This is a genomic window from Kluyvera chengduensis, assembly GCF_044197065.1.
In the GTDB taxonomy this organism is placed as follows: Bacteria; Pseudomonadota; Gammaproteobacteria; order Enterobacterales; family Enterobacteriaceae; genus Kluyvera; species Kluyvera ascorbata_C.
Genome location: NZ_JBIQOI010000002.1, coordinates 906039 through 963709, shown reverse-complemented (window position 1 = coordinate 963709; position 57671 = coordinate 906039). Strand labels below are relative to the sequence as shown.

Annotated in this window: 49 protein-coding genes, 7 tRNA genes and 1 pseudogene (2 of these 57 cut by a window edge); 39 read left to right on the top strand and 18 right to left on the bottom strand. The window is 55.0% G+C overall.

The annotated features are described in order from the left end of the window. The 25 genes from sdhB to pnuC form a co-directional block, all read left to right on the top strand. Positions 1–234, top strand: the 3' portion of a protein-coding gene (gene sdhB, locus ACH1XZ_RS10170; protein ID WP_035892722.1) for a succinate dehydrogenase iron-sulfur subunit SdhB. The gene continues 483 nt to the left of window position 1, outside the view; the window shows 234 of its 717 coding nt (coding positions 484–717); its start codon lies beyond the left edge, outside the window; it ends in the stop codon at positions 232–234. A 294-nt stretch (positions 235–528) separates the two neighbouring features. Next, positions 529–3330, top strand: coding sequence for a 2-oxoglutarate dehydrogenase E1 component (sucA, locus tag ACH1XZ_RS10165; RefSeq protein ID WP_395595434.1), 2802 nt, complete (start codon positions 529–531; stop codon positions 3328–3330). Positions 3331–3343: 13 nt separating this feature from the next. Then, the gene (gene odhB / locus ACH1XZ_RS10160) at positions 3344–4564 is read left to right on the top strand and encodes a 2-oxoglutarate dehydrogenase complex dihydrolipoyllysine-residue succinyltransferase (protein WP_035892725.1); all 1221 of its coding nucleotides are present in this window, start codon (positions 3344–3346) and stop codon (positions 4562–4564) included. A gap of 133 nt (positions 4565–4697) precedes the next feature. Further along, positions 4698–5864: an ADP-forming succinate--CoA ligase subunit beta gene (gene sucC, locus ACH1XZ_RS10155; RefSeq protein ID WP_003022927.1), complete on the top strand. Its 1167-nt coding sequence runs from the start codon at positions 4698–4700 to the stop codon at positions 5862–5864. Continuing rightward, positions 5864–6733, top strand: a complete 870-nt coding sequence (gene sucD, locus ACH1XZ_RS10150) for a succinate--CoA ligase subunit alpha (RefSeq protein ID WP_035892726.1) — start codon at positions 5864–5866, stop codon at positions 6731–6733. The genes sucC and sucD overlap by 1 nt, the downstream gene beginning before the upstream one ends. A gap of 850 nt (positions 6734–7583) precedes the next feature. Then, a complete protein-coding gene (cydA, locus tag ACH1XZ_RS10145; protein WP_395595587.1) occupies positions 7584–9146 on the top strand; it encodes a cytochrome ubiquinol oxidase subunit I in 1563 nt (520 codons plus the stop codon). A gap of 15 nt (positions 9147–9161) precedes the next feature. After that, a complete protein-coding gene (cydB, locus tag ACH1XZ_RS10140; RefSeq protein WP_395595433.1) occupies positions 9162–10301 on the top strand; it encodes a cytochrome d ubiquinol oxidase subunit II in 1140 nt (379 codons plus the stop codon). 14 nt (positions 10302–10315) lie between these two features. Next, a complete protein-coding gene (gene cydX, locus ACH1XZ_RS10135; RefSeq protein ID WP_003858598.1) occupies positions 10316–10429 on the top strand; it encodes a cytochrome bd-I oxidase subunit CydX in 114 nt (37 codons plus the stop codon). Then, positions 10429–10725 (top strand): cyd operon protein YbgE, encoded by a 297-nt coding sequence (gene ybgE, locus ACH1XZ_RS10130; RefSeq protein ID WP_035892729.1) that lies wholly within the window; start codon positions 10429–10431, stop codon positions 10723–10725. The genes cydX and ybgE overlap by 1 nt, the downstream gene beginning before the upstream one ends. A gap of 145 nt (positions 10726–10870) precedes the next feature. Beyond that, positions 10871–11275 carry a tol-pal system-associated acyl-CoA thioesterase gene (ybgC, locus tag ACH1XZ_RS10125; RefSeq protein WP_035892730.1) on the top strand — a complete coding sequence of 135 codons (405 nt, stop codon included), beginning with the start codon at positions 10871–10873 and terminating at the stop codon, positions 11273–11275. Beyond that, positions 11272–11964: a Tol-Pal system protein TolQ gene (tolQ, locus tag ACH1XZ_RS10120; RefSeq protein WP_115074598.1), complete on the top strand. Its 693-nt coding sequence runs from the start codon at positions 11272–11274 to the stop codon at positions 11962–11964. Before ybgC ends, tolQ begins: the two co-directional genes overlap by 4 nt. A 3-nt stretch (positions 11965–11967) precedes the next feature. Further along, positions 11968–12396 (top strand): colicin uptake protein TolR, encoded by a 429-nt coding sequence (gene tolR / locus ACH1XZ_RS10115; RefSeq protein WP_035892731.1) that lies wholly within the window; start codon positions 11968–11970, stop codon positions 12394–12396. Positions 12397–12492: 96 nt separating this feature from the next. Continuing rightward, positions 12493–13749 (top strand): cell envelope integrity protein TolA, encoded by a 1257-nt coding sequence (gene tolA / locus ACH1XZ_RS10110; protein ID WP_395595432.1) that lies wholly within the window; start codon positions 12493–12495, stop codon positions 13747–13749. Positions 13750–13881: 132 nt separating this feature from the next. Further along, on the top strand, positions 13882–15174 hold the full coding sequence (tolB, locus tag ACH1XZ_RS10105; protein ID WP_035892734.1) for a Tol-Pal system beta propeller repeat protein TolB: 1293 nt from the start codon (positions 13882–13884) through the stop codon (positions 15172–15174). A 38-nt stretch (positions 15175–15212) separates the two neighbouring features. After that, positions 15213–15734, top strand: a complete 522-nt coding sequence (gene pal, locus ACH1XZ_RS10100) for a peptidoglycan-associated lipoprotein Pal (RefSeq protein ID WP_185669327.1) — start codon at positions 15213–15215, stop codon at positions 15732–15734. A gap of 9 nt (positions 15735–15743) precedes the next feature. After that, complete coding sequence (gene cpoB / locus ACH1XZ_RS10095) at positions 15744–16541, top strand: cell division protein CpoB (RefSeq protein WP_395595431.1); 798 nt, start codon at positions 15744–15746, stop codon at positions 16539–16541. Between the two features lie 165 nt (positions 16542–16706). Then, a tRNA-Lys gene (locus ACH1XZ_RS10090) sits at positions 16707–16782 on the top strand. Between the two features lie 36 nt (positions 16783–16818). Then, positions 16819–16894, top strand: a tRNA-Val gene (locus ACH1XZ_RS10085). A gap of 2 nt (positions 16895–16896) precedes the next feature. Next, positions 16897–16972, top strand: a tRNA-Lys gene (locus ACH1XZ_RS10080). Positions 16973–17025: 53 nt separating this feature from the next. Then, positions 17026–17101, top strand: a tRNA-Val gene (locus tag ACH1XZ_RS10075). Positions 17102–17104: 3 nt separating this feature from the next. After that, positions 17105–17180, top strand: a tRNA-Lys gene (locus tag ACH1XZ_RS10070). Between the two features lie 46 nt (positions 17181–17226). Continuing rightward, positions 17227–17302, top strand: a tRNA-Lys gene (locus tag ACH1XZ_RS10065). A 34-nt stretch (positions 17303–17336) separates the two neighbouring features. Beyond that, positions 17337–17412: transfer RNA gene (locus ACH1XZ_RS10060), tRNA-Lys, on the top strand. 277 nt (positions 17413–17689) lie between these two features. After that, the gene (gene nadA, locus ACH1XZ_RS10055; protein WP_395595586.1) at positions 17690–18733 is read left to right on the top strand and encodes a quinolinate synthase NadA; all 1044 of its coding nucleotides are present in this window, start codon (positions 17690–17692) and stop codon (positions 18731–18733) included. Between the two features lie 23 nt (positions 18734–18756). Beyond that, on the top strand, positions 18757–19476 hold the full coding sequence (gene pnuC / locus ACH1XZ_RS10050) for a nicotinamide riboside transporter PnuC (protein ID WP_395595430.1): 720 nt from the start codon (positions 18757–18759) through the stop codon (positions 19474–19476). Here the strand turns inward: pnuC and zitB are convergent. After that, positions 19473–20417 carry a CDF family zinc transporter ZitB gene (zitB, locus tag ACH1XZ_RS10045; protein WP_395595429.1) on the bottom strand — a complete coding sequence of 315 codons (945 nt, stop codon included), beginning with the start codon at positions 20415–20417 and terminating at the stop codon, positions 19473–19475. The genes pnuC and zitB overlap by 4 nt on opposite strands. A 333-nt stretch (positions 20418–20750) precedes the next feature. On the opposite strand from zitB, the gene aroG reads away from it, so the two are divergent. Then, positions 20751–21803, top strand: a complete 1053-nt coding sequence (gene aroG / locus ACH1XZ_RS10040) for a 3-deoxy-7-phosphoheptulonate synthase AroG (RefSeq protein ID WP_395595428.1) — start codon at positions 20751–20753, stop codon at positions 21801–21803. A 98-nt stretch (positions 21804–21901) separates the two neighbouring features. Here the strand turns inward: aroG and gpmA are convergent, their stop codons facing one another. From gpmA to modE, 7 genes are all read right to left on the bottom strand, one after another. Then, entirely contained in the window at positions 21902–22654 is a 753-nt protein-coding gene (gene gpmA, locus ACH1XZ_RS10035) for a 2,3-diphosphoglycerate-dependent phosphoglycerate mutase (RefSeq protein WP_035892201.1), read from the bottom strand. Positions 22655–22944: 290 nt separating this feature from the next. Then, positions 22945–23985: a galactose-1-epimerase gene (gene galM / locus ACH1XZ_RS10030; RefSeq protein WP_395595427.1), complete on the bottom strand. Its 1041-nt coding sequence runs from the start codon at positions 23983–23985 to the stop codon at positions 22945–22947. Next, positions 23979–25127: a galactokinase gene (gene galK, locus ACH1XZ_RS10025; protein ID WP_395595426.1), complete on the bottom strand. Its 1149-nt coding sequence runs from the start codon at positions 25125–25127 to the stop codon at positions 23979–23981. The genes galM and galK overlap by 7 nt, the downstream gene beginning before the upstream one ends. Positions 25128–25129: 2 nt before the next feature. Further along, the gene (gene galT, locus ACH1XZ_RS10020) at positions 25130–26176 is read right to left on the bottom strand and encodes a galactose-1-phosphate uridylyltransferase (protein WP_395595425.1); all 1047 of its coding nucleotides are present in this window, start codon (positions 26174–26176) and stop codon (positions 25130–25132) included. 10 nt (positions 26177–26186) lie between these two features. Then, positions 26187–27203: a UDP-glucose 4-epimerase GalE gene (gene galE / locus ACH1XZ_RS10015; RefSeq protein ID WP_395595424.1), complete on the bottom strand. Its 1017-nt coding sequence runs from the start codon at positions 27201–27203 to the stop codon at positions 26187–26189. 269 nt (positions 27204–27472) lie between these two features. Further along, positions 27473–28951, bottom strand: a complete 1479-nt coding sequence (gene modF, locus ACH1XZ_RS10010; RefSeq protein WP_395595423.1) for a molybdate ABC transporter ATP-binding protein ModF — start codon at positions 28949–28951, stop codon at positions 27473–27475. A gap of 67 nt (positions 28952–29018) precedes the next feature. Then, positions 29019–29807: a molybdenum-dependent transcriptional regulator gene (gene modE, locus ACH1XZ_RS10005; RefSeq protein ID WP_395595422.1), complete on the bottom strand. Its 789-nt coding sequence runs from the start codon at positions 29805–29807 to the stop codon at positions 29019–29021. Positions 29808–29937: 130 nt separating this feature from the next. Here modE and ACH1XZ_RS10000 point away from each other — a divergent pair, with 130 nt between their 5' ends. The 4 genes from ACH1XZ_RS10000 (at position 29938) to modC (ending at position 32787) form a co-directional block, all read left to right on the top strand. Further along, the gene (locus ACH1XZ_RS10000) at positions 29938–30087 is read left to right on the top strand and encodes an AcrZ family multidrug efflux pump-associated protein (RefSeq protein WP_035892210.1); all 150 of its coding nucleotides are present in this window, start codon (positions 29938–29940) and stop codon (positions 30085–30087) included. Positions 30088–30263: 176 nt separating this feature from the next. Continuing rightward, positions 30264–31037 carry a molybdate ABC transporter substrate-binding protein gene (gene modA, locus ACH1XZ_RS09995; protein WP_395595421.1) on the top strand — a complete coding sequence of 258 codons (774 nt, stop codon included), beginning with the start codon at positions 30264–30266 and terminating at the stop codon, positions 31035–31037. Beyond that, entirely contained in the window at positions 31037–31726 is a 690-nt protein-coding gene (gene modB / locus ACH1XZ_RS09990; protein WP_035892212.1) for a molybdate ABC transporter permease subunit, read from the top strand. Before modA ends, modB begins: the two co-directional genes overlap by 1 nt. Before the next feature lie 2 nt (positions 31727–31728). Next, positions 31729–32787 (top strand): molybdenum ABC transporter ATP-binding protein ModC, encoded by a 1059-nt coding sequence (gene modC, locus ACH1XZ_RS09985; RefSeq protein ID WP_395595420.1) that lies wholly within the window; start codon positions 31729–31731, stop codon positions 32785–32787. On the opposite strand, the gene ACH1XZ_RS09980 is transcribed toward modC, so the two are convergent. Next, complete coding sequence (locus tag ACH1XZ_RS09980; RefSeq protein WP_395595419.1) at positions 32788–33606, bottom strand: pyridoxal phosphatase; 819 nt, start codon at positions 33604–33606, stop codon at positions 32788–32790. 129 nt (positions 33607–33735) lie between these two features. Between ACH1XZ_RS09980 and pgl the strand changes: the two genes are divergently transcribed. The 4 genes and pseudogenes from pgl to ACH1XZ_RS09960 all read left to right on the top strand — a co-directional run. Next, a complete protein-coding gene (pgl, locus tag ACH1XZ_RS09975) occupies positions 33736–34731 on the top strand; it encodes a 6-phosphogluconolactonase (RefSeq protein ID WP_395595418.1) in 996 nt (331 codons plus the stop codon). 244 nt (positions 34732–34975) lie between these two features. Then, positions 34976–39073: an RHS element core protein gene (locus tag ACH1XZ_RS09970; RefSeq protein ID WP_395595417.1), complete on the top strand. Its 4098-nt coding sequence runs from the start codon at positions 34976–34978 to the stop codon at positions 39071–39073. After that, a complete protein-coding gene (locus tag ACH1XZ_RS09965; protein WP_395595416.1) occupies positions 39070–39555 on the top strand; it encodes a hypothetical protein in 486 nt (161 codons plus the stop codon). The genes ACH1XZ_RS09970 and ACH1XZ_RS09965 overlap by 4 nt, the downstream gene beginning before the upstream one ends. Positions 39556–39685: 130 nt before the next feature. Continuing rightward, a pseudogene (locus tag ACH1XZ_RS09960) lies at positions 39686–40306 on the top strand (beta-propeller fold lactonase family protein); the annotation flags it as partial. Positions 40307–40419: 113 nt separating this feature from the next. On the opposite strand, the gene ACH1XZ_RS09955 reads toward ACH1XZ_RS09960, so the two are convergent. The 6 genes from ACH1XZ_RS09955 to bioA all read right to left on the bottom strand — a co-directional run bounded on the left by ACH1XZ_RS09955 (position 40420) and on the right by bioA (position 48124). Beyond that, a complete protein-coding gene (locus ACH1XZ_RS09955; protein WP_395595415.1) occupies positions 40420–41703 on the bottom strand; it encodes a putative acyl-CoA thioester hydrolase in 1284 nt (427 codons plus the stop codon). A gap of 206 nt (positions 41704–41909) precedes the next feature. After that, positions 41910–42467 (bottom strand): MltR family transcriptional regulator, encoded by a 558-nt coding sequence (locus tag ACH1XZ_RS09950; RefSeq protein ID WP_227675190.1) that lies wholly within the window; start codon positions 42465–42467, stop codon positions 41910–41912. A 167-nt stretch (positions 42468–42634) separates the two neighbouring features. Next, on the bottom strand, positions 42635–43789 hold the full coding sequence (locus ACH1XZ_RS09945; RefSeq protein ID WP_395595414.1) for a mannitol-1-phosphate 5-dehydrogenase: 1155 nt from the start codon (positions 43787–43789) through the stop codon (positions 42635–42637). A gap of 53 nt (positions 43790–43842) precedes the next feature. Further along, positions 43843–45828, bottom strand: coding sequence for a PTS mannitol transporter subunit IICBA (locus ACH1XZ_RS09940; protein ID WP_395595413.1), 1986 nt, complete (start codon positions 45826–45828; stop codon positions 43843–43845). A 459-nt stretch (positions 45829–46287) separates the two neighbouring features. Next, positions 46288–46764 carry a kinase inhibitor gene (locus ACH1XZ_RS09935; protein WP_395595412.1) on the bottom strand — a complete coding sequence of 159 codons (477 nt, stop codon included), beginning with the start codon at positions 46762–46764 and terminating at the stop codon, positions 46288–46290. A gap of 70 nt (positions 46765–46834) precedes the next feature. After that, positions 46835–48124, bottom strand: a complete 1290-nt coding sequence (bioA, locus tag ACH1XZ_RS09930; RefSeq protein ID WP_395595411.1) for an adenosylmethionine--8-amino-7-oxononanoate transaminase — start codon at positions 48122–48124, stop codon at positions 46835–46837. 83 nt (positions 48125–48207) lie between these two features. Here bioA and bioB point away from each other — a divergent pair, with 83 nt between their 5' ends. The 5 genes from bioB (at position 48208) to uvrB (ending at position 54472) form a co-directional block, all read left to right on the top strand. Then, the gene (gene bioB / locus ACH1XZ_RS09925) at positions 48208–49248 is read left to right on the top strand and encodes a biotin synthase BioB (RefSeq protein ID WP_395595410.1); all 1041 of its coding nucleotides are present in this window, start codon (positions 48208–48210) and stop codon (positions 49246–49248) included. Continuing rightward, the gene (bioF, locus tag ACH1XZ_RS09920) at positions 49245–50402 is read left to right on the top strand and encodes an 8-amino-7-oxononanoate synthase (protein WP_395595409.1); all 1158 of its coding nucleotides are present in this window, start codon (positions 49245–49247) and stop codon (positions 50400–50402) included. The genes bioB and bioF overlap by 4 nt, the downstream gene beginning before the upstream one ends. Next, on the top strand, positions 50386–51141 hold the full coding sequence (gene bioC / locus ACH1XZ_RS09915; RefSeq protein WP_395595408.1) for a malonyl-ACP O-methyltransferase BioC: 756 nt from the start codon (positions 50386–50388) through the stop codon (positions 51139–51141). The genes bioF and bioC overlap by 17 nt, the downstream gene beginning before the upstream one ends. Next, positions 51134–51811: a dethiobiotin synthase gene (gene bioD, locus ACH1XZ_RS09910; RefSeq protein ID WP_395595407.1), complete on the top strand. Its 678-nt coding sequence runs from the start codon at positions 51134–51136 to the stop codon at positions 51809–51811. Before bioC ends, bioD begins: the two co-directional genes overlap by 8 nt. A 636-nt stretch (positions 51812–52447) precedes the next feature. Beyond that, positions 52448–54472, top strand: coding sequence for an excinuclease ABC subunit UvrB (uvrB, locus tag ACH1XZ_RS09905; RefSeq protein WP_395595406.1), 2025 nt, complete (start codon positions 52448–52450; stop codon positions 54470–54472). Positions 54473–54796: 324 nt separating this feature from the next. On the opposite strand, the gene pmrB is transcribed toward uvrB, so the two are convergent. The 3 genes in view from pmrB to eptA are tightly spaced (at most 10 nt apart) and all read right to left on the bottom strand, a layout consistent with a single transcriptional unit that may run on beyond the window. After that, the gene (gene pmrB, locus ACH1XZ_RS09900) at positions 54797–55885 is read right to left on the bottom strand and encodes a two-component system sensor histidine kinase PmrB (protein WP_395595405.1); all 1089 of its coding nucleotides are present in this window, start codon (positions 55883–55885) and stop codon (positions 54797–54799) included. A 3-nt stretch (positions 55886–55888) separates the two neighbouring features. Then, positions 55889–56563, bottom strand: coding sequence for a two-component system response regulator PmrA (gene pmrA, locus ACH1XZ_RS09895; protein ID WP_395595404.1), 675 nt, complete (start codon positions 56561–56563; stop codon positions 55889–55891). Between the two features lie 10 nt (positions 56564–56573). After that, positions 56574–57671, bottom strand: the 3' portion of a protein-coding gene (gene eptA, locus ACH1XZ_RS09890) for a phosphoethanolamine transferase EptA (protein ID WP_395595403.1). 534 nt of this gene lie beyond the right edge of the window; the window shows 1098 of its 1632 coding nt (coding positions 535–1632); its start codon lies off the right edge, out of view — the gene reads right to left on this strand; it ends in the stop codon at positions 56574–56576.

Sequence of the window (57671 nt, the reverse complement as noted above, 5' to 3'; positions counted from 1 at the left end):
TTCTGGTGGAACCCGGACAAGTTTATCGGCCCGGCTGGTCTGCTGGCAGCGTATCGCTTCTTAATTGATAGCCGCGATACCGAAACCGACAGCCGCCTGGAAGGGTTAAGTGACGCTTTCAGCGTATTCCGCTGCCATAGCATCATGAACTGCGTCAGTGTATGTCCGAAGGGGCTGAACCCGACGCGCGCCATCGGCCATATTAAGTCGATGCTGCTGCAACGTAGTGCGTAAGTAGTCATTGTTGCCGGATGGCGACGTACCGTCTTATCCGGCCTACATCCCCCGTAGGCCGGATAAACGAAGCGCCATCAGGCAACAAAAATGCAGGAAACCTTTAAAAACTGCCAAATCTGCTTTCTCTCATGAGAAAGGGTGAGCGCAAAGCGCTTAAGACAGTTTCTAAAGGTTCCTTCGCGGGCCAGTGCAAATACAAGAGCTCGCAAGTGAACCCTGGGACGTGTGCTTTACCGGCGTACGTCGTAGTTATCCACGGCGAAATAAGCATAAGATGCTTAAGGGATCACGATGCAGAACGGCGCAATGAAAGCCTGGCTGGACTCTTCTTACCTCTCTGGTGCAAACCAGAGCTGGATAGAACAGCTCTATGAAGACTTCTTAACCGATCCTGACTCTGTCGACGCTCACTGGCGTTCAATGTTCCAGCAGTTACCTGGTACCGGAGTCAAACCGGATCAATTTCATTCCAAAACACGTGATTATTTCCGTCGTCTGGCGAAGGATGCCTCACGTTACTCTTCTTCGATTTCCGACCCTGACACGAATGCGAAGCAGGTTAAAGTCCTGCAGCTTATCAACGCTTATCGCTTCCGTGGTCACCAGAACGCGATCCTCGATCCGCTGGGACTGTGGCAGCAGGATAAAGTGGCTGATTTAGATCCCGCTTTCCACGATCTGACTGAGGCCGACTTCCAGGAGAGCTTTAACGTAGGTTCTTTCGCCATCGGCAAAGACACGATGAAGCTCGGCGACCTGATTGATGCTCTCAAACAGACCTACTGCGGCCACATCGGCGCGGAATACATGCACATCACGAACACCGAAGAGAAACGTTGGATCCAACAGCGTTTTGAAGCGGGGCATGCCACCTTTAGCGCAGAAGAGAAAAAACGCTTCCTGAGCGAACTGACTGCGGCAGAAGGTCTGGAACGCTACCTGGGCGCGAAATTCCCAGGCGCAAAACGCTTCTCGCTGGAAGGCGGCGATGCGCTGGTACCAATGCTCAAAGAGATGATCCGCCATGCGGGCAAGAGCGGTACGCGTGAAGTGGTGCTCGGTATGGCGCACCGCGGTCGTCTGAACGTGCTGATCAACGTACTGGGCAAACAGTCCCAGGAGTTGTTCGACGAGTTCTCCGGCAAGCATAAAGAACACCTCGGCACCGGTGACGTGAAGTACCACATGGGCTTCTCCTCCGACATCGAAACCGAAGGCGGCCTGGTACACCTGGCGCTGGCGTTTAACCCGTCACACCTCGAAATCGTGAGCCCGGTGGTTATCGGTTCCGTGCGTGCGCGTCTGGATCGTCTTGACGAGCCAAGCAGCAACAAAGTTCTGCCGATTACCATCCACGGCGACGCCGCGGTAACCGGTCAGGGTGTGGTTCAGGAAACCCTGAACATGTCCAAAGCGCGTGGTTACGAAGTGGGCGGTACCGTTCGCATCGTGATTAACAACCAGGTGGGCTTCACCACCTCTAACCCGCTGGATGCACGTTCAACACCATACTGTACCGATATCGGTAAGATGGTGATGGCGCCAATCTTCCACGTGAATGCGGATGACCCGGAAGCCGTGGCTTTCGTTACCCGTCTGGCGCTGGACTTCCGTAACACCTTTAAACGCGATGTGTTTATCGACCTGGTGTGCTACCGCCGTCACGGCCACAACGAAGCCGACGAGCCAAGCGCAACCCAGCCGCTGATGTATCAGAAAATCAAAAAGCATCCGACCCCGCGTAAAATCTATGCTGACAAGCTGGAAGCGGACAAAGTCGCGACGCTGGAAGATGCCACCGAAATTGTTAACCTGTATCGCGACGCGCTGGACGCGGGCGAATGCGTGGTGAAAGAGTGGCGTCCAATGAACCTGCACTCCTTTACCTGGTCGCCATACCTCAATCATGAATGGGACGAAAGCTACCCGAACAAGGTTGAGATGAAGCGCCTGCAGGAGCTGGCTAACCGTATCAGTACCGTACCTGATGCCATTGAAATGCAATCTCGCGTAGCGAAAATCTACGGCGACCGTCAGGCGATGGCGGCGGGCGAGAAGCTGTTCGATTGGGGCGGCGCGGAAAACCTGGCGTACGCTACGCTGGTCGATGAAGGTATTCCAGTCCGTCTGTCCGGTGAAGACGCCGGTCGTGGTACCTTCTTCCACCGCCATGCGGTTATCCATAACCAGTCTAACGGTTCCACCTACACCCCGCTGCAGCACGTGCATAACGGGCAGGGCGTGTTTAAGGTGTGGGACTCCGTACTGTCTGAAGAAGCGGTTCTGGCCTTCGAATACGGTTACGCGACGGCTGAGCCGCGCACGCTGACCATCTGGGAAGCGCAGTTTGGCGACTTCGCCAACGGTGCTCAGGTCGTTATCGACCAGTTCATCTCCTCCGGTGAGCAGAAATGGGGCCGTATGTGCGGTCTGGTTATGCTGCTGCCGCACGGTTATGAAGGTCAGGGTCCGGAGCACTCTTCTGCGCGTCTGGAACGCTATCTGCAGCTTTGCGCACAGCAGAACATGCAGGTTTGCGTACCGTCCACTCCGGCACAGGTTTATCACATGCTGCGTCGTCAGGCGCTGCGCGGGATGCGCCGTCCGCTGGTGGTCATGTCGCCGAAGTCTCTGCTGCGTCACCCGCTGGCGGTCTCTACGCTGGACGAACTGGCAAACGGCACCTTTATGCCGGCCATCGGTGAGATTGACGAACTGGATCCGCAAAGCGTGAAACGCGTGGTGCTGTGCTCTGGTAAGGTTTACTACGACCTGCTGGAACAGCGTCGCAAGAACGATCAGAAAGATGTCGCTATCGTGCGTATCGAACAGCTGTATCCGTTCCCGCACCAGGCGGTACAAGAAGTGTTGAAATCTTATGCTCACGTGCATGATTTTGTCTGGTGCCAGGAAGAGCCGCTTAACCAGGGTGCTTGGTACTGCAGCCAACATCATTTCCGTGATGTGATTCCATTTGGTGCTGGTCTGCGTTACGCAGGTCGCCCAGCCTCCGCCTCACCGGCGGTAGGGTATATGTCCGTTCACCAGAAGCAGCAACAAGATCTGGTCAATGACGCGCTGAACGTCGATTAATTAAGGATACAAAATGAGTAGCGTAGATATTCTGGTCCCCGACCTGCCTGAATCCGTAGCAGATGCGACCGTGGCCACCTGGCATAAAAAACCGGGCGATGCGGTAGTTCGTGATGAGGTGCTGGTAGAAATCGAAACTGACAAAGTGGTACTGGAAGTACCGGCGTCGGCGGATGGCATTCTGGATGCCGTTCTGGAAGATGAAGGTACTACCGTCACCTCCCGTCAAATCTTGGGTCGCCTGCGTGAAGGCAACAGCGGTGGTAAAGAAACCAGCGCCAAAACTGAAAGCAAAGAGTCTACCCCGGCTCAGCGCCAACAGGCCTCACTCGAAGAGCAGAATAACGATGCGCTGAGCCCGGCGATTCGTCGCCTGCTGGCTGAGCACAATCTGGATGCCAGCGCGATTAAAGGCACCGGTGTTGGCGGTCGTCTGACCCGTGAAGACGTTGAGAAACACCTGGCGAAAGCACCGGCGAAAGCCGCTGCTGCACCGGCTGCGGCAGCCGCAGCGCCGGTTGCTCCGCTGGCAGGTCGCTCCGAGAAACGTGTTCCGATGACCCGTCTGCGTAAGCGCGTAGCCGAGCGTCTGCTGGAAGCGAAAAACTCTACCGCGATGCTGACGACCTTCAACGAAGTTAACATGAAACCAATCATGGACCTGCGTAAGCAGTACGGTGACGCGTTTGAAAAACGTCACGGTATCCGTCTGGGCTTCATGTCCTTCTACGTGAAGGCGGTCGTTGAAGCGCTGAAACGCTACCCAGAAGTGAACGCGTCTATCGATGGTGAAGACGTGGTTTACCACAACTACTTCGATGTGAGCATGGCGGTTTCTACGCCACGTGGCCTGGTAACCCCAGTACTGCGTGACGTTGATGCGCTTGGCATGGCTGACATTGAGAAGAACATTAAAGAGCTGGCGCTGAAAGGTCGCGACGGCAAACTGACTGTTGAAGACCTGACCGGCGGTAACTTCACCATTACCAACGGCGGCGTCTTCGGTTCCCTGATGTCTACCCCGATTATCAACCCGCCTCAGAGCGCGATTCTGGGTATGCACGCCATTAAAGACCGTCCTATGGCGGTTGATGGCAAAGTGGAAATTCTGCCGATGATGTACCTGGCTCTGTCCTATGACCACCGCCTGATCGATGGGCGCGAGTCTGTAGGCTTCCTGGTGGCAATTAAAGAGCTGTTAGAAGATCCAACCCGTCTTCTGCTGGACGTGTAGGTTTGGGATAACCCCGGCGTCGCTTTCGCTTGGCCGGGCTACGAGGTTGTAGCCCGGCCGAACGGAGTGACGCCGGGAAGCTCCCGAGTTCCAGACAACAACTCAACAACATTTTATAGGATGGATAGAACACATGAACTTACATGAATATCAGGCAAAACAACTCTTTGCCCGCTATGGCTTACCGGCTCCGGTGGGTTATGCCTGTACTACTCCGCGTGAAGCAGAAGAAGCCGCTTCAAAAATCGGCGCTGGCCCGTGGGTAGTGAAATGTCAGGTTCACGCTGGTGGCCGCGGTAAAGCGGGCGGTGTGAAGGTCGTAAACTCTAAAGAAGACATTCGCGCTTTTGCAGAGCATTGGCTGGGCAAACGCCTGGTAACCTACCAGACAGACGCACACGGCCAGCCGGTTAACCAGATTCTGGTTGAAGCCGCGACCGACATCGGTAAAGAACTGTACCTGGGCGCGGTTGTTGACCGTAGCTCCCGTCGCGTGGTCTTCATGGCCTCTACCGAAGGCGGCGTAGAAATTGAAAAAGTGGCGGAAGAAACCCCACACCTGATCCACAAAGTTGCGCTGGATCCGCTGGCAGGCCCAATGCCTTACCAGGGTCGTGAACTGGCGTTCAAACTGGGTCTGGAAGGTAAACAGGTTCAGCAGTTCACCAAGATCTTCATGGGTCTGGCAACCATTTTCCTGGAGCGCGACCTGGCGCTTATCGAAATCAACCCGCTGGTTGTGACCAAGCAGGGCGATCTGATCTGCCTCGACGGCAAACTGGGCGCTGACGGCAACGCACTGTTCCGCCAGGCTGACCTGCGCGAAATGCGCGACCAGTCCCAGGAAGACCCACGTGAAGCGCAGGCTGCACAGTGGGAACTGAACTACGTTGCGCTTGATGGCAACATCGGTTGCATGGTTAACGGTGCGGGCCTGGCAATGGGCACCATGGACATCGTTAAACTGCACGGCGGTGAACCAGCGAACTTCCTGGACGTTGGCGGCGGCGCAACCAAAGAACGTGTGACCGAAGCGTTCAAAATCATCCTCTCTGATGACAATGTTAAAGCCGTTCTGGTTAACATCTTCGGCGGTATCGTACGTTGCGACCTGATCGCTGACGGTATCATCGGCGCGGTAGCAGAAGTGGGCGTTAACGTCCCGGTTGTTGTTCGTCTGGAAGGCAACAACGCCGAACTCGGCGCGAAGAAACTGGCTGACAGCGGCCTGAATATTATTGCAGCGAAAAGTCTGACGGACGCAGCACAGCAGGTTGTTGCCGCAGTGGAGGGGAAATAATGTCCATTTTAATCGATAAAAACACCAAGGTTATCTGCCAGGGCTTCACCGGTAGCCAGGGTTCTTTCCACTCCGAACAAGCGATTGCTTACGGTACGCAGATGGTTGGCGGCGTAACCCCAGGCAAAGGCGGCACCACGCATCTGGGTCTGCCAGTGTTCAACACCGTGCGTGAAGCGGTAGAAGCGACGGGCGCAACCGCGACCGTTATCTACGTTCCAGCACCGTTCTGCAAAGACTCCATCCTGGAAGCTATCGATGCAGGCATTAAGCTTATCATCACCATCACCGAAGGTATCCCTACGCTGGATATGCTGACCGTGAAGGTGAAACTGGATGAAGCCGGCGTGCGCATGATTGGCCCGAACTGCCCAGGCGTTATCACCCCAGGCGAATGCAAAATCGGCATCATGCCGGGTCACATTCACAAACCAGGTAAAGTGGGTATCGTTTCCCGTTCTGGTACCCTGACTTACGAAGCGGTTAAGCAGACCACTGACTACGGTTTCGGCCAGTCCACCTGTGTGGGCATCGGCGGTGACCCGATCCCAGGCTCTAACTTCATCGACATCCTGAAGCTGTTCCAGGAAGACCCGCAGACCGAAGCGATCGTGATGATCGGTGAAATCGGCGGTAGCGCGGAAGAAGAAGCGGCGGCTTACATCAAAGATCACGTGACCAAGCCGGTTGTTGGCTACATCGCAGGCGTTACTGCGCCGAAAGGCAAACGTATGGGCCACGCAGGCGCCATCATTGCCGGTGGTAAAGGTACCGCTGATGAGAAATTTGCTGCACTGGAAGCCGCTGGCGTGAAGACCGTTCGCAGCCTGGCTGACATCGGTGAAGCGCTGAAGTCCGTCATTAAGTAATCCTCTCTGCTCCCTCATTGAATTCCCGCTGCATACAGGGAAAGAGGGGGCCTTATATGTCTAGTTTCGACATGGTTGGCCGCCCCTGGGCGGCCTTTTTTTATCGCGTTCTTCCGCTCTGTGTGTTGTACCGTTGATTGTACCGACGGCAGCCGTTTCTGCGTGTTTTTTGCGCAAACAATAGCAAAACAAAATCATTCGTCAGTAGGATGAAAACTGCGCTGATATCTGAAATTGTTAATTTATTAATATTTAAAGTAAATGAAATGTTATTTTCATCGTAATGCAACGTTCGATGTGGAAAAAAATGACGGACGGTCTACTTTAAACTATACGGGGTATTTTAGGTTATTCAGGCTTCTCAAGGTTAAATCCAATTACCTCTCTGTCCAATTTAACTTCATTTGATAACCATCAAAGTCAAATTAAAAACACATTGTTAACATTTCGTTCATCATAATATTCAATTAAAAACATAATTAACAATCTCGCGTTAAGTTGATTTAAATCAATATGTAATCGCTGGCTATAAGCGACTAAAACGGCTAAATTGTCGTGGATCAAACTGGCTGGATATTGCTTGATTCGCTATAAATTGATCACCGTCGAAAAACGTAAAACTTCTCCAATAAAAACCTGTTTATTGTAAGGGTTTTACAGCGTAATATATTTTAGGGATCAATTGAGTTTTTTATTAACACGTTTGTAACTTTCACTTATTGCTGTTTCCGCTGTTCTCCAAGGGGCGGCAGTAGGGAAGGGGACAAATCAATTTGTATTGGGGCATGTGTTTGAATCCCGGTCTACGGGTTCATTCTCGGAGTCTTCATGCGATGAGCAAGGAGTCATGATGTTAGATATAGTCGAACTGTCGCGCTTACAGTTTGCCTTGACCGCGATGTACCACTTCCTGTTTGTTCCGCTAACGCTCGGTATGGCGTTCCTGCTGGCAATCATGGAAACGGTCTACGTCCTTTCCGGCAAACAGATTTATAAAGATATGACCAAGTTCTGGGGCAAGTTGTTTGGTATCAACTTTGCGCTGGGTGTGGCTACCGGTCTGACCATGGAGTTCCAGTTCGGGACTAACTGGTCGTACTATTCCCACTACGTGGGTGATATTTTCGGTGCGCCGCTGGCCATCGAAGGTCTGATGGCCTTCTTCCTCGAATCTACCTTTGTAGGTCTGTTCTTCTTCGGTTGGGATCGTCTGGGTAAAGTCCAGCACATGGCGGTGACCTGGCTGGTAGCGTTAGGCTCCAACCTGTCTGCACTGTGGATCCTCGTCGCGAACGGCTGGATGCAAAACCCGATTGCGTCGGATTTCAACTTCGAAACCATGCGTATGGAAATGGTCAGCTTCTCCGAGCTGGTCCTGAACCCGGTCGCTCAGGTGAAATTCGTCCACACCGTGGCATCTGGCTACGTCTGCGGCGCGATGTTCGTTCTCGGCATCAGCTCCTACTATATGCTGCGCGGTCGTGACTTCGCCTTCGCTAAGCGTTCCTTCGCCATTGCAGCGAGCTTCGGCATGGCAGCTATCCTCTCCGTTATCGTTCTGGGTGATGAATCCGGTTACGAAATGGGTGACGTTCAGAAAACCAAACTGGCTGCGATTGAAGCCGAATGGGAAACGCAGCCAGCACCGGCCGCCTTTACTCTGTTTGGTATTCCTGACCAGGATGCGCAGGAAAACCGCTTTGCGATTCAAATTCCTTACGCGCTGGGCATCATCGCGACCCGTTCTGTTGATAAACAGGTGACCGGTCTGAAAGATCTGTTGGTGCAGCACGAAGAGCGTATCCGTAACGGTATGAAGGCTTATGCGCTGCTCGAGCAGCTGCGTGGCGGTTCTACCGACCAGGCCGTCCGCGATCAGTTTAATAACGTGAAGAAAGACCTGGGCTATGGCCTGCTGCTGAAGCGCTATACGCCGAACGTGTCCGATGCGACTGAAGCGCAAATCCAGATGGCGACCAAAGACTCTATCCCACGCGTGGCGCCGCTGTACTTCGCGTTCCGTATCATGGTGGGCTGCGGCATCCTGATGCTGCTGATTATCGCTACCTCCTTCTGGACGGTTATTCGTAACAAAATCGGTGAGAAAAAATGGCTGCTGCGCACCGCGCTGTATGCGATTCCGTTGCCGTGGATTGCAATCGAATCCGGTTGGTTTGTGGCTGAATACGGCCGTCAACCGTGGGCGATTGGTGAAGTGCTGCCGACGGCAGTGGCTAACTCCAGCCTGACCGCGGGCGACCTGATCTTCTCTATGCTGCTGATTTGTGGTCTGTACACGCTGTTCCTCGTAGCGGAGCTGTACCTGATGTTCAAATTTGCCCGTAAGGGACCAAGCAGCCTGAAAACCGGTCGTTACCACTATGAGCAGCCTACCGCTCAGCCGGCACGCTAAGACAGGAGTCGTCAAATGATCGATTATGAAGTATTACGCTTTATCTGGTGGCTACTGATCGGCATTCTGCTGATTGGCTTTGCTGTCGCCGATGGCTTCGACATGGGGGTGGGCATGCTCACCCGTTTCCTCGGTCGTAACGACACCGAGCGTCGAATCATGATTAACTCCATCGCACCACACTGGGACGGTAACCAGGTGTGGCTCATCACCGCCGGTGGCGCACTGTTCGCCGCATGGCCGATGGTGTATGCCGCTGCCTTCTCCGGCTTCTACGTGGCGATGATTCTGGTGCTGGCATCCTTGTTCTTCCGTCCGGTCGGTTTTGACTACCGTTCTAAGATTGAAGACTCCCGCTGGCGCAACATGTGGGACTGGGGCATCTTCATCGGTAGCTTTGTGCCACCGCTGGTGATTGGCGTCGCGTTCGGTAACCTGCTGCAGGGCGTACCGTTCCACGTTGATGAATATATGCGTCTGTACTACACCGGTAACTTCTTCCAGCTGCTGAATCCGTTTGGCCTGCTGGCCGGTATCGTTAGCGTCGCGATGATCCTGACTCAAGGCGCGACCTACCTGCAGATGCGTACCGTGGGCGAACTGCACCTGCGTACTCGCAATGTCTCTATGGTGGCCGCGCTGGTGACCCTGGTGTGCTTCGCACTGGCAGGCGTCTGGGTTTACTACGGCATCGATGGCTATGTGGTGAAATCGGTTCTGGATCACTCCGGTCCGTCTAACCCACTGACCAAAGAAGTGGCACGTGAAGCCGGTGCATGGATGGTGAACTTTAACAACATGCCAGCGCTGTGGGCGATTCCTGCTCTGGGCGTGGTGCTGCCGTTGCTGACTATCCTGACCACCAAGGCGGATAAAGGCGCGTTGGCGTTCCTGTTCTCCTCACTGACGCTGGCGTGCATCATCCTGACCGCTGGTATCGCCATGTTCCCGTTCATTATGCCTTCCAGCACAATGATGAGCGCGAGCCTGACGATGTGGGATGCGACATCCAGCCAGATGACGCTGAACCTGATGACCTACGTAGCCGCTGTCTTCGTGCCGATTATTCTGGCCTACACCACCTGGTGTTACTGGAAAATGTTCGGTCGTATTACGAAAGAAGACATCGAACGTAACACCCACTCTCTGTACTAAGTAAGGAGCTGAATATGTGGTATTTCGCATGGATTTTGGGAACGCTTCTTGCCTGTGCATTCGGCGTTATCACCGCGCTGGCGTTAGAGCACGTCGAAGCGACCAAAGCGGGTGAAGAAAAGCACTGATGAAAAATGTTATCGCAATGTTATACGCGATAATGGATAAGCGCCCCTTGCGGGCGCTTTCCCTTGTGATGGCCCTGCTGCTGGCAGGCTGCATTTTCTGGGACCCGACGCGCTTTGCGGCGAAGACCAGTGAACTGGAAATCTGGCATGGTTTCCTGTTGATGTGGTCAGTGTGCGCGGGGGTGATCCATGGGGTAGGGTTCCGCCTACGCACGGTTCACTGGCAGGGGATTTTTTGTCCGCTTATCGCCGATCTGGTACTGCTGGCTGGTTTGATTTTCTTCTTCTATCGTTGAAAATTATCGCCTGATGATAATGGGCTTGCATAAGCCCATAAAAATTTACTCTCCGTTTACTTCCCCCCATTCCAAACCATCTTTCCCGCGCGTATAGTAGCGAAGTTCAAAAACCCAAAAATTTTTTGCATTACTGGGATGTAAAGTGAATACAACGCTGTTTCGATGGCCGGTTCGGGTCTATTACGAAGATACCGATGCTGGTGGTGTGGTTTACCATGCCAGCTATGTCGCTTTCTATGAAAGAGCACGCACAGAGATGCTGCGTCACCATCACTTCAGTCAGCAGGTGCTGTTGGCTGAGCGGGTGGCCTTTGTCGTGCGTAAAATGACGCTGGAGTATTTTGCGGCTGCCCGACTCGACGATATGCTCGAAGTCCAGACAGAAATTACATCAATGCGTGGTACCTCCATGGTATTCACGCAGCGAATAGTCAACGCTGAGAATAAGGTGCTGAACGAAGCAGAAGTCCTGATTGTCTGTGTTGATCCACTCATCATGAAGCCTCGTGCGCTTCCCAAGTCTATTGTCGCGGAGTTTAAGCAGTGACTGACATGAACATCCTTGATTTGTTCCTGAAGGCTAGCCTTCTGGTTAAACTTATCATGTTGATTTTGATTGGTTTTTCAATCGCCTCCTGGGCCATCATCATCCAGAGAACGCGCATCCTCAACGCGGCAACCCGCGAGGCTGAAGCGTTTGAAGATAAGTTCTGGTCCGGCATCGAGCTGTCTCGCCTGTATCAGGAGAGCCAGGGACGTCGTGAAAACCTCGCGGGATCGGAACAGATCTTCTACAGCGGCTTTAAAGAGTTTGCGCGTTTACACCGTGCGAACAGCCATGCGCCAGAAGCGATTGTGGAAGGGGCCTCGCGTGCGATGCGCATTTCCATGAACCGTGAACTGGAAACGCTGGAAACGCATATTCCGTTCCTCGGCACCGTCGGTTCCATCAGCCCGTATATCGGTCTGTTTGGTACTGTCTGGGGGATCATGCACGCCTTTATCGCGCTGGGTGCGGTAAAACAGGCTACGCTGCAGATGGTTGCGCCAGGGATCGCGGAAGCGCTGATCGCCACCGCTATCGGTCTGTTTGCGGCAATTCCAGCGGTTATGGCGTACAACCGTCTGAACCAACGCGTGAACAAACTGGAACTGAACTACGACAACTTTATGGAAGAGTTCACCGCCATTCTGCACCGTCAGGCCTTTACCGTCAGCGAGAGCAACAAGGGGTAAGCCATGGCCAGAGCACGTGGACGCGGGCGTCGCGAACTGAAGTCCGAAATTAACATCGTTCCGCTGCTGGATGTGTTGTTGGTGCTGCTGCTGATCTTTATGGCGACAGCGCCGATCATTACGCAGAGCGTGGAAGTGGATCTCCCTGATGCAACCGAATCTCAGGCGGTAAGCAGTAATGATGAACCGCCGGTCATCGTTGAAGTGTCCGGTGTCGGGCAATACAGCGTGAACGTTGGTCAGGAGAAGATGCCGCAGCTGCCACCTGAACAGGTTGTTGCAGAAGCGCAGCGCCGGTTACAGGCGAATCCGAAAACGGTCTTCTTAATTGGGGGCGCGAAAGACGTGCCTTACGATGAAATAATTAAAGCGCTTAACCTGTTACACAGCGCCGGGGTGAAATCGGTCGGGTTGATGACCCAGCCAATTTAACCAGCAAGATGCCGCACACACGCGGAAGGTACGGGCCGGGAACGGCCTGTTCTCTGCGTTGTAGAGTAACGGGTGAACAGTTTTTGGGAACCGAGAGTGTCAAAGGCAACCGAACAAAACGACAAGCTTAAACGAGCGATAATTATTTCAGCAGTGCTGCACGTCATTTTGTTTGCGGCGCTGATCTGGAGCTCGTTTGATGAACATATAGAGGCTTCTGCGGGCGGCGGTGGCGGTTCGTCCATCGACGCCGTCATGGTCGATCCCGGCGCGGTCGTTGAGAACTATAATCGTCAACAGCAGCAGCAATCCAGCTCGAAACGTGCGCAAGAGCAACGTGAAAAGCAGGCTCAGCAGCAGGCTGAAGAATTACGTGAAAAACAGGCTGCGGAACAGGAACGCTTAAAGGCGCTTGAAAAAGAGCGTTTGCAGGCTCAGGAAGCGGCGAAAGAAGCTCAGGAGCAGCAAAAGCAGGCTGAAGAAGCGGCAGTGAAAGCTGCGGCCGATGCAAAAGCGAAGGCGGATGCCCAGGCGAAAGCCGCGGCTGATGCGGCAGTGAAAGCAGCCGCTGATGCGAAAGCAAAAGCCGATGCTCAGGCTAAAGTTGCGGCGGAAGCCGCGAAGAAAGCCGCTGCCGATGCACAGAAAAAAGCGGAAGCGGAAGCAGCGAAAGCTGCAGCCGATGCTAAAAAGGTCGCTGAAGCTGCCGCCGCGAAAGCGGCTGCGGATGCCGAGAAGAAAGCGGCAGCCGAAGCTGCGAAGAAAGCTGCTGCTGAAAAAGCCGCGGAAGAGAAAGCCGCCGCTGCCGCTGAAAAAGCCGCTGCCGATAAGGCCGCCGCTGCTAAAGCGGCTGCAGATAAGAAAGCCGCTGCTGCTGAAAAAGCCGCAGCAGACAAGAAAGCTGCAGCTGACAAAGCTGCCGCCGCGAAGAAAGCCGCTGCTGAGAAAGCCGCTGCTTCTTCCGGCGTAGATGATCTGCTGGGTGACCTTAGCTCTGGTAAGAATGCACCGAAAACCGGCGGCGGAGCGAAAGGTAACAATGCTTCCGCAGCGGGGAGTGGTAATACTAAGAATAATGGCGCGTCAGGCGCGGATATCAGCAACTACGCTGGGCAGATTAAATCTGCCATTGAGAGCAAGTTCTACGACGCATCATCCTATGCAGGCAAAACCTGTACGTTGCGTATAAAACTCGCCTCAGACGGCCTGTTGCTGGACATTCAGTCTGAGGGTGGCGATCCCGCACTTTGTCAGGCCGCACTTGCTGCAGCCCGTCAGGCGAAGATTCCAAAACCACCGAGCCAGGCAGTATATGAAGTGTTTAAAAATGCACCACTGGACTTCAAGCCGTAAGCATAATTTTCCCCGCTCCGGCGGGGGAAAACTATCTTCGGGCGCCGGTGGGTTTTGGTAGTTTTGTGTATTTTAGTTTGTTAACATTCTGCTAAATTATCGTGGGCTTTCCGCCTGGATAAGGGAGAAATGATGAAGCAGGCATTACGAGTAGCATTTGGTTTTCTGATGCTGTGGGCAGCGGTGCTGCACGCAGAAGTACGTATCGAGATCACCCAGGGGGTGGACTCGGCACGCCCAATTGGCGTCGTACCTTTCCAGTGGGCGGGGCCAGGTGCTGCGCCTGAAGATATCGGCGGTATCGTGGGCGCTGACCTGCGTAACAGCGGGAAATTTAACCCATTAGATCGTTCTCGTCTGCCGCAGCAGCCGGGCAGCGCTCAGGAAGTTCAGCCGGCCGCATGGTCTGCGCTGGGTATTGATGCTGTTGTGGTAGGGCAGGTGAGCCCTAACGCTGACGGCAGCTATAATGTCTCTTATCAGTTGGTTGATACCGGCGGTGCTCCTGGTACCGTGCTGGCACAGAACACCTACAAAGTTAACAAGCAGTGGCTGCGTTATGCCGGTCACACTGCCAGTGACGAAGTGTTCGAGAAGCTGACGGGCATCAAGGGCGCGTTCCGTACCCGTATTGCTTACGTTGTTCAGACCAACGGCGGCCAGTTCCCATATGAACTGCGCGTTTCTGACTACGACGGCTACAACCAGTTTGTGGTTCACCGTTCTCCGCAGCCGCTGATGTCTCCAGCATGGTCTCCGGACGGTTCTAAAGTGGCTTACGTGACCTTCGAAAGCGGTCGCTCAGCGTTGGTGGTGCAGACTCTGGCTAACGGCGCAGTGCGTCAGATTGCCTCGTTCCCGCAGCACAACGGTGCGCCGGCGTTCTCGCCGGATGGGTCTAAACTGGCGTTCGCACTGTCGAAAACCGGTAGTCTGAACCTGTACGTGATGGACCTGGGCTCTGGCCAGATTCGTCAGGTGACCAACGGTCGTAGCAACAACACCGAACCAACCTGGTTCCCGGACAGCCAGAACTTAGCCTTTACGTCTGACCAGGCCGGTCGTCCGCAGGTGTATAAAGTTAATGTTAACGGCGGTGCTCCGCAGCGTATTACCTGGGAAGGTTCACAGAACCAGGATGCTGACGTCAGCAGCGACGGTAAGTTTATGGTAATGGTCAGCTCGGCTAACGGCCAGCAGCACATTGCTAAGCAGGATCTGGTAGCGGGTGGCGTACAAGTACTGTCGTCAACGTTCCTGGACGAAACGCCAAGTCTGGCACCTAACGGCACTATGGTAATCTACAGCTCTTCTCAGGGGATGGGATCCGTGCTGAATCTGGTTTCTACAGATGGGCGTTTCAAAGCGCGTCTTCCGGCAACTGATGGACAGGTTAAATTCCCTGCCTGGTCGCCGTATCTGTAATAATAATTAATGAATTGATTACTAAAGGAATCATCGAAATGCAACTGAACAAAGTGCTGAAAGGGCTGATGATCGCTCTGCCTGTTATGGCAATCGCGGCATGTTCTTCTAACAAGAACGCTAGCAATGACCAGAGCGGCGAAGGCATGCTGGGTGCCGGCACTGGTATGGATGCTAACGGTAGCGGCAACATGTCTTCTGAAGAGCAAGCGCGTCTTCAGATGCAACAGCTGCAGCAGAACAACATCGTTTACTTCGATCTGGACAAGTACGATATCCGTTCTGACTTCGCTGCAATGCTGGATGCTCACGCTAACTTCCTGCGTAGCAACCCATCTTACAAAGTCACCGTAGAAGGTCACGCGGACGAACGTGGTACTCCTGAGTACAACATCTCCCTGGGTGAACGTCGTGCTAACGCTGTTAAAATGTACCTGCAGGGTAAAGGCGTTTCTGCTGACCAGATCTCCATCGTTTCTTACGGTAAAGAAAAACCTGCAGTACTGGGTCACGACGAAGCGGCTTACTCCAAAAACCGTCGTGCCGTACTGGTTTACTAAGAGAATTGCATGAGCAGTAACTTCAGACATCACATGTTGAGTCTGTCGTTACTGGTTGGCATAGCGGCCCCCTGGGCCGCTTTTGCTCAGGCGCCAATCAGTAGTGTCGGCTCAGGCTCGGTCGAAGACCGTGTCACCCAACTCGAGCGTATTTCTAACGCTCACAGTCAGCTTTTAACCCAACTCCAGCAGCAACTCTCCGATAATCAGACTGATATTGATGCACTCCGTGGACAGATCCAGGAAAGTCAGTACCAGCTAAATCAGGTTGTCGAACGTCAAAAGCAGATTATGCTGCAAATTGACAGCCTGGGCGGTAGCGGTGCGGCTCCAGCTCAGCAGGCTACGGGCGACCAGAGCGGTGCTGCGCCAGCAGCGGCGGCTCCAGCAGCATCAGCGGGCGCTAGCGCGTCTGGTGTGCCGGTACAGACGGGTGATGCCAATACGGATTACAACGCGGCTATCGCTCTGGTGAAGGATAATGCTCGCCAGGATGACGCAATTACTGCGTTTCAGAACTTCATCAAAAAATACCCTGATTCAACCTACCAGCCTAATGCTAACTATTGGCTGGGTCAGTTGAATTACAACAAGGGTAAAAAAGATGATGCGGCTTACTACTTTGCATCGGTGGTGAAAAACTACCCGAAGTCGCCTAAGGCGGCGGATGCGATGTTTAAGGTCGGGGTCATCATGCAGGACAAAGGTGATACTGCAAAAGCGAAAGCGGTATACCAGCAGGTTGTCAGCAAATACCCAGGTACCGATGGTGCAAAGCAGGCGCAAAAACGTCTCAGTGGGATGTAATGCACGAAGTAAGACCAGAAATTGTTTTATTTCTGGTCTTGCCGCATGAAACATAAGCAGTTAAGTGATCTTTGTCGAAATTTTTGTTGCGCTGAATTCTGAATTCAGTAATATATGCCGCCGTTGCCAAGGGATATCAAACATCCTGAAAGTGACGAAAAAAGTGGGTCGTTAGCTCAGTTGGTAGAGCAGTTGACTTTTAATCAATTGGTCGCAGGTTCGAATCCTGCACGACCCACCACTAACTTAGTTAGTCAGTAGTATCCAGCGCAGTATTGGGTGATTAGCTCAGCTGGGAGAGCACCTCCCTTACAAGGAGGGGGTCGGCGGTTCGATCCCGTCATCACCCACCACCGGGTCGTTAGCTCAGTTGGTAGAGCAGTTGACTTTTAATCAATTGGTCGCAGGTTCGAATCCTGCACGACCCACCATCATTTATGGTGGGCACGGTGAAAGCAGTATAGGTAGTATCCAGCGCAGTATCGGGTGATTAGCTCAGCTGGGAGAGCACCTCCCTTACAAGGAGGGGGTCGGCGGTTCGATCCCGTCATCACCCACCACTCGGGGCGTTAGCTCAGTTGGTAGAGCAGTTGACTTTTAATCAATTGGTCGCAGGTTCGAATCCTGCACGCCCCACCATCTTAATGGTGGCTCCGAGTAAAAATCTTTCAGGCTGCACCCGAATGGGTCGTTAGCTCAGTTGGTAGAGCAGTTGACTTTTAATCAATTGGTCGCAGGTTCGAATCCTGCACGACCCACCATCCTGAAATGATATAAGCAGTAACCCTTTCCAAGGGGTCGTTAGCTCAGTTGGTAGAGCAGTTGACTTTTAATCAATTGGTCGCAGGTTCGAATCCTGCACGACCCACCAGTGTAAAAAGGCGCCCTAAAGGCGCCTTTTTGCTATCTGCGATTTGATCCCCACCTTTAGTACATTCCCGGCGTCGCTGACGCTCGGCCGAGTTGCGTTTGTCTGTAGCCCGGACGAGGTGCAACGCACCGCCTCCGGGAGAAGCGCACAAAATTCACCACGACTTTTATCATAGAATCGGCTATCTTGTTTAGCATATAAAACATATTGCCATGGTAACGGCGAATCTTCGCCGAATAACCGTTTATTTCGTTAAGCCAGTAAAACGAGAAGCATGATGAGCGTGATGTTTGACCCAGAAGCCGCAATTTACCCGTTCCCACCGAAGCCTGTTCCGCTGAGTCTCGATGAGACGCAATTTTATCGCGAGAAAATCAAGCGGTTGCTAAAGGAACGCGATGCCGTGATGGTGGCGCATTACTACACCGATCCTGAAATCCAACAGTTGGCGGAAGAGACCGGTGGCTGTATTTCTGATTCGCTGGAGATGGCGCGCTTTGGTGCGAAACATTCCGCTTCAACGCTTCTGGTCGCTGGCGTTCGTTTTATGGGCGAAACGGCAAAAATCCTTAGCCCAGAAAAAACGGTGCTGATGCCAACGCTGAACGCCGAGTGCTCTTTGGATCTCGGCTGTCCTATTGACGAGTTCAATGCTTTCTGCGATGCCCATCCTGATCGCACCGTAGTGGTCTATGCCAACACCTCCGCGGCGGTAAAAGCGCGTGCCGACTGGGTGGTGACCTCAAGCATCGCCGTTGAGCTTATCGAACACCTCGATAGCCTGGGTGAGAAAATCATCTGGGCGCCGGACCGTCATCTTGGCCGCTATGTACAAAAGCAGACCGGTGCAGACGTACTGTGCTGGCAGGGGGCGTGTATCGTTCATGACGAGTTTAAAACTCAGGCCTTAAGCCGCATGAAATCGCTGTATCCGCAGGCCGCGGTGCTGGTACACCCGGAATCCCCGCAGGCGATTGTTGATATGGCTGATGCCGTCGGTTCGACCAGCCAACTGATTAATGCTGCCAAAACGTTGCCGCACCAACAGCTTATCGTGGCCACCGACCGCGGTATCTTCTATAAAATGCAGCAGGCCGTGCCGGATAAAGAGCTTTTCGAAGCCCCAACCGCCGGTGAAGGGGCTACCTGTCGCACCTGCGCGCACTGCCCGTGGATGGCGATGAACGGCTTGAAGGCGATTGCCGAAAGTCTTGAGAACGGTGGGGCCGCCCATGAAATTCACGTCGATGAACAACTGCGTCAGGGCGCGTTAGTTCCGTTGAACCGGATGCTGGATTTTGCGGCTACACTACGAGGGTAAACCTCTAACGCGCTGGAGTTAAAATGGATTTCTTTAGTACGCAAAACATTCTGGTTCATATTCCACTGGGCGCGGGAGGTTACGACCTCTCGTGGATAGAAGCGGTAGGGACGGTCGCTGGTCTGCTCTGCATCTGGCTGGCAAGCCTTGAAAAGATCGTGAACTACCTGTTTGGTCTGATAAACGTAACGCTTTTTGCGATTATCTTTTTCCAGATTCAGCTCTACGCTAGCCTGCTGCTCCAGCTGTTTTTCTTTGCGGCCAACCTGTACGGCTGGTACGCGTGGTCGCGACAAACCAGTCAGAATGAGGCTGAGCTTCAGATTCGCTGGTTGCCATTGCCAAAGGCGCTGGGCTGGCTGGCGGCATGTGTCGTGGCGATTGCCTTCATGACGCTCTACATCGACCCTGTTTTCGCCGTGTTGACGCGTGTTGCGGTTAACGTGATGCAGGCAATGGGCGTGAACGTGGTAATGCCGACGCTACAGCCGGATGCGTTCCCATTCTGGGACTCCTGCATGATGGTACTGTCAATTGCGGCGATGGTGCTAATGACCCGTAAATATGTCGAGAACTGGCTGCTGTGGGTCATCATCAACGTTATCAGCGTGGCGATTTTTGCCTTGCAGGGCGTTTATGCCATGGCGCTGGAATATCTGATCCTGACCTTCATTGCCCTGAACGGTAGCCGGATGTGGATGAATAGCGCACGTGAACGGGGTTCTCGCGCGCTGTCCCATTAGTGGTGGTGGTGATGCCCGTGTTCGGAATGCGCCTCGTTAAGGTGGCATTCCGGGCCGCTACAGGGCTGGTATTCCATCTGCACCGTCGCGTGGTCTATCTGATAGTGCTCTTCGAGAAAGTGATGAATACGATCCAGCAGCGCATCGTGATCGTGCGGCGGCACCACCTGGACGTGCAGCGTCATCAACGGTTTTTCACCGATCAGCCAGACGTGCACGTGGTGAACATCACGTACTTCTGGCAGCGAACGGCGCATATTGCGCTTTAACGCGGCAACGTCAACCGACTGCGGTGCACCTTCCAGCAGTTCGTTCATACTTTCTTTCAGCAATGCCCAGGCGCTGCGCAGCACCAGACAGGAGACCAGTACCGACAGAATCGGGTCGATAGGCGTCCAGCCGGTCGTCATAATCACTATTGCCGCGATAATCGCGCCGACAGAACCGAGCAAGTCGCCCATGACATGCAGCGCCGCTGCGCGCACATTCAGGTTTTTCTCTTCACTGCCACGATGCAAAATCCAGAAGGCCAGAATATTCGCCAGCAGGCCTGCGACCGCAATAGTCATCATGGTGACGCCTGCTACTGGCTGTGGGTGATAGAAGCGCTGCACGGCCTCCCAAACAATCAGGATGATGATAAATAGTAGTGCGATGGCGTTGACGAAGGCGGCGAGAGTGGTCAATCGCAGCCAGCCAAAGGTATGACGCCCGCTCGGTGGCCTACTGGCAAAGCGAACTGCCAGCAGCGCAAACAATAACGCAGCTGAATCAGTCAGCATATGTCCGGCATCGGCGAGCAGCGCCAGCGATCCGGAGACAACCCCGCCAATCGCCTCGACGACCATAAAACCAGCGGTGACCCCAAACGCCAGCAATAATCGACGAGCATTGCCATCATTCTGCGTGGTGTGCGAGTGTGAATCATGCCTATGCGCCATGACGCTCATCCTTCCTTATTTGAGTGTGACTATCTGACATCATTGCAGATCTTTGCTTTTTCCGCACAGAAATACGCAACGCAATCCCACGGGCAAAAATAGCGCCTGATGCGATAATCGATATTGAAATATATTGTTTTTAAATTAATTTTCGGGTGATTATTTTGCGTTTTGTCGCTTAAACTCAGATTAATTGCTATTAAATTCTATTTTGTAGGGTTTTTTTAGTCATTATCCGGCTAAAGTGTAAAAGCCAGTTTACACTTTTTGACTGGCGATATAGATTGAAGGGATTGCACTCAATTGTATAAGTATGGCAACACTGGAACAGTCATGAATTATCAGAACGACGATTTACGCATTAAAGAGATCAACGAGTTATTACCTCCTGTAGCGCTCCTTGAAAAATTCCCAGCCACTGAGAATGCCGCCAATACGGTGTCTCATGCCCGTAAAGCGATCCATCAGATCCTGAAAGGTGAAGACGATCGTCTGTTGGTGGTGATTGGCCCTTGCTCTATTCACGATCCGGTTGCCGCTAAAGAGTACGCGCAGCGCCTGCTGAAGATTCGTGAAGAGCTGCAGGGTGAGCTGGAAATTGTGATGCGCGTCTATTTTGAAAAGCCGCGTACCACCGTTGGCTGGAAAGGGCTGATTAACGATCCGCATATGGATAACAGCTTCCAGATCAACGACGGCCTGCGTATTGCACGTAAGCTGCTGCTTGATATTAACGACACCGGTCTGCCAGCGGCGGGCGAGTTCCTCGATATGATCACCCCGCAGTACCTGGCTGACTTAATGAGCTGGGGCGCGATTGGCGCGCGTACCACCGAATCTCAGGTTCACCGTGAGCTGGCTTCAGGCCTCTCTTGCCCGGTTGGCTTCAAAAACGGTACCGATGGCACCATTAAAGTGGCCATTGATGCCATCAATGCTGCCGGTGCACCGCACTGTTTCCTGTCCGTCACCAAGTGGGGCCACTCCGCAATTGTGAACACCAGCGGTAACGGCGATTGCCATATCATCCTACGCGGCGGTAAAGAGCCAAACTACAGCGCTTCCCACGTGGCGGCGGTGAAAGAGGGTCTGGCGAAAGCCGGCCTGCCGGCGCAAATCATGATTGATTTCAGCCACGCTAACTCCAGCAAGCAGTTCAAAAAGCAGATGGAAGTGGGCGCTGACGTTTGCAACCAGATTGCCAACGGCGAGAAAGCAATTATGGGCGTGATGATTGAAAGCCATCTGGTAGAAGGCAACCAGAACCCAGACAGCGGTGAGCCGCTGGTGTATGGCAAAAGCATCACCGACGCGTGCATTAACTGGGATGATACCGACACCGTGCTGCGTCAGTTGGCGAACGCGGTAAAAGCGCGTCGCGGCTAATTTATTAACCCGGCCAAGCGAAACGCCGCCGGGAATGCACCGAAATAAAAAAAGCGTGGAGATTTCCACGCTTTTTTCTTTTTACCGGTCAGCGATAATTACTTCGCTTTACCCTGGTTCGCGACGGCCGCGGCTTTTGCAGCGATTTCGTCAGCGTTACCCAGATAGTAATGTTTGATTGGCTTGAAGTTCTCGTCGAACTCATACACCAGCGGTACGCCCGTTGGGATGTTCAGCTCGAGGATTTCGTCTTCGCCCATGTTGTCCAGGTATTTCACCAGCGCACGCAGGGAGTTACCGTGAGCGGCGATGATCACGCGCTCGCCGCTTTTCAGGCGTGGCAGAATGGTTTCATTCCAGTAAGGGACTACGCGTTCGATGGTCAGCGCCAGGCTTTCGGTGGTTGGCAGCTCTTTATCGGTCAGCTTCGCGTAACGCGGGTCGTGGCCCGGGTAGCGCTCGTCGTCTTTGGTCAGCTCAGGTGGGGTTACCGCGAAGCCGCGACGCCACTGTTTAACCTGCTCGTCACCGTATTTTTCAGCGGTTTCTGCTTTGTTCAGACCCTGCAGCGCACCGTAGTGACGTTCGTTCAACTTCCAGGATTTCTCAACCGGCAGCCAGGCCTGATCCAGTTCATCCAGCACGTTCCACAGAGTGTGGATGGCACGTTTCAGCACGGAGGTATAAGCAAAATCAAAGCTGAAGCCTTCAGCCTTCAGCAGTTTACCTGCCGCTTTTGCTTCGCTAACGCCTTTCTCAGACAGATCAACGTCGTACCAACCGGTGAAGCGGTTTTCGTTGTTCCACTGACTTTCACCGTGACGAACCAGTACCAGCTTAGTTACAGCCATACTCTCACTCCTCAAGCTTTATTGAATGATAACAATTCTCATTATATTGCCGCGATAGGCTCGACAGCAACGCTTATGCATAACCATAGCGAAAATAGTGCCCCAGTGTAAGATGCATGTGAACCAGGCGTTATTATTTTGTCTTTGCGTGGCGTAATTTTCAGCGATATGGCTAAAACTTCGGCGAGACAGAGAAGAGGAAGGGAGTAGCCCGGCCGAGCGGAGCGACGCCGGGGAACCCCCGGAGTCGGTGCTATCGCACCTCGTCCGGGCTACGGTAAGCCACGTGATTATAATGCGGTAAATTGATATTCCGTCAGGCTGACGTACTCTTCGCCTGGGCGCAGCACGCAGTCTGGCTGCGGCCACTCCGGATGGTTCGGGCTATCCGGCAGGAACTCGCTCTCCAGCGCCAGACCTTGCCAGGCGGCGTAAGGCTGCGGGCTGCGGGATAACGTGCCGTCCAGGTAGTTACCGGAATAGAACTGAATTGCCGGGGCTGAGGTGTAAACCGCCATCTGCAGTTTTTCATCTTCGGACCAGACGTTGGCGACCACTTTAGTGGCATCGCCTTGTGCCTGAAGCAGGAAAGCGTGGTCGTAGCCTTTCACTTTCTTCTGATCATCGTCGCTGAGGAAATCCTGTGCCACGGTTTTCGGTTCACGGAAATCGAAGCTGGTGTTGGCAACGTCTTTCAGCCCATCGTGCGGGATGCCACTCTCATCAACTGGCAGATAAGCATCCGCCAGCAGCTGCAGCTTGTGATTACGCACATCGGTCTGATTACCGTCGAGGTTGAAATAGACGTGGTTGGTCAGGTTCACCGGACAGGCTTTATCGACGCTTGCGCGATACTCAATCGAAATACGGTTATCTTCGGTGAGGCGATAGGTCGCCTTTGCCTGAAGCTCGCCCGGATAGCCCTGGTCGCCGTCAGGCGAGGTGAGGGTGAAAACGGCTTCCGTTGGGTTCTGAGAAGCAATCGCCCAGCGGCGCTTATCAAAGCCTTCAGGACCGCCGTGCAGCTGATGCTGCCCCTGGCTTGGCGCAAGCTCGACCGTCTGCCCGTCCAGCGTATAGCGGCTGTTGGCGATTCGGTTAGCATAGCGGCCAATAGACGCGCCGAGGAAAGCCGCCTGCTCGGTATATTGTTCCGGCGACGCACAGCCAAGTAGCGCTTCGCGCACGCTACCGTCTTTCATCGGAATGCGCGCAGACAAAAGCGTGGCGCCCCAATCCATTAACGTCACCACCACGCCATTGGCGTTGCGTAACGTAATCACTCGATACGGCTGGCCATCTACGGCCAGCGCTGGCGTTTCTCTTAGCACTGTCCTGCTCCTTGTGACGGTTTGCAGACGTAGAACGTCTCTTTAATGCCCGTTTTTGCTTCGTACTGTTCGGCTACGGCCTGTTTCACCGCAGGCACCAGCGTTTCAGGGATTAATGCCACGATGCAGCCGCCGAATCCGCCGCCGGTCATGCGTACGCCACCCTGGTCGCCAATGGTTGCTTTCACGATCTCGACCAGCGTATCAATCTGCGGCACGGTGATTTCGAAATCATCGCGCATAGAAGCGTGGGATTCCGCCATCAGCTGGCCCATACGCAGCAGATCGCCTTGTTCCAGTGCCGCTGCCGCTTCGACGGTACGCGCGTTCTCGGTCAGCACGTGACGCACGCGCTTAGCCACAATCGGATCAAGCTCATGGGCAACGGCGTTGAATTCGTTGAGGGTCACGTCGCGCAGCGCCGGGCGCTGGAAGAAGCGTGCGCCGGTTTCACACTGTTCGCGGCGCGTGTTGTACTCGCTGCCGACCAGAGTGCGTTTGAAGTTACTGTTGATGATGACGACCGCAACGCCTTCTGGCATCGAAACTGCCTTGGTACCAAGCGAACGGCAGTCGATCAGCAGCGCGTGGTCTTTCTTGCCGAGGGCGGAGATAAGCTGGTCCATAATGCCGCAGTTACAGCCGACAAACTGGTTTTCCGCTTCCTGGCCGTTCAGCGCAATCTGCGCGCCGTCCAGCGGCAGATGATACAGCTGTTGGAAGACGGTACCGACCGCCACTTCCAGAGATGCCGATGAGCTCAGGCCCGCGCCCTGTGGCACATTGCCGCTGATAACGAGGTCAGCGCCGCCAAACGCGTTATTGCGTTTTTGCAGATGCTTCACCACACCGCGCACATAGTTAGACCACTGCTGGGTATCGTGGCTCACAATTGGCGCGTCGAGGGAGAACTCATCGGTCTGATTGTCGTAATCGGCGGCAATCACGCGCACCAGGCGATCATCACGCGGCGAGCAGCTGATCACCGTCTGGTAATCAATGGCGCACGGCAGAACGAAACCGTCGTTGTAGTCGGTGTGTTCACCAATCAGGTTAACGCGGCCCGGAGCCTGAATAATGTGGGTAGCAGGGTAGCCGAATTTCTCAGCGAACAGGGTTTGGGTTTTATCTTTCAGACTCATTGTTATTCTCCGGACTCGCGAAAGTGGATGTCGCTGACCGCACGCAGGCGTTCAGCCGCTTGTTCTGCCGTCAGGTCGCGCTGGGTTTCTGCCAGCATTTCATAGCCAACCATAAATTTGCGCACGGTAGCGGAGCGCAGCAACGGCGGATAGAAATGGGCATGCAGCTGCCAGTGCGCATTTTCTTCGCCATTAAACGGTGCGCCGTGCCAGCCCATCGAGTAGGGGAAGGAGCACTGGAACAGGTTGTCATAACGGCTGGTCAGTTTTTTCAGCGCCAGCGCTAAATCGTCGCGCTGTGCCTCGGTTAAATCGGTAATACGCAGCACGTGCGCTTTTGGCAGCAGCAGCGTTTCGAACGGCCATGCCGCCCAGTATGGCACCACTGCCAGCCAGTGCTCGGTTTCTACCACCGTACGGCTGCCATCAGCCAGCTCGCGGTTAACGTAGTCAACCAGCATTGGCGATTTTTGCTCGGCGTAGTACTCGCGCATCAGGCGGTCTTCGCGCTCAATTTCGTTTGGCAGGAAGCTGTTCGCCCAGACCTGTCCGTGCGGGTGCGGGTTGGAGCAGCCCATCGCCGCGCCTTTGTTCTCGAACACCTGTACCCACGGGTACTGCTGGCCGAGGTCGGCGGTCTGTTCCTGCCAGGTTTTCACCACCGATTGCAGCGCGTTAAGGCTCAGCTCCGGCAGCGTTTTGCTGTGATCTGGCGAGAAGCAAATCACCCGGCTAGTGCCGCGCGCGCTTTGACAACGCATCAGCGGATCGTCGCTTTCCGGCGCGTCCGGCGTGTCGGTCATCAGCGCGGCAAAGTCATTGGTAAAAACGTAGGTGCTGGTGTAGTCGGGGTTTTTATCGCCCGTCACCCGGGTATTACCCGGGCATAAAAAACAATCCGGATCGTGCGCGGGCAGCGTTTGTTTTGCTGGTGTCTCTTGCGCCCCTTGCCAAGGGCGCTTTGCACGATGCGGTGATACAAGGATCCACTGGCCGGTTAACGGATTAAAACGGCGGTGTGGATGGTCGACGGGGTTAAATTGCGTCATGACAAAATCCTTAGTCTGGATATCCCTGAGGATGACGGGACTGCCAGTTCCAGGTGTCCTGCGCCATTTCGTCAAGGTTACGGGTTACGCGCCAGTTCAGCTCTTTGTCGGCTTTGGTTGCATCGGCCCAGTAAGCAGGGAGATCGCCATCGCGACGTGGAGCAAAATGGTAATTAATCGGTTTGCCACAGGCCTTGCTGAATGCGTTAACCACATCCAGCACGCTGCTGCCCACGCCTGCGCCCAGGTTGTAAATATGTACGCCGGCTTTGTTTGCCAGTTTTTCCATCGCGGCGACGTGGCCGTCAGCGAGGTCCATGACGTGGATGTAGTCACGCACGCCGGTGCCGTCAGGCGTTGGGTAGTCGTTGCCGAAAATGGCCAGCGATTCGCGGCGGCCCACGGCGACCTGCGCGATGTACGGCATCAGGTTATTCGGGATGCCCTGCGGATCTTCACCCATATCGCCAGACTGATGTGCGCCTACTGGGTTGAAATAACGCAGCAGCGCAATGCTCCACTCCGGCTGCGCTTTTTGCAGGTCGGTCAGGATCTGTTCAACCATCAGTTTGCTCTTACCGTACGGGCTTTGCGGCGTGCCGGTTGGGAAGCTTTCTACGTAAGGAATTTTTGGCTGATCGCCATAGACGGTTGCGGAGGAGCTGAAGATGAAGTTTTTGACGTTGGCAGTGCGCATCGCGGCAACCAGACGCAGGGTACCGTTGACGTTGTTGTCATAGTACTCCAGAGGCTTTTGCACGGACTCACCGACGGCTTTCAGACCCGCGAAGTGAATTACCGCTTCAATGGCGTGATCCTTGAGGATCTCAACCATCAGCGCTTCGTTACGAATATCGCCTTCGACGAAGCTCGGCTGCTTGCCGCCCAGACGGGCGATGACCGATACGACGCTGTGCTTGCTGTTGCACAGATTATCGAGGATGACAACATCGTGGCCTTGTTGCAGCAGTTGCACACATGTGTGGCTTCCTATGTAACCGCTACCACCTGTAACCAATACTTTCATTTTTAGCTCCGTTAAGCTTATGGCATGGAATAACCTTAGCATAACAGAGAAGCCAAAAGTGTGACATGGGCTAAATTAGTGGAATCGCTTACACTACTTGAATCAGTACGATAACCTCAGCAGATTGCATTATAAATCAAAGGGGTTAGCGGAGTGGGGTGAAAAAAGTCTGAAAAAGGTGAGGTGGTAATGGGGGCGTGTTGTGTGAACCCGGCGGCGCTTCGCTTGGCCGGGCTACATTTAGGGGACGCCTGATAAGCGAAGCGCCATCAGGCAATAGTGATGGGGCCAACCTCGTAACGATAGCCGTCGCCGTCGGCGACAAACTCCAGCCGATGGGTGATGCATTCCGGCGCATCTTCCGCATGGTGCGATACAAACAGTAATTGCGTTTTACCTTCGCTAATCAGCACATCGACAAAGCGGCGAACCACCTGACGGTTGAGCGGGTCCAGCCCCTGTAGCGGTTCATCGAGGATCAGCAGTGTGGGGTGTTTTACTAGTGCGCGAACGATCAGCGCCAGCCGCTGTTGCCCCCAGGAAAGGCTGTGGAACGGCGCGTCGGCGGTGCGCGGGTCCATGCCAAGGATGTGCAGCCACTCGTCGACCAGCTTGCGCTGTTTGTCAGATACAGCCTGATAAATGCCGATGGAGTCGAAGTAGCCAGAGAGGATCACATTGCGCAGCGTAGTGCTCACCCGGTAGTCCAGATGCAGGCTGCTGCTGACGTAGCCGATATGCTTTTTAATGTCCCAGATGGTTTCACCGCTGCCGCGGCGACGGCCAAACAGAGTCAGATCGTTACTGTAGCCCTGGGGATGATCGCCCGTCACCAGGCTCAGCAGCGTTGACTTACCCGCGCCGTTCGGACCAACAATCTGCCAGTGCTCGTCCGGGGCGACCGTCCAGCTTAAATGGTCGATGATCGCCCGATCGTTATAGGAGACCACGCCGTCTTTCAGCACGATGCGAGGCATGTCGTCAGCGATAGAGAGTCGGGCTGATGGGGCATCCGGCTCGGGTAAGGTCATCCCGGACAGTTTCTCACTGTGCGCCAGTTGTGCAATCAGCGTTTGCTCAAGCAGCGCTTTCTTCTCGCCGGTTTCCGTCAGGGTACAGTCGGCCAGTACCCCGGCAAACGGCACGAAATCAGGGATATCATCAAAGCGGTTAAGCACCAGCACCAGCGTATAACCCTCCTGGTGCAGCACTGCCAGATGCTCCGCTAGCTGGCGACGAGAGGCCACGTCCAGGCCGTCAAAAGGCTCATCGAGGATTAATAGGTCCGGCTGTGCCATCAGCGCCTGACAGAGCAGCGTCTTGCGGGTCTCACCGGTGGAGAGGTATTTAAAGCGGCGTTCCAGCAGATGGCTGATGCCAAACTGCGCGGCAAGCCGGGCGCACAGCGCCTCGTCTTTGACTTCATCCTGGATAATTTGCGCGGTGGTACGCCCGGTGTCGTCTTCGTCAGCGCTTAGCATGTCGGTGTTGTTGCGCTGCCACTCGTCGCTGACCAGTTTTTGCAGCTGCTCGAAGGAGAGGCGAGTGATGCGGGTAAACGTGCTGTCGCGGCTGCCGGTGAGTAGCGGAAGCTCACCGGCCAGCGCGCGAGCCAGCGCCGATTTACCGCTACCGTTGCTGCCAACAAAGGCCCAGCTTTCGCCAGCACGCAGCGCCAGATGCTCAATTTTTAATGTTTTTGTGTCGCTAAGACGAAACGTGCCTTGCGAAATTTGCAATGATGACATGATGTATCCCGTTTTTTGCAGCGATTTGCATCAGGGATACGTCTTCCTCAGCGTAAAGTCAATGCCATCAGCACAACGTGGCAAGAATGATGCGATCGGCGTTAAAGAATGCTGTGACGTCAGCACCTTCCTCCAGCCCTGCGGCTTCTGCCAGCGGCAGGGTCGCGCAAAGGGTCTGCCCATCCGGCAACGCCATCAGCACTTCACACTGCTCTTCGCCACGCTGGATATGGCTTATCCGGCATGGAAGCTGGTTATCGGCCGCTGCGGCAACTTTTGGATCGCGGGTGACGCTGACCCACGGTGCTTTCAGCAATACCAGCACCTCTTTGCCTTCATCGAGCCCTAAACGTTCGCCACTCTGGGCGGTGATGGCCACCTTGAGGCGCGTACTGCCGTCAGCCAGCAGAATATCCACGTGTTGTTGCACCTGCTGGTGGTCGCGTTGGGTCACGGTACCAAACCACTGGTTGCGGGCGCTGGTTTGCAGGGAGAAGCGTGAAATAGCGGCGAGCAGGCTGTCTAACGGCAGAGCGTCATCATCGCTCAGCACATCAAAGGCTTTTTGCTGGATTTGCGCCAGCAGGTCGTAGAGTTGAATCAGGCGCTGACCGTAGCGAGTGAGCACCGCACCGCCGCCGCCTTTACCGCCGGTGGCGCGGTCGACCAGCGACTGCTCGCTCAGCTGGTTCATTTCATTAATCGCATCCCATGCGCTCTTATAACTGATACCCGCATTTTTCGCTCCCTGGCTGATGGAGCCGGTCTGTGCTATTTGTTTGAGGAGTGAAATGCGGCGCGGATCGGCGAACAGGCGCTGCTGGAGCTTGAGGGTAAGAAGGATTTCAGCCTGCATAAGAGTATCCTGGCAATAAAAAGGGTATTCTGACCCAAATGTTAGCAAGCGCAAAGCACACCGCACAAAAGGGAGTGTAATTCTGCGATATCCGGTTACAATAACCGCATCACAATGTCTGGAGTAAACCATGTTAGAGCTGTTGAAAAGTCTGGTTTTTGCCGTAATCATGGTACCCGTAGTGATGGCTATCATCCTGGGGTTAATTTACGGTCTGGGTGAAGTGTTTAACATCTTCTCCGGTGTCGGTCATAAAGACGGCAACCAGCAAAACCACTGATTTCCTCAAAACGCCCGGTCTGACCGGGCGTTTTGCTATGAAGTTCTTCACACTCCTGCCGATAACATCCCGTAAACACAGCAATAATTCATGTATCTGTAATGCATTAATCCAGGAAAGCCCCTATACTCTGCGCTGTATTTTTCGATATACAACGGTACACACAGGAGTTTTAAATGACAGGTTCATGGTTACGTTTGTTTGCAGGGGCGACGTTAACGCTTTCCGTTGCGGGTCACGCGCTGGCTGATGAAAGCAAGATCACCGTATTTGCGGCGGCATCGCTGACTAACGCCATGCAGGATATTGCGAAAGAATATAAAAAAGAGAAGAACGTTGATGTTGTCTCTTCTTTTGCTTCTTCTTCTACGCTGGCACGCCAGATTGAAGCAGGCGCGCCGGCGGACTTGTTTATTTCCGCTGACCAGAAATGGATGGACTATGCGGTTGATAAGAAAGCTATCGACACCGCTACCCGCGAAACCCTGCTGGGTAACAGCCTGGTCGTTGTGGCACCAAAAGCCAGCGCCCAGAGCGATATCACCATTAATGCGAAAACCAACTGGACCAGCCTGCTGAAAGGTGGCCGTCTGGCGGTAGGCGACCCGGATCACGTACCGGCAGGCATCTACGCGAAAGAAGCGCTGCAGAAGCTGGGCGCATGGGAAACCCTGTCACCAAAACTGGCTCCGGCTGAAGACGTTCGCGGTGCGTTGGCGCTGGTTGAACGTAATGAAGCCCCGCTGGGTATCGTCTACGGTTCTGACGCGGTCGCCAGTAAAGGCGTCAAAGTGGTCGGCACCTTCCCGGAAGATTCACACCAGAAAGTGGAATACCCGATTGCCATCATCGATGGCCATAAAAACGCAACCGTCTCGGCGTTCTATGACTACCTGAAAGGGCCGCAGGCATCCGAAATCTTTAAACGTTACGGATTTACGACTCGCTAATGATATTGACCGATCCCGAATGGCAGGCGGTTCTGCTGAGCCTGAAAGTTTCGTCCCTGGCCGTGGTGTTTAGCCTGCCGTTTGGGATCTTTTTCGCCTGGTTGCTGGTACGTCGCAGCTTCCCGGGTAAAGCGCTGCTCGATGGCCTTATCCATCTGCCGCTGGTGCTGCCACCGGTGGTGGTCGGGTACCTGCTGCTGATTGCGCTAGGGCGGCGTGGTTTTATCGGGTCCTGGCTGTATGACTGGTTCGGCCTGACCTTCGCGTTTAGCTGGCGTGGCGCGGTGATTGCTGCGGCGGTGATGTCGTTTCCGCTGATGGTTCGCGCTATTCGTCTCGCCCTGGAAGGCGTTGATGTTAAGCTCGAGCAGGCAGCGCGCACGCTGGGTGCCGGTCGCTGGCGGGTGTTCTGCACCATTACGCTACCGCTGATGCTACCGGGGATTATCGTCGGCACCGTACTGGCCTTCGCCCGTTCGCTCGGCGAATTTGGGGCGACCATTACCTTTGTCTCTAATATCCCTGGCGAGACGCGCACCATTCCTTCCGCGATGTACACCCTGATTCAGACCCCTGGCGGCGAAAGCGCGGCGGCGCGTCTGTGTCTGATTTCCATCGTATTGGCGCTGATTTCCCTGATGATTTCTGAATGGCTGGCCAGCATTAGCCGCCGTCGGATGGGAGCGTAACCATGCTGGAGCTGAAATTTAGCCAGACGCTGGGTACGCACTGTCTGCAAATCGATGAATCCCTACCGGCTTCGGGTATTACCGCCGTGTTTGGCGTCTCCGGAGCGGGTAAAACGTCGCTGATTAATGCCATCAGCGGCCTGACGAAACCGCAGCAGGGACGTATTGTCCTCAACGGTCGCGTATTAAATGATGCGGAACAAGGCGTATGTTTGGCGCCGGAAAAACGCCGTGTCGGCTACGTGTTCCAGGATGCGCGCCTGTTCCCGCACTATAAGGTGCGCGGCAATCTGCGCTACGGCATGGCAAAAAGCATGGCCGACCAGTTTGATAAGCTGGTGGCGCTGCTCGGCATTGAGCCTCTGCTCGATAGGCTTCCCGGCAGCCTTTCTGGCGGGGAAAAACAGCGCGTGGCGATAGGCCGCGCATTGCTAACCGCCCCTGAGTTGCTGCTGCTGGATGAACCGCTGGCCTCGCTCGATATTCCGCGTAAACGTGAGCTGCTGCCTTACTTACAGCGTCTGGCGCGGGAAATTAATATACCGATGCTCTACGTTAGCCACTCGCTGGACGAAATCCTGCATCTGGCTGACAAAGTGCTGGTGCTGGAAGGCGGCAAGGTGAAAGCCTTCGGCAACCTGGAAGAGGTGTGGGGCAGCAGCGTGATGCATCCATGGCTGCCGCAGGAGCAGCAGAGCAGCATTCTGCGCGTCACGGTGCTGGAACATCATCCGCATTACGCGATGACCGCACTGGCGCTCGGCGACCAGCATATTTGGGTCAACAAGCTTGAGAAGCCGCTACAGAGCGCGGTGCGCGTACGCATTCAGGCCACCGATGTGTCGCTGGTGCTGCAACCGTCTCTACACACCAGCATCCGTAACGTGCTGCACGCGAAGGTGGTGCAGTGTTACGACGATAACGGCCAGGTGGAAGTACAGCTGGACGTCAGCGGACGCACGCTGTGGGCGCGTATCAGCCCGTGGGCGAGAGATGACCTGGCGGTGAAGCCAGGCCAATGGCTCTACGCTCAGGTGAAAAGCGTGTCGATCACCGCCTGATTAGAGCAGGTGTTTATTGATGTAATCGGCGATGGCATCGGTGGTGTTGTCGCCAATCACCACGTTGGCGCGGGCTTTGACCGCGTCATCGGCATTGCCCATCGCCACGCCGGTTCCGGCTGCTTCCAGCATACTGATATCGTTAAAGTTATCGCCAAATGCGACCACGTCCTGCATCGACCAGCCCTGGTCGGTGATAAACTGCGTCAGGCGTTTGCCTTTGCTGTTCCCTTGACGGGAGATATCAACCTGATCGTGCCACGACCACTCGCACTCCAGTTGCAGCGTTTTTTCGACGTGCTCGGCGAATTCGCGCAGTTTCTGGCCATTTTCATCGGTCAGCGCAAACTTCCAGACGTTCTCCACTTCGTGAGCGGCCTGCGCCAGTGAATCAACCTGGGTGAACGACGGACGTTGGGCTTCCGGCAGACTCTGCGCCCAGTTGCTGGTGCGTACCACGTGGCCAGTTGGATACTGATACATCATGGTATCGTCGACGTACATCAGGCCATGTACCTGATGTTCATCCAGCAGCGTAATCAGTTGTTGGGCTTTTTCGACCGGCATCGGGTCAGCGGTAATTACTTTTTTATTTTGATAATCATAAAGATAAGTGCCATTACAACAAATTGCAGGTGTATCTAACGCCAGTGCCTGATAAAAAGGATGAATGGCAACGTGATGTCGACCGGTGACAATCATTAATTGATAGCCCGCCGCACGGGCACGATTCAGTGCTTCGAGTGAAGAGGGAAGAAGGGTTTTCTTAGGCGTCAGGAGCGTTCCGTCCAGATCCAGGGCAATCACACGTGCAGTCATAGTGTTGTCTCGCATTAAAGAGAAAATTCGCTGTGCAGGATGGTACACCGAGATACCTGTACGGCAAAATTGTGTGGACCAGGCAGCGCTTCGTCGCTGCCAATTCAATGATTTCAGAAAGGAGTAGTCATGAAACAGACCGTTTATACCGCCAGCCCGGAGAGTCAGCAGATCCACGTCTGGACGCTGAACCATGACGGCAGCCTGAAGTTGGTTCAGGTGGTGGATGTCCCAGGTCAGGTACAGCCAATGGTCATCAGCCCTGATAAACGCTTTCTGTACGTCGGCGTACGCCCTGAATTCCGCGTGCTGGCCTACCGCATTGCGCCGGACGATGGCGCACTGACCTATGAAGCCGAGGCGCCGCTGCCGGGTAGCCCAACCCACATCTCTACCGACCGCAAAGGCAACTTCATCTTTAGCGCCTCCTATAACCAGGCCAACGTCAGCGTGATTCGTCTGGAAGATGGCTTGCCGCGCGACACCGTGACGGTCGTGGAAGGGCTGGACGGCTGCCATTCAGCGAATATCTCCCCGGACAACCGCACCCTGTGGGTGCCAGCGCTGAAGCAGGATCGTATCTGCCTGTTTACCCTGAGCGATGATGGCTTCCTGTCCGCGCAGAACCCAGCGGAAGTGACCACCGTAGAAGGCGCTGGCCCGCGTCACATGGTGTTCCATCCGAACGAGCAGTACGGTTACTGCGTTAACGAACTGAACGGCTCTGTGGACGTCTGGGAGCTTAAAGATCCGTACGGCAAAATCGAGTGCGTGCAGACGCTGGACATGATGCCTGCTGATTTTACCGATACCCGCTGGGCGGCCGATATTCATATCACCCCAGACGGTCGTCACCTGTACACCTGTGACCGTACCTCTAGCCTGATTACCATTTTCAGCGTATCAGAAGATGGCAGCGTGCTGGCGGTGGAAGGCTTCCAGCCGACCGAAACGCAGCCGCGTGGCTTTAACGTCGATCACAGCGGGAAGTACCTGATTGCTACCGGACAGAAATCGCACCACGTCGCGGTGTATGAGATTGCCGGTGAGCAGGGGCTGTTGCAGGAGAAAGGGCGTTACGCGGTAGGCCAGGGCCCGATGTGGGTGGTGGTTAACGCGTATTAATCGTGTATTTTAAGCACCGAAGGAATATGTCGTCGGTGCTTTTTTTGATTAAGACGTTTTGATGTATTGATTCATCAGCTGGTTGGATTTGAAAAATAAAACCATTGCTGCCACCTATTAACTATATAAAAAACAATAGCTTTAATGCTTCTCTTCGGCAAAAACCGAACGGCAGTCACATCCTTTCGCTCTCATATCACTTCTAATACTTTCGTTCTTATCACAGACAGCAAAAGGATTTTACATGAGCGGAAAACCTGCCGCCCGCATGGGTGATATGACGAAATTCGGCGGGCCCATCGTCCAGGGCTCTGCCGGGGTGTTTATTGGCGCCCCCACCGGCGTAGCCTGTTCGGTGTGTCCCGGTGGGATAACGTCAGGCAACCCGGTTAACCCGCTGCTCGGGGCGAAAGTCTTCCCCGGCGAGACCGATATGGCTCTGCCCGGCCCGCTGCCGTTTATCCTCTCCCGCTCGTACAGCAGTTATCAGACGAAGACACCTGCCCCGGTAAGCTTCCTCGGCCCCGGATGGAAAGCGCCTGCTGACATCCGCTTACAGCTTCGTGATGACGAACTTATCCTTAACGACAACGCCGGGCGCAGCATTCACTTTGAGCCCCTGTTTCCCGGCGAAACGGCGTTCAGCCGCAGCGAATCCCTGTGGCTGGCCCGCGGCGGCGTACCGCAACTGCATGAAAGCAATACGCTACACCGACTGTGGCAGACCCTGCCGGAAGATATCCGCTTAAGTCCGCAGATTTATCTGGCAACGAACAGCACGCAGGGGCCGTGGTGGGTTCTGGGCTGGGCCGAACGCGTACCTGGCGTGGATGAGGTTCTGCCGGCGCCGCTGCCGCCTTATCGCGTGCTGGCCGGCCTGGCGGACCGTTTCGGACGTACGCTCTGCTTTCACCGGGAGGCGCAGGGGGAATTCACCGGACACATTACCGCCGTCACCGATGGCGCAGGTCGCCGTTTCCGGCTGGTACTGACAACGCAGGCGCAGCGGGCAGAAGCTGCGCGGGTTTCCGGTGCTAAAATCCCTCTATTTCCTGACGCGATGCCGGTGTCCGGCTACGGCACCGACAGCGGTATCCGTCTTGACGCGGTCTGGCTGACACACGACCCGGAATTCCCGGATAACCTGCCTGCGGCACCGCTGACGCGCTATGAATACACGCCGCGCGGCGAACTGGCAGTAGTGTATGACCGTGGCGGCGAACAGGTACGAAGCTTTGAATACGACACGGCGCATCCGGGGCGGATGGTGGCCCATCAGTACGCCGGACGTCCGCTGACCACCTACCGGTACGATGCCACCGGACGGGTGACGGAGCAGCTGAACCCGGCAGGCCTGAGCTACACCTACCAGTACGGGAAAAACGTCGTCGCCATCACCGACAGCCTGAACCGCCGCGAGGTGCTGCACACAGAAGGCGAAGGCGGACTGAAGCGGGTGGTGAAAAAGGAACTGGCGGACGGTGGCCGTATTCACAGTGAATTCGATATTGTGGGCCGCCTGGTGGCGCAGACCGATGCGGCAGGCCGCCAGACCCGGTACTGGCTCAGCCCGGCCTCCGGTCAGGTGACGGCCATCGTCGCGCCTGACGGCAGGCGTACTGAATTTTACTACAACGACCAGCGCCAGCTCACCGGTACCGTCTACCCGGACGGCCTGAAACACCGCCAGGAATACGATGAGCAGGGCAGGCTGCTGACAGAGACTTCCCGCCATGGCGATATCACACGATATTTCTATGATATCCCGGGCAGTGAACTCCCCTGTGCAATAGAAGACGCCACCGGCAGCCGGAAGACGTTCACCCGGAATCGTTACGGGCAGTTGCTCACCTTCACCGACTGTTCAGGCTGCGAAACCCGCTACGAATATAACCGCTTCGGACAGATAACGGCGGTTCACCACGAAGAAGGGCTGAGCGTTTACCAGGCTTATGATAACCAGGGCAGATTCATCAGCCGGAAAGACGCACAGGGCCATAAAACACTGTATGAATACAATGTGGCAGGTGACCTGACTGCCGTTATCCACCCGGACGGCAGCCGCCGTGAAACGCAGTATGATGCATCCGGCAGACCAGTCAGCATCACCGAAGGCGGCCTGACCCGAAGCATGACCTACGACGCCGCCGGTCGGATAACGCAACTGACGAATGAAAACGGCAGCCACACCATGTTCACTTACGACGTGATGGGCCGGCTGACGCAGGAAACCGGCTTTGACGGCAGAACGCAGCGTTATGGCTACAGCCTCACCGGACAGCTTATCCGCAGCGAAGATGAATCCTTGGTCACGCTCTGGCATTACGATGAAGCCGACCGCCTGACGTATCGTACCGTGAACGAGAAAGAGGCCGAACGCTGGCAGTACAACGAACGGGGCTGGCTGACGGCAATCAGCCATCTCAGCGACGGCTACCGCGTCGCCGTTCACTACGGCTATGATGATAAAGGCCGGATGACCCGTGAGACCCAGACCGTCCACGCCCCGCAGACGAATGAACGGCTGTGGGAGCACGTCACCAGGCACGATTATCAGAACGGACTGGCGAATAAAACCACGCCAGACCACCTTCCCCCGGTAGAGTGGCTGACTTACGGCAGCGGTTATCTGGCGGGGATGAAGCTCGGCGACACGCCGCTTATCGACCTCACCCGCGACCGCCTGCACCGGAAAACGCTGTGCAGATTCGGGACATACGAACTTGCCAGCGCGTATGACGCAGGTGGGCAGCTACAGCGCCACACGCTGAATCTGACGGCGCTGAACCGGGAATACGCTTATAATGGCAGCGGACAGCTTGTCCGTATCAGCGGGCCACTGCAACAGAGACATTACCAGTACGATGATGCGGGACGGCTGCATCAGGTATTCCAGACTACTCCCGCAAAAACCACCACAGACTACTTCACCGACCCGGCAGGCAACCGGATTGCCGACCGTCAGCAGTACCCGGCGCTGCCTGCCCACTTCCCGGACAACCGCATCAGTGAGGATGCACACTGGTTTTACCACCACGACGAGCACGGCAGGCTGACGGAAAAAGACGAGCGCCGCATCCGCGACGGCGGCAGCCACAGCCACCATTATCACTACGATAATCAGCACCGGCTGGCGCACTACGTCCGCGTGCTGGAAAGCCGCTACCTGTACGACCCGCTGGGCCGCCGCGTGGGTAAGCGGCTGTGGAAAAACCAGACTGAACGGGAAAGCCTCACCGGGAAGGCATATCTCTGGCTGAACCCCGCACCGGAAGTGACATGGTACGGCTGGGACGGCGACAGGCTGACGACCACGCAGACGGAGAACTGCCGTATCCAGACGATTTACACACCGGGTACCTTCACGCCGCTGGTGAGAATCGAAACGGACATGACGGAGCTGGCAAAAGCAGCACATCGCACGCTGGCAGAAAAACTCCAGCAGGACGCCGGAATGACGTTCGTGCCGGAACTGTTGGAGATGCTGAACGGGCTGGAAGCTGAATTACGGCAAGGCGACATCAGCGCACCTAACCAGCAGTGGCTGGCGCAGTGCGGGTTAACACCCGAGCAGATGAAGAACCAGATGGAGCCGGAATACACGCCGCTGCGTAAAATCCACCTGTACCACTGCGACCACCGGGGACTGCCGCTGGCGCTGATAAACCCGGACGGTAACATTGCATGGTGTGCGGAGTATGACGAATGGGGTAACGTGCAGCGGGAGGATAATCCGGACAATCTGCAACAGTTAATCCGGTTGCCAGGGCAGCAGTGGGATGAAGAGACAGGGCTGTGCTATAACCGCCACCGGTATTATAACCCACAACTGGGGCGGTATATCACGCAGGACCCGATAGGGCTGGAAGGGGGATGGAATCCTTACGCGTATCCATTAAATCCTATCACAGAGATAGACCCACAAGGATTAAACCCGTTAATTCTTGGTGTTGCAGCACTGATGAGTTGTGGTTTGCTTTCGTCAGCAGGTGTAATCCAAAGTGGGCAGCAACATAGAGATCAATATGGACGTAAAGTTAACCCAGAAGCAGATAAATTAACAAATGAACATAAATCAGGTTTAAATCTTGGAGGAAATTGCACTCCACAGGATCTTAGTGACTTGCAAAATGAAAAAAACAGATTATGTAACCAGTCCAGAGCCTGTGCTCCCCAAATGCCGAGAAATGAAATATTAAGACGATATGAAGTAAACCTAGCGTGTGCTTCGGTTAGAAAACAAATCAATAATCAATGCTTTGGTGGTGGAGATAAGGCTCACATGGAAGAAGAAAACAAAGCATATAAAACGGCAGCTGATTGTAGTGGATTAATGAAATGAATAAAATAAACTTCCTAAATGAAAGTGATGTATACGATGAGCTTATGGAAAAATTTCCAGCCCAGCCATCTCCTTTTCTTTCAACCGATATTGGAGGATTAGATGATCCAGAGTGTGTGTATGTTTTTTTTCAAAACAAACAATGGATTGAAATAGCAAATGATTTGGATTTAAAGAATGATTCATATGCTTTAGAATTAGGTATTTTATTTCTTCCGGAAGAGGTGTTTCGCTATTATACTCCTCTTTATATTTATGCATCTTTGTTCAATAAAAGTGATTTTTGGGTTTTTGAGTCTGATTTTATTCAGCAGTACCTATGCCCTGAATATCGCGATCATGATGATTTTTTAAATTTCATTCTTAACTTTTCTGATGCTCAGTTATCTATTATTGCACAATTTATGTCTTACGAATCAGAAATTCTTAGATTCTCTTATGCAAGTAAAGCATGCATAGATTTTTGGAATGATTTTTTATAAACCCGCTTTCGGTCACATACAAAAATATCAAGAGTAATTCCATCATTTTCAGGAATTATAACGAACGCGACTGGCTCACTGACATCAGCCACCTCAGTGAAGGTCACGGCGTCGCCATTTACTATGGCTACGGATGACGACCACACAGACGGAGAACTGCCGTATCCAGACGATTTTCACACCGGGCACCTTCACGCCGCTGGTGAGAATCGAAACAGACATGACGGAGCTGGCAAAAGCAGCACATCGCACGCTGGCAGAAAAACTCCAGCAGGACGCCGGAATGACGTTCGTGCCGGAACTGTTGGAGATGCTGAACGGGCTGGAAGCTGAATTGCGGCAAGGTGACATCAGCGCACCTAACCAGCAGTGGCTGGCGCAGTGCGGGTTAACGCCGGAGCAGATGAAGAACCAGATGGAGCCGGAATACACGCTGCTGCGTAAAATCTACCTGTACCACTGCGACCACCGGGGACTGCCGCTGGCGCTGATAAACCCGGACGGCAGCGTGGCATGGCGAGCGGAATATGACGAAGATGGCAGCGTGCTGGCGGTGGAAGGCTTCCAGCCGACCGAAACGCAGCCGCGTGGCTTTAACGTCGATCACAGCGGGAAGTACCTGATTGCTACCGGACAGAAATCGCACCACGTTGCGGTGTATGAGATTGCCGGTGAGCAGGGTCTGTTGCAGGAGAAAGGGCGTTACGCGGTAGGCCAGGGCCCAATGTGGGTGGTGGTTAACGCGTATTAATCGACGTCGCCATTCGGCAATGTCGGCATGATGCCTGATGGCGCTACGCTTATCAGGCCAACGTGATAAAAAAAGGCCCATGAGATCATGGGCCTTTTTCACATAATTGCGAATTACTTCTTAGGTTCAGCCACCACGTGACTTCCCACGCCGCGGTTGTTGTACTCCCACATGCGGTTGAAGTTACGATCGTTCAGATCGCGTTTAAGCTGGCCTTTCTCGTCCTGCGCGCCGGTATTGCCGCTGAACGGACGTTTAGACACGGCAGCGTCAGCCCACGGTTTCGCCGAGTTGAAGCCTTCGTTAATCACGCTATCACGAATTACAACCTGACCGTTGGTGTTGCCATCTACGTCCAGAGAGCGGCCCAGCTGCGCCACGCCGTCACCGGCTGCGGTGAAGCGGCTGTTGGTTGCCAGGAAACCGAAGTAGACGTTGGACAGGGTTGCTGGCGCGAACACGTAGCCTTCCTGCTGGGTACGTGAGTTCACTACGCGGAAGTCGGTGTTGTCGAACACCACCGCGCCGCGGCCGGAAACGATATCGACATCGCCTTCCAGGTAGCTGTTGCTGACCAGCGTACGGGTCTGACGGTTATTCTGCAGACGGTTATCGACGCCGCTGTTGGTCACGAAGAAGGTGTTCTGACGACCCAGAATGTTGACGTTGTTGATCTGGGTTTTGTCACCGTCGGTACGCAGGGCTACCGCCTGGTGAGTCCCGGCATCCACGCTGTCGCCCAGGTTGTTGGCGATGGTCAGGTTCTGCAATTGCAGACCGTTATTCTGCGACCAGACGACCGCTGAACACATCACGCCGACGGTGGCGGTGCGTTTGCTCTGGCAGCTGTCAAACATGTACCACGCCGGTTTACCTGGCATGTATTTACCGCCTGGGTTCACCTGACGACGCCAGGTAGTTGGGTCCATCTCGGAGTCGATAGCCAGGCCAATTTTCACGTCGGTAGCTTTGTCGCCGGTACCGTAAATGGTCACGCTGCCAGGTGCGGCAGGAATGTAGACGGTGCCATCGTATTCGCCCGGCAGTACGGCGATAAACAGACGTGAGCTGCTGTGGCGAGCAATCGCGGCATCAACCGCAGCCTGAATGGTGGTGTGAGTCACACCCTGAGTGCCAGCAGGACCGACGACGAAGTCAGCTTTGGCCGGAACGGCGATGGAAGACGGAGACCAGGCGGCAGCGTTAGGGTCAAGAGAAGAGAAATAACGCGCGGCGACAAAGTTCTGCGCTTCATCCGCTGACAGCACCGGGCGAGACGCCGTACCAGGGGCTACCTGGTCAGAAGGTTGCTGATCCGCAGGGGTTGAGCTGCAAGCCGTCAGTGTCACGCCAAAAGCCAATGCCAGCGCCAGACGAGAAACCGAGAAAGTGTTCATGTTGCTCCAGGCTAATTTAAGTGAATGTGAGTCCGTAAAAGCAGCCTTTTTATACTAAGTTGAGCGAAACGGGAAGATGTGCTGGCAAAAAAATCGCCTGTTTTTTTGCCGACTTATCGTGGAGGGGCTGGGGGTGAGGCATCTGGTGGAAAAGACCGCCGTCCGAATAGCCCATGCAGCTTGTAGATGCGCAAAGGGCGGGGCGGTCAGAATGCTTTTTTGTGTGACAAACGGGTAATCAAATCAGTGACGCTCAGTACCAGCGCGGAGCGCACCATCTGCTGATAGCGTTGTTCCTGCATGGTCCGCAGCGCGTCGTCCACCACATCTTCCGGCATATGCAGCGTCGGCTGGGGCGGCAGCGCCGTCATGCAGTGCAGCATGCTAATTGGGCCGAGGATCTCATCGTCGGTAAAGCTGTAGACAATATTCTCTTGCTCCAGCTCGTTGTTCAGGGCCACCAGCAGCTCAACGTCTTCATATTCATCGCGGCTAATCACGCCGAGGGCGTAAATCAGCTTGAGGCGCACCGACAGGTTGGCCAGCGGGCCGCTGCCTTCGAGCAGTGGCTCAACCGCGTATTTCACCGCGTAGTCATCTTTGCGAAAGGCCTGCAGGATCAACAGGTCTACCGCTTCGGCCAGCAGAATAACCGTTGTCTGAATAAACCCGCTGAGCGTCTGACGCGCGTTGAGTTTTTCGAGAACCCGGTTTTCGGCTGCCTGGTTTTTATAAAGGTCAGATTCGTCCATTGTTGCCATCATGGTGGTTTCATTGACCGAAGCGCGTGACTTTCCGGGAGCCTGCTCCTTCGGATGAGGTCCTTTTATCTCTGGTTGCGCGATCACGCGCAGGCGATTTTGTTTCATCTTACCTTCTTATTCCGGAGCTGCTGCCAGCGCAGCAGCTCCAACCCAATGGGCGACAACATTTATTTCCGTTGCATGGCGTTATACACATTCACAATCTGAGCGACAAGGACTGGCTGGTCCTGAAGACCGCAAACCTGGGTCACGGTGTGAGTGACGCCATTATCCTGTAGCAGATCCACCATTTCTTGCGCCTGCGGGTCATTGCTGCTGCGGTAGCTTAATGCCGCGGCGATCCCCAACACCAGGTTGCTGTGGGGCAGACCGTACTCCAGAGTACCGCGCAATGGCTTAATCAGGCGGTCGCCTTCACTCAGCTTACGCAGCGGTTGACGGCCCACGCGCTCAACGTCGTCATGCAGATACGGGTTCTCAAAACGCGTCAGGATTTTTTCGATGTAACCCGCATGCTGTGCAGGATCAAAGCCATAGCGTTTGATGAGCACGTTGCCGCTCTCGGTCATTGCGCCTTTTACTACGTCGCGAATGGCCGGGTCCAGAATGGCATCGCGAATGGTTTTATGTCCGGCGAGCTGACCAAGATAAGCGGTAATCGCATGACCGGTATTGAGGGTAAACAGCTTACGCTCGATGTAGGCCATCAGATTGCTGGTGGATTCCATCCCCGCAATGTCGGGTAGCTGGCCTTTAAACTGCGTGCTGTCGACAATCCATTCGCTAAAGGTTTCAACGGTGACATCCAGCGGATCGTCGTTCGCCGCGGAGCCCGGCGGCACAATGCGGTCGACGGCGGAATCAACAAAACCGACGTGCTCTTCCACCCAGCCGTGAAGCTCGGCGGGCATTGCCAGCAGCACGTGCTGCTTGAGCTGGCTGGTGCCGCGCACCATATTTTCACAGGCAATAATGTTCATCGGCTGCTGATTGCCGTTTTGGTGGCGGGCAATCAGCCCCTGCGCCAGCGTGCTGGCGATTTTGCTCAACACCTGCGGGCCAACGGCGGTAGTGATGATGTCCGCCTCGGCGATTTGTCGAATGGCATCCTGGCTGTTGCTGTGGATGGCGCTCACGCGGTTAACTTGCTCGACGCGGGCGTTTTCACCCACCACGTTGACCTGATAATGCTGCTGATGCGCCAGTTGGTCGACCAGCGGCTGATTAACATCGGCAAAGGTTAACTCCGCCTGCGCGTCGGCCAACAGTTTACCAATGAAACCCCGGCCAATATTCCCTGCACCAAAATGAATCGCTTTCATAAATCTGACCTCGAGAAAATCTTTCCATGTCAGGGGCGTTTGCCCCTGAAGCCTTATGCTGCTTGCTCGCCAGACAGAATCTGTAGAATTTCCTGTACGCTGGTGGTCTGTGTCAGACGCTCAATCACGTCTTTATCATCCAGGGCGTTGGCTAAGCGGGCGATAACCTGAACGTGCTCGTTGTTGCGGGCGGCAATGCCGATAACCAGACGGGCAATATCGTCCGGCTCATCGCCGAATCGAACGCCTTCAGGGTACTGACAAATGACAATCCCGGTGCGCAGCACGCGGTCTTTGGCTTCTACGGTACCGTGCGGCACCGCGATGGATTCTCCAAGATAGGTAGTGGTCAGCGCTTCGCGCGCCAGCATGGCGTCAACGTAGTCCGGCTCAACGTAGCCACCGGAAACCAGCATCTCACCGGCAAAGCGGATGGCCTGCGCCTTATTCTCGGCGGTCAGGTTGAGGAAAATGTTGTCTGCGCTGAGCTTAAACAGATTCTCGTCGCGCTCGGTCCCGTCGAAAGCGTCGTCGTTCGCCGCGATAATCGTCTGGTTAATAAGACGGCTGTCGTTCGCGGCGGCAGGCAGTTTAGCCGCCAGCAGACGGGTGGTCAGGTCGGTATACAGACCGCTATCCAGGAAGTTGGAGAGCGACATATGCATCGCCTGTGGCGCAAAGCGCATGGCGCGTTCGGTTAAGTCCTGATGGGTAATCACCAGGTCAACATCGTCAGGCAGGCTGTTGATGGCGCAGTTGGTGACTGAAATATGGGTTAGACCCGCATCTTTAACCTTCTTACGCAGCACCCCTGCGCCCAGCGCGCTGGAGCCCATGCCCGCATCGCACGCCACGATGATTTTACGCACGTGGTGCAAATCTTTAGACAGGTCGAGCGTTTCGCTGCGCATCGCAGGCTGTGGCATCTCGCCGGAAGGTTTGCCACCGGATTTAGACTGCTGCTTCAGGCTCTGCATGCGGCGGGTGGCTTCGGCCAGACCGTTGCTCTCTTCATCGCCAACGCGAACGCGCTTCAGCAGCATTGAGGCGGTGAGGAAGGAGACCAGCGTTGAGGCCAGAATCGACAGCACCACGCCAATAATAGAAGCCTTCGGCGTCATCAGCAGTACGGCGAAGATAGAGCCAGGAGACGCCGGAGAGACCAGACCTGCGTTGAACAGGGTCAGGGTAAAGACGCCGGTCATGCCGCCCAGAATCACCGCCAGCAGCAGACGCGGGTTCATCAGCACGTACGGGAAGTAGATTTCGTGGATACCGCCGAAGAAGTGAATAATTGCCGCACCGCCCGCAGACTGCTTAGCGCTGCCTTTGCCAAAGAACATGTACGCCAGCAGCACACCGAGGCCTGGACCTGGGTTCGCTTCAATCAGGAAGAAGATAGATTTACCGGTTTCGGTGGCCTGCTGAATGCCCAGCGGTGAGAAGATACCGTGGTTAATGGCATTGTTGAGGAACAGGATTTTTGCCGGTTCAACAAAGATAGAGGTCAGCGGCAGCAGGTTGTTCTGCACCATGACGTTAACGCCGGTCGCCAGCGCTTTCGAGAGCAGCTCAACCATCGGGCCAATTGCCAGGAAGGCGAGCATCGCCAGCAGCATGCCGATAATACCGGCCGAGAAGTTGTTGACCAGCATCTCAAAGCCGCTTTTGATTTTACCGTCAACCCAGCGGTCGAAGCGTTTAATCGCCCAGCCGCCCAGCGGGCCGGCAATCATCGCGCCCATAAACATTGGCATATCGGCGCCAACGATAACGCCCATGGTGGTGATGGCACCAACCACGCCACCGCGTTCGCCGCCGATAAGGCGACCACCGGTATAACCGATTAACAGCGGCAGCAGATAGGTGATCATCGGGCCGACCAGTTTGGCTAACGTCTCGTTAGGAAGCCATCCGGTGGGAATAAATAATGCAGTAATCAAACCCCAGGCAATGAATGCGCCAATATTGGGCATCACCATATTGCTGAGGAAGCGGCCAAAATTCTGTACCTTGACCTTGATATCTGGTGATAACATAAAAACACCCCTCGTGGTGCGCGTCTTAGATGCTGCGCGTCGTCATAGTCGTGATGGTTTCGCCAAAAACCATCCAGTCGTTCTGTATGCAAAATCGACTCTATCACGGCGTTTTCATCTCGCGTACCCCGAGGGGTGTTTGTGATCTAGATCACCATCCAAACCCTACCAAATGGCCGTTTATAGTGATGCTCATCACATAAAAGGGCTGTAAGTCGGCAACAAAGCGAAAATATTGCCTTTCCCGGACAGATTTTTGTGATTTGAATCACCTTTTGTATTGGGCTGTTTGTTTTTGAATTGTGATCAAATTCACAAGATATATTTACATTCCACTGACACCTCCTTGCTTTCCCCTCACGCGTTGACCTTTACGTTAGAAAATTACAGCGCTGCGCCTCAGACGCAAAAAAGCCCTGCCAGGTTTCCCGAGCAGGGCTTTAACAGAAGGTCTTGCGATTAGCTGAACAGAGCGGTGATGGATGCGCTGCCGAGGCTATGGAAGTGCACGTTGAAGCCAACCATCGCGCCGCTGGCGCCTTCATCAACCTCAATGCTCTCAACGTCCATCGCATGGACGGTGAAGATATAACGGTGGGTTTCACCCTTCGGTGGAGCCGCGCCGCCGTAGCCCGCTTTGCCGAAGTCGGTGCGCGTTTGCAGCGCGCCCGCCGGTAAAACTACCAGGCCAGAACCTGCGCCGGTTGGCAGTTCGCGGGTATCTGCCGGGATATTAGCAACAATCCAGTGCCACCAGCCGGAGCCGGTTGGTGCATCAGGATCGTAGCAGGTCACGACAAAGCTTTTGGTGCCAGCGGGGACATCGTCCCATGCCAGATGAGGAGAAAGGTTCTCGCCATCGTAGCCCATGCCGTTGAACACCTGGCGATGGGGAAGCTTTTCACCGTCACGCAGGTCGTGGCTGATTAATTTCATCAACTGCCTCCTTTGTTAATCAACTGATTAACAAAGGAGTGTAGCGGCATCGCGGGCAGATTACCGCAGCTTATTGGATAAAAAATGTTTCCTGTTCGACGGCAAGACAGACCGCTCGGGTCAAGCGCGTCAGCTGCTGCGGGGTAATCGGGTACGGCGGCATCAGGTAAATCAGACGGCCAAACGGACGGATCCACACGCCCTGCTCAACGAAGAAGCGCTGGAGCAGCGCCGGGTTCACCGGATAGCGCGTTTCGACGACGCCAATGGCCCCCAGCACGCGGACATCGGCGACCAGCGGCGCGTCGGCTGCCGGGGCGAGTTCCCGCTTGAGCTGATATTCAATCGCCGCTACCTGCGTTTGCCATTCGCCGCTCTCCAGCAGCGCCAGGCTTTCTGTCGCTACGGCGCAGGCCAGCGGGTTGCCCATAAAGGTCGGGCCGTGCATAAAGCAGCCCGCTTCGCCGTTGCTGATAGTCTCGGCAACGTCACGGGTGGTGATGGCCGCGGAGAGCGTCATGGTGCCGCCGGTCAACGCTTTGCCAAGGCACAGAATATCGGCGCTGATACCCGCATGATCGCAGGCAAACAGCTTGCCAGTACGACCAAAACCGGTGGCAATCTCATCGGCAATCAGCAGAATTCCTTCACGATCGCACATCTTACGGATTCGTTTGAGCCACTCCGGATGATACATCCGCATGCCGCCTGCGCCCTGAACCACAGGCTCGAGGATTACGGCGGCAATCTCGTGGCGATGCGCGGCCATCAGGCGGGCGAAAGCCACCATATCGTACTCGTCAAACTCTCCGTCAAAGCGGCTATGCGGCGCGGGTGCAAACAGGTTTTCCGGCAGGTAGCCCTTCCACAGGCTGTGCATGGAGTTGTCCGGGTCGCACACCGACATCGCGCCAAAGGTGTCGCCGTGGTAGCCGTTGCGGAAGGTCAGGAAGCGCTGGCGCGACTCGCCTTTGGCCTGCCAGTACTGCAACGCCATTTTCATCGCCACTTCCACCGCTACCGAACCGGAGTCGGCAAGGAACACGCACTCCAGCGGCTCTGGAGTCATTGCCACCAGTTTACGACACAGCGATACGGCGGAAGGGTGGGTGATCCCGCCAAACATCACGTGTGACATCTGATCGATTTGCGTCTTCATCGCCGCATTCAGACGCGGGTGGTTGTAGCCGTGAATGGCCGCCCACCACGAGGACATACCGTCCACCAGATGCTCGCCGCTGGCAAGATGCAGCTCGCAGCCCTCGGCGGAAACCACCGGGTAGACCGGCAGCGGTTTGGTCATTGAGGTATAGGGATGCCAGATATGGCGGCTATCGAAGGCAAGATCGTCCGTTGTCATAATCGACTTGTAAACCATTTTGAAAAGTTTTAGGTTTACGAGTATAAACCGAACCGAAAATTAACAAAACCCCGGAGAAGCCAATGGCTAACCCTTTACGCTGGACAATGTCGCAGGTCACCGCTCTTTTCGATAAACCGCTGCTCGATTTACTGTTTGAAGCTCAGCAGGTTCACCGCCAGCATTTCGACCCTCAGCAGGTGCAGGTGAGTACGCTGCTGTCGATCAAAACCGGCGCGTGCCCGGAAGATTGCAAATACTGCCCGCAGAGCTCGCGTTACAAAACCGGGCTGGAAACCGAACGCCTGATGGAAGTTGAGCAGGTGCTTGACTCGGCGCGTAAAGCCAAGCTGGCGGGCTCGACCCGTTTCTGCATGGGCGCGGCGTGGAAAAACCCGAACGACCGCGATATGCCATACCTGGAACAGATGGTTCAGGGCGTGAAAGAAATGGGGCTGGAAGCCTGTATGACGCTAGGTACGCTGTCCGATAGCCAGGCAAGTCGTCTGGCGACGGCGGGTCTGGATTACTACAACCACAACCTCGATACCTCACCGGAATTCTACGGCAATATCATCACCACCCGCAGCTACCAGGAGCGTCTGGATACGCTGGACAAAGTGCGCGATGCCGGGATTAAAGTCTGCTCCGGCGGCATTGTGGGCCTCGGTGAAACCGTCACCGACCGTGCCGGGCTGTTGCTGCAGCTCGCCAACCTGCCAACGCCGCCGGAAAGTGTGCCGATCAACATGCTGGTGAAGGTCAAGGGCACGCCGCTGGCGGATAACGACGATGTCGATGCCTTTGATTTTATTCGCACCATCGCCGTCGCGCGCATCATGATGCCAACCTCTCATGTCCGTCTCTCTGCGGGCCGCGAGCAGATGAACGAACAGACCCAGGCAATGTGCTTTATGGCCGGCGCCAACTCGATTTTCTACGGCTGCAAACTGCTGACCACCCCGAACCCGGAAGAGGACAAGGATCTGCAGCTGTTCCGCAAACTCGGTCTCAACCCGCAGCAGACCACGGTGACGGCGGGCGATAACGAACAGCAGCAGCGTCTGGAGCAGGTGCTGATGACGCCGGATACCGAGGATTATTACAACGCGGCGGCGGTATGAGCTGGCAGCAGCGCATTGAACAGGCATTAAGCGAACGTCGGGAGGCTCAGGCCTTCCGTTCCCGCCAGCCGCTGGCACAAGGTGCGGGGCGCTGGCTGCTGCGCGGTGAGCGTCGTTACTGCAATTTTTCCAGCAACGACTATCTCGGCCTCAGCCAGCATCCGCAGGTGATACAGGCCTGGCAGCAGGGGGCCGAGCAGTATGGCGTGGGTAGCGGTGGATCCGGGCATGTGACCGGCTACCATCACGCGCACCAGCGCCTTGAAGAACAGCTGGCCGACTGGCTGGGCTATGACCGCGCGCTGCTGTTTATCTCCGGTTTTGCCGCTAATCAGGCGACTATCGCCGCGCTTGCCGGGCGTGAAGACCGGATCGTCGCCGATCGCCTCAGCCACGCTTCGCTGCTCGAAGCCGCCACGCTGAGCCCGGCGCAGCTACGACGCTTTCAGCATAACGACAGCCAGCACCTCTTGAGGCTGCTGGCGGCACCAACTGATGGTCAGCAACTGGTGGTCACGGAAGGGGTGTTCAGCATGGATGGTGACGGTGCGCCGCTGGTGGATATTGCTGCGGCCGCGCGCGACGCTAACGCCTGGCTGATGGTCGATGACGCTCACGGCATTGGCATCAACGGGGCAGGCGGGCGCGGCAGTTGCTATCAGCAGGGCGTGCATCCTGAACTGCTGGTGGTGACCTTTGGCAAAGCATTTGGCCTGAGCGGTGCGGCGGTACTGTGCAGTCAGGACGTGGCGGACTACTTTTTACAGTTTGCCCGTCACCTGATTTACAGCACGGCGATGCCGCCCGCGCAGGCGCTGGCGCTACAGGCCGCGCTAGCGGTGATTCGCAGCGATGACGGCGAGCAGCGACGCGAAAAGCTGGCACAGCACGTTGCCGCGTTTCGCCATGGTGCGCAGGGGCTGGATTTTGCATTGACGGATTCGCAAAGCGCGATTCAGCCGCTGATCGTTGGCGATAACCAGCAGACGCTCGTTCTGGCAGAACAACTGCGTGAGCAGGGCTGCTGGGTGACGGCGATTCGTCCGCCAACGGTGCCAGCGGGAACCGCGCGTTTACGCTTAACGCTGACCGCGGCGCACGAGCCGCAGGATATCGACCTATTGCTGGAGGTGTTGCATGGCAACCGTCAATAAACAGGCGGTGGCGGCGGCGTTTGGCCGCGCGGCGGCGCACTACCATCAGCACGACGAGTTACAACGTCTGAGCGCCCGGCAACTGCTGTCCCAGTTGCCGGGCCGGGCGTTTGAACACGTGCTGGACGCAGGCTGTGGACCGGGTAGCTACAGTCGCTATTGGCGCGATAAAGGCAGCCACGTCACGGCGCTGGATCTTTCGGCCGAAATGCTGGAGCAGGCGCAGCGTCAGCAGGCGGCAGATCGCTACCTACAGGCCGATATTGAAGCTATTCCGTTGCCAGCAGGCGGTTTCGATCTGGTGTGGAGCAACCTGGCGATTCAATGGTGTAGCGACCTCCGCGTGGCGCTGGCCGGGCTCTATCGCCAGCTTAGCCCCGGCGGCACGCTGGCCTTTACGACGCTGACGGCGGGCTCACTGCCGGAGTTGAACCAGGCCTGGGGCGCCGTCGACCAACGTCCTCACGCGAACCGCTTTCTTCCCGAGTCGACGCTCCAGCAGGCGCTGGCAGGCTATAACAGCCGCAGCGCTGCCACCTCTATCACGCTGACGTTTCCCGATGCGCTGAGCGCCATGCGCTCGCTGAAGGGCATCGGCGCGACGCATCTTCACGAAGGGCGCAGTCAGCAGCCGCTGACGCGGGGCAGGCTACAGCAGCTTCAGCTGGCGTGGCCGTCTCAGGCGGGGGCATTCCCGCTGACTTACCATCTTTTTACAGGAGTTATCTCGCGTGACTGAACGCTTCTATGTAACCGGCACCGATACTGAAGTCGGTAAAACCGTTGCCAGCACCGCGCTGTTACAGGCAGCACGTCTTCTGGGGCACCGTACGGCTGGCTATAAGCCTGTGGCATCCGGCAGTGAAATGACCGACGACGGTTTGCGCAACAGCGACGCGCTGGCGCTACAGCGCAACAGTGTGCTGCCGTTACGCTACGAGCAGGTGAATCCGTATACCTTCGCTGAACCTACGTCTCCGCATATTGTTAGCGCCGACGAACAGCGGCCTATTGAGGCTGGCGTACTGTCTGCCGGTTTACGCGCGCTGGAAGCGGAAGCGGATTGGGTACTGGTTGAGGGGGCGGGAGGCTGGTTTACGCCACTCTCCCCGACGTTGACCCTGGCGGACTGGGTCAAAATGGAGCAGCTACCGGTGATTTTGGTGGTGGGCGTGAAGCTTGGTTGTATCAATCACGCGGTGCTCACCGCGCAGGCGGTGCAGCAAGCGGGGCTGCGGCTGGCAGGCTGGATTGCCAATGATGTGACCCCTCCGGGTCGTCGTCATGCCGAATACCTCAGTACGCTTCAGCGAATGATTCCCGCTCCGATGCTGGGTGAAATTCCATGGCTCGGTGAAGCCGTGGATTCACCGTTGCTGGGGCAATACCTCGACCTGAGCGTACTTTAAGCACTTTTCTGGCATGTCCATTTCTTCGTTAACCCTCTTCATTCGTAAGCGCTAACCCGCAGATTACGTAAGGAAATCGCCTGTTTTGATGAACAAAATGGGCGTGCTTTTTCGCTGATTAATATCAAAATCGGGGATAAAATATTTTTTTTCATTCACGTTGACACGTTGTTGCGCAAATCGCCGGGTGCCGGGGGATAGGGGCTAGAGGTAGTTATCCACTATTCCTGTGGATAACCCTGTGTATTAGAGTTAGAAAACCTGCGGTAAACGAGAGAACATGCGGCCTGCGCCTGAATTGGTGCGAAACGCGGCTTTTAGTTGTTTTCTTTTATTATCAATAAGATAAATAAAAGCAATGGCGTAATAAAAAGTGCTGCAGATTGCCATAAAACTTTCATGACGTATATTGACAAATGTTAAAAGAGAAAAAATTCTGGGGATAACCTTATCTGGCTGGTGTTTTATCTTGTCAGAGAATAAATTTCAGCCGCTGGCGCTGGTTATTGCCCCGAATAGACGAAATACGATAAGTGATTACTGTTTTTATATCCAGTATTTTTTATTGGCAATTCGGCAGGTGACGAGTAGAATTAATCTCCAGCCCGGCCCATCCGTCATCAGGTAGCGTTATCCATGAGTAAACCCTTCAAATTGCATTCTGCGTTTAGTCCTTCAGGCGACCAGCCTGCTGCCATTTCACGCCTGAAAGAGGGGCTGGAAGACGGCCTGGCGCACCAGACGCTTCTGGGCGTGACCGGGTCGGGGAAAACCTTTACCGTCGCCAACGTCATTGCTGACCTTCAGCGCCCAACGATGGTGCTGGCGCCGAACAAAACGCTGGCCGCCCAGCTTTATGGTGAGATGAAGGCGTTCTTCCCGGAGAATGCGGTGGAGTACTTCGTCTCCTACTACGACTATTATCAGCCGGAAGCGTACGTTCCGAGTTCGGATACTTTCATCGAAAAAGATGCTTCGGTGAACGAACATATCGAACAGATGCGCCTGTCCGCCACCAAAGCGCTGCTTGAGCGCCGCGACGTAGTGGTCGTGGCCTCGGTGTCCGCTATCTATGGTTTGGGTGACCCCGATCTGTACCTCAAAATGATGCTGCACCTGACGGTGGGCATGATCATCGACCAGCGCGCCATTCTGCGCCGTCTGGCGGAATTACAGTACACCCGTAACGATCAGGCGTTCCAGCGTGCGACCTTCCGCGTGCGCGGTGAGGTTATCGATATTTTCCCGGCGGAATCTGATGACCTGGCGCTGCGCGTGGAGTTGTTTGACGAAGAGGTGGAACGCCTCTCGCTGTTTGACCCGCTGACTGGCCACGTTGATTCGACCATCCAGCGCTTTACTATCTACCCGAAATCGCACTACGTGACGCCACGCGAACGCATCGTGCAGGCGATGGAAGAGATCAAAGACGAGCTGGCAGACCGCCGCAAAGTGCTGCTGGCCAACAACAAAATGCTGGAAGAGCAGCGTCTGAGCCAGCGTACCCAGTTTGACCTCGAAATGATGAACGAGCTGGGCTACTGCTCCGGTATCGAAAACTACTCGCGCTTCCTCTCCGGGCGCGGGCCTGGCGAGCCGCCGCCGACGCTGTTCGACTACCTGCCGGCGGATGGCCTGCTGGTGATTGATGAATCCCACGTCACTATTCCGCAGATTGGCGGCATGTATCGCGGCGACCGCGCGCGTAAAGAGACACTGGTGGAATATGGCTTCCGCCTGCCGTCGGCGCTCGACAACCGTCCGCTGAAATTTGAAGAGTTTGAAGCGCTGGCACCGCAGACTATTTACGTCTCGGCGACGCCGGGCAATTACGAGCTGGAAAAATCCGGCGGTGATGTGATTGACCAGGTAGTGCGTCCAACCGGGCTGCTCGACCCGCTGATTGAAGTCCGTCCTGTTGGTACACAGGTTGATGACCTGTTGTCGGAAATTCGCAAGCGTTCGGTGATTAACGAGCGCGTGCTGGTGACGACGCTCACCAAGCGTATGGCAGAAGACTTAACGGAATATCTGGAAGAGCACGGTGAACGCGTTCGCTACCTGCACTCTGACATCGACACCGTAGAGCGTATGGAAATCATCCGCGACCTGCGTCTGGGCGAGTTTGACGTGCTGGTGGGGATCAACTTGCTGCGAGAAGGTCTCGACATGCCGGAAGTCTCGCTGGTGGCGATTCTGGACGCCGATAAAGAGGGCTTCCTGCGCTCCGAGCGTTCGCTGATTCAGACCATCGGTCGTGCGGCGCGTAACATCAACGGTAAAGCGATTCTCTACGGCGATAAAATTACCCCGTCGATGGCGAAAGCGATTGGCGAAACGGAACGCCGTCGCGAGAAGCAGCAGCGTTACAACGAAGAGCACGGCATTGTGCCGCAGGGGCTGGTGAAAGACGTTGTCGATATTCTGGCGATGGGCGAGGGGCTGGCGAAAACCAGAGCCAAAGGTCGCGGTAAGTCAAAATCGGCGGCATCAATCGTTGAGCCGGATGTTCAGGCACTGACGCCGAAAGCGCTCCAGCAGCAGATCACCACGCTGGAAGCGCAGATGCTCAAGCACGCGCAGAACCTGGAATTCGAAGAAGCGGCGGAAATTCGCGACCGGCTGCATCAGCTGCGCGAGTTGTTTATCGCGACGTCGTGAATGGGTGCACCCCCGGCGGGGACGGGCTACAGTCAGTTAGTAGGCCTGATAAGCGTAGCGCCATCAGGCATGTGTAGCCCGGGCGAGGCGTTTACGCCGACCCCGGGGCGGCACGAACGCCTCCCCAGACACTATTTCTCTGAATTGCGGCAGCCATCACGCGTCAGCCACCTGCCTTAAGGTTCACTTAATATAATCTGCTGATACTATCCGTAAAATCATTGAGGGTAGTGTTATGTCTAATCTGAATGTTCAGCAGTTGTTCACCGCACTTATCTCTGTCGCCATCGTTGCTGGCTTTATTTGCCAATGGATGCTGACCTTCTAAAGCGCCTTCGCGCCGGGTTGTTTAAACTCTACCCAAGCCCGCGTCCCGGTTTCGGTGTCGCGGTTTTGTAAAAAGAACGCCGCCTCATGTAGCTGAGCGATGCGCGTTACAATACTCAAACCCAGACCAATACCGCCGTAACGGCTGTCCATGCGGACAAATGCCTGGCTGAGCTCGCCTACCTTCGACTCATCAATCCCTGGCCCCTGGTCTTCCACTATCAACATAGGTCGTGAACCCTGTGCCAGAGACAGCGTAATGGTTGAAGCTTTCGGGCTATAGCGATGCGCGTTCTCGACCAGATTACGCAGCAGCAGCCGCAGCAGCGTGGCGTCTCCGGCGACGGTCAGCGTTGGCGTCGGTTCTGCAATCACCAGTTTTTGGGCACGAGCCTCAAGCATGGTCTCCAGTTCGCCTTTCAACGGCTCTATAACGTTACTCAACAAATTCACCTGCTGATAGCCACCTGCCGCGAATGACTGGCCCACGCGCGCCAGCTGTAGGAGTTGCGCAACGCTTTCGGTCATCTGGTCAAGACGCTGTAACAGCGGGGCCAGATTCAGATGCTGGGTTTTTTCCAATAGCTCAAGGTGGAGTTTTAACCCGGCCAGCGGCGTCCGCAGTTCGTGAGCCACGTCGGCGGTGAAGAGGCGTTCCCGGTTAAGCGTCTGCGTCAGGTTATCGACAAGCTGGTTGATGGCATTCGTCACCGCTTCCACTTCAACGGTGGTTTGCTGCAGATAGATGGGCTGTAAATTCCCCGGCGTACGTGAGTCCAGCTCCCGTTGCAGGTCGGCCAAAGGGCGGGTGATCCGCTTCACCGCCTGGAGGCAGAGATAGAGAGCAACGCCGATAATCAGCATACTGGGCACCAGCAGGCTAGCAATCGCTTCACGCACCTCGTGACGGATATGCTTGGCATTGTTGTGGTTGTGCATCAACATCGCCACTTCCAGCTCAATCTGTTCTTTGCTTTCGTGCCAGAGCCAGAACACGCTGATAAGCTGGCACACCACCAGAATGAGACCGATGGTGAGTAGCAACTGGTGGCGCATCGGCCATTTGCGGATGGAAAAGAGCGCCATGCCTTACTCCGCTTTGCTTATCGCGTTAACCAACTGATAGCCAAACCCGCGTACGGTACGAATCCGCGCTTTGCCGACTTTGTCACGCAGGTTGTGGATATGCACTTCCAACGTATTGGTCGCCGGTTCGTTATCCCAGTTGTAGATGTCGTTGTAGAGAATTTCGCGGTGTACCGGGCTACCGGCTTTCAACATCAGGCGCGAAAGCAGGGCATACTCTTTCGGCGTGAGATCCAGCAGCGCTTCGTCCAGCCAGACCTGGCGACGGGTGACGTTCAGGCGCAGATTCTCAACGGTAACTTCGTTATCGCCTTGATTCAGGTTACGTCGCAGCAGCGCGCGAATGCGGGCGTTGAGTTCTTCCAGCGCGAACGGCTTCACCAGATAGTCATCGGCGCCGGTATCCAGCCCCACCACGCGGTCTTCGAGCGTATCGCGAGCGGTCAGGATCAGCACCGGCACGCTCATCTTTTCCTGACGCATACGGTTGAGGAAGTGCAGGCCGTCTTCGTCCGGTAGACCTAAGTCCAGCACCACCAGACTGTAATGCCCGTTGGCCAGACTCAGCGCTGCCTGCTGCGCCGTTTCCACGCCGTCGCAGGCGTATCCTTCACTCTGCATTGCCAGAATCAGCCCCTGTAATAACAGGGTGTCATCTTCCACGACTAGTATTTTCATCTGCTGGCCTCTATTTACAGGTGGCTAGTATATCGTCTGCTGCGTGATATTCCTGGGTCTCTACGCCCGTTAACCCCAACATTGTAGAGAACAGATTATCCTGCGAGTAGTCATTTTCTTTGGCCTTTTGCTGCAGGCAGGTGTAATTAACGCCATAGCGTTTCTGATAATCATCAGATAACCATAACAGCATCGGCACATGTTTTTGTGTTTCCGGCGCAATAGAATAAGGCAGCCCGTGTAAATACACGCCGTTTTCGCCCAGCGATTCTCCGTGGTCGGAAAGGTAAACCAGACTGGTGGTGAATTTATCCTGTTTAGATTGCAGCAGTTTTATTGCTTTATCGACAATATGATCGACGTACAAAATGGTGTTGTCATAGCTATTTTTTAGCTGTTCCTGGCTACAGGACTGAATTTCACTGGTGTCACAGGTCGGCGTGAAGCGACGGAATTCCGGCGGGTAACGGTTGTAATAGGTTGGGCCGTGGCTGCCAATGGTGTGTAGTACAATGACGCCGTCGCCCGGCATATTATCAATGGTCTTTTCAAGGTCATGGAACAGCACATCATCGTAGCATTCGCCGTCGATGCACTGTCCTGGCAGTTTCAGTGCGGTGACATCCTGATGCGGAACGCGGTCGCAGGCACCTTTACAACCGCCATCGTTGTCATTCCACAGCACCTGAATGCCTGCACGTTGAATAATATCCAGCAGCCCTTCCTGATGGTGGGCTAACGACTCGTCATAACCGATGCGCGGCATATTCGAGAACATGCAAGGAACTGATACTGCCGTCGCGGTCCCGCAGGAGGCCGTTTTCGGGAAATAGACGACGTTATCTTTTGCTAATAGCGGATTGGTTTCGCGGCTGTAACCGCCCAGTGAGAAATTAGCGGCGCGCGACGTTTCGCCGACGATTAATATCGTCAGATTTTTACGTGGCCCATTTTTCATTACCGCTTTCTGTTTGGCATCTTCGCCAATTTTTACCAGCGGTAAATTATCCATCTCGTGGTGAAAATACCAGGAGTTCATCGCCACGATGCTGTTGGACGGGTTCAGTGATTTCACCAGTTCTTTATTATTGCGGAACAGTGAGGCGTA

What these genes read in the sequence shown, in the direction of transcription:
- sucA (WP_395595434.1), top strand. Translation starts at nt 529, where the DNA reads ATGCAGAACGGCGCAATGAAAGCCTGGCTGGACTCTTCTTACCTCTCT.
- odhB (WP_035892725.1), top strand. Translation starts at nt 3,344, where the DNA reads ATGAGTAGCGTAGATATTCTGGTCCCCGACCTGCCTGAATCCGTAGCA.
- sucC (WP_003022927.1), top strand. Translation starts at nt 4,698, where the DNA reads ATGAACTTACATGAATATCAGGCAAAACAACTCTTTGCCCGCTATGGC.
- sucD (WP_035892726.1), top strand. Translation starts at nt 5,864, where the DNA reads ATGTCCATTTTAATCGATAAAAACACCAAGGTTATCTGCCAGGGCTTC.
- cydA (WP_395595587.1), top strand. Translation starts at nt 7,584, where the DNA reads ATGTTAGATATAGTCGAACTGTCGCGCTTACAGTTTGCCTTGACCGCG.
- cydB (WP_395595433.1), top strand. Translation starts at nt 9,162, where the DNA reads ATGATCGATTATGAAGTATTACGCTTTATCTGGTGGCTACTGATCGGC.
- cydX (WP_003858598.1), top strand. Translation starts at nt 10,316, where the DNA reads ATGTGGTATTTCGCATGGATTTTGGGAACGCTTCTTGCCTGTGCATTC.
- ybgE (WP_035892729.1), top strand. Translation starts at nt 10,429, where the DNA reads ATGAAAAATGTTATCGCAATGTTATACGCGATAATGGATAAGCGCCCC.
- tolR (WP_035892731.1), top strand. Translation starts at nt 11,968, where the DNA reads ATGGCCAGAGCACGTGGACGCGGGCGTCGCGAACTGAAGTCCGAAATT.
- tolB (WP_035892734.1), top strand. Translation starts at nt 13,882, where the DNA reads ATGAAGCAGGCATTACGAGTAGCATTTGGTTTTCTGATGCTGTGGGCA.
- pal (WP_185669327.1), top strand. Translation starts at nt 15,213, where the DNA reads ATGCAACTGAACAAAGTGCTGAAAGGGCTGATGATCGCTCTGCCTGTT.
- cpoB (WP_395595431.1), top strand. Translation starts at nt 15,744, where the DNA reads ATGAGCAGTAACTTCAGACATCACATGTTGAGTCTGTCGTTACTGGTT.
- nadA (WP_395595586.1), top strand. Translation starts at nt 17,690, where the DNA reads ATGAGCGTGATGTTTGACCCAGAAGCCGCAATTTACCCGTTCCCACCG.
- pnuC (WP_395595430.1), top strand. Translation starts at nt 18,757, where the DNA reads ATGGATTTCTTTAGTACGCAAAACATTCTGGTTCATATTCCACTGGGC.
- zitB (WP_395595429.1), bottom strand. Translation starts at nt 20,417, where the DNA reads ATGGCGCATAGGCATGATTCACACTCGCACACCACGCAGAATGATGGC.
- aroG (WP_395595428.1), top strand. Translation starts at nt 20,751, where the DNA reads ATGAATTATCAGAACGACGATTTACGCATTAAAGAGATCAACGAGTTA.
- gpmA (WP_035892201.1), bottom strand. Translation starts at nt 22,654, where the DNA reads ATGGCTGTAACTAAGCTGGTACTGGTTCGTCACGGTGAAAGTCAGTGG.
- galK (WP_395595426.1), bottom strand. Translation starts at nt 25,127, where the DNA reads ATGAGTCTGAAAGATAAAACCCAAACCCTGTTCGCTGAGAAATTCGGC.
- galT (WP_395595425.1), bottom strand. Translation starts at nt 26,176, where the DNA reads ATGACGCAATTTAACCCCGTCGACCATCCACACCGCCGTTTTAATCCG.
- galE (WP_395595424.1), bottom strand. Translation starts at nt 27,203, where the DNA reads ATGAAAGTATTGGTTACAGGTGGTAGCGGTTACATAGGAAGCCACACA.
- modF (WP_395595423.1), bottom strand. Translation starts at nt 28,951, where the DNA reads ATGTCATCATTGCAAATTTCGCAAGGCACGTTTCGTCTTAGCGACACA.
- modE (WP_395595422.1), bottom strand. Translation starts at nt 29,807, where the DNA reads ATGCAGGCTGAAATCCTTCTTACCCTCAAGCTCCAGCAGCGCCTGTTC.
- ACH1XZ_RS10000 (WP_035892210.1), top strand. Translation starts at nt 29,938, where the DNA reads ATGTTAGAGCTGTTGAAAAGTCTGGTTTTTGCCGTAATCATGGTACCC.
- modA (WP_395595421.1), top strand. Translation starts at nt 30,264, where the DNA reads ATGACAGGTTCATGGTTACGTTTGTTTGCAGGGGCGACGTTAACGCTT.
- modB (WP_035892212.1), top strand. Translation starts at nt 31,037, where the DNA reads ATGATATTGACCGATCCCGAATGGCAGGCGGTTCTGCTGAGCCTGAAA.
- modC (WP_395595420.1), top strand. Translation starts at nt 31,729, where the DNA reads ATGCTGGAGCTGAAATTTAGCCAGACGCTGGGTACGCACTGTCTGCAA.
- ACH1XZ_RS09980 (WP_395595419.1), bottom strand. Translation starts at nt 33,606, where the DNA reads ATGACTGCACGTGTGATTGCCCTGGATCTGGACGGAACGCTCCTGACG.
- pgl (WP_395595418.1), top strand. Translation starts at nt 33,736, where the DNA reads ATGAAACAGACCGTTTATACCGCCAGCCCGGAGAGTCAGCAGATCCAC.
- ACH1XZ_RS09970 (WP_395595417.1), top strand. Translation starts at nt 34,976, where the DNA reads ATGAGCGGAAAACCTGCCGCCCGCATGGGTGATATGACGAAATTCGGC.
- ACH1XZ_RS09965 (WP_395595416.1), top strand. Translation starts at nt 39,070, where the DNA reads ATGAATAAAATAAACTTCCTAAATGAAAGTGATGTATACGATGAGCTT.
- ACH1XZ_RS09955 (WP_395595415.1), bottom strand. Translation starts at nt 41,703, where the DNA reads ATGAACACTTTCTCGGTTTCTCGTCTGGCGCTGGCATTGGCTTTTGGC.
- ACH1XZ_RS09950 (WP_227675190.1), bottom strand. Translation starts at nt 42,467, where the DNA reads ATGATGGCAACAATGGACGAATCTGACCTTTATAAAAACCAGGCAGCC.
- ACH1XZ_RS09945 (WP_395595414.1), bottom strand. Translation starts at nt 43,789, where the DNA reads ATGAAAGCGATTCATTTTGGTGCAGGGAATATTGGCCGGGGTTTCATT.
- ACH1XZ_RS09940 (WP_395595413.1), bottom strand. Translation starts at nt 45,828, where the DNA reads ATGTTATCACCAGATATCAAGGTCAAGGTACAGAATTTTGGCCGCTTC.
- ACH1XZ_RS09935 (WP_395595412.1), bottom strand. Translation starts at nt 46,764, where the DNA reads ATGAAATTAATCAGCCACGACCTGCGTGACGGTGAAAAGCTTCCCCAT.
- bioA (WP_395595411.1), bottom strand. Translation starts at nt 48,124, where the DNA reads ATGACAACGGACGATCTTGCCTTCGATAGCCGCCATATCTGGCATCCC.
- bioB (WP_395595410.1), top strand. Translation starts at nt 48,208, where the DNA reads ATGGCTAACCCTTTACGCTGGACAATGTCGCAGGTCACCGCTCTTTTC.
- bioF (WP_395595409.1), top strand. Translation starts at nt 49,245, where the DNA reads ATGAGCTGGCAGCAGCGCATTGAACAGGCATTAAGCGAACGTCGGGAG.
- bioC (WP_395595408.1), top strand. Translation starts at nt 50,386, where the DNA reads ATGGCAACCGTCAATAAACAGGCGGTGGCGGCGGCGTTTGGCCGCGCG.
- uvrB (WP_395595406.1), top strand. Translation starts at nt 52,448, where the DNA reads ATGAGTAAACCCTTCAAATTGCATTCTGCGTTTAGTCCTTCAGGCGAC.
- pmrB (WP_395595405.1), bottom strand. Translation starts at nt 55,885, where the DNA reads ATGGCGCTCTTTTCCATCCGCAAATGGCCGATGCGCCACCAGTTGCTA.
- pmrA (WP_395595404.1), bottom strand. Translation starts at nt 56,563, where the DNA reads ATGAAAATACTAGTCGTGGAAGATGACACCCTGTTATTACAGGGGCTG.